The organism is Gemmatimonadota bacterium, assembly GCA_009838845.1.
Lineage (GTDB): Bacteria > Latescibacterota > UBA2968 > UBA2968 > UBA2968 > VXRD01.
Window position 1 is genome coordinate 57672 of the sequence record VXRD01000120.1, and the last position, 57474, is coordinate 115145.

At 52.1% G+C, this 57474-nt stretch carries 51 protein-coding genes and 2 tRNA genes (1 of these 53 cut by a window edge); 29 read left to right on the forward strand and 24 right to left on the reverse strand.

Translation table 11 applies throughout. The features are described 5' to 3' along the window. The 4 genes from F4Y39_16090 to F4Y39_16105 all read right to left on the reverse strand — a co-directional run. A protein-coding gene (locus tag F4Y39_16090) for a transcriptional regulator (protein ID MYC15244.1) crosses the window boundary here: on the reverse strand, positions 1-439 show its 5' portion. It extends 746 nt beyond the left edge of the window; 439 of the gene's 1185 nt are visible here — the first part of the coding sequence; the start codon lies at positions 437-439; its stop codon lies beyond the left edge, outside the window. A 132-nt stretch (positions 440-571) separates the two neighbouring features. After that, positions 572-3016, reverse strand: a complete 2445-nt coding sequence (gene topA / locus F4Y39_16095) for a type I DNA topoisomerase (protein MYC15245.1) — start codon at positions 3014-3016, stop codon at positions 572-574. A 90-nt stretch (positions 3017-3106) separates the two neighbouring features. After that, positions 3107-5167, reverse strand: coding sequence for a VWA domain-containing protein (locus F4Y39_16100; protein MYC15246.1), 2061 nt, complete (start codon positions 5165-5167; stop codon positions 3107-3109). A gap of 69 nt (positions 5168-5236) precedes the next feature. Next, entirely contained in the window at positions 5237-5698 is a 462-nt protein-coding gene (locus tag F4Y39_16105) for a PTS sugar transporter subunit IIA (GenBank protein ID MYC15247.1), read from the reverse strand. Positions 5699-5945: 247 nt separating this feature from the next. Between F4Y39_16105 and F4Y39_16110 the strand changes: the two genes are divergently transcribed. Further along, the gene (locus F4Y39_16110; protein MYC15248.1) at positions 5946-8252 is read left to right on the forward strand and encodes a GWxTD domain-containing protein; all 2307 of its coding nucleotides are present in this window, start codon (positions 5946-5948) and stop codon (positions 8250-8252) included. A gap of 3 nt (positions 8253-8255) precedes the next feature. Here the strand turns inward: F4Y39_16110 and F4Y39_16115 are convergent, their stop codons facing one another. Further along, positions 8256-8786, reverse strand: coding sequence for an RDD family protein (locus F4Y39_16115; GenBank protein MYC15249.1), 531 nt, complete (start codon positions 8784-8786; stop codon positions 8256-8258). 17 nt (positions 8787-8803) lie between these two features. Between F4Y39_16115 and hflX the strand changes: the two genes are divergently transcribed. Beyond that, entirely contained in the window at positions 8804-10126 is a 1323-nt protein-coding gene (hflX, locus tag F4Y39_16120) for a GTPase HflX (GenBank protein MYC15250.1), read from the forward strand. Here hflX and F4Y39_16125 read toward each other — a convergent pair. Then, on the reverse strand, positions 10123-10902 hold the full coding sequence (locus F4Y39_16125; GenBank protein MYC15251.1) for an SDR family oxidoreductase: 780 nt from the start codon (positions 10900-10902) through the stop codon (positions 10123-10125). The two genes, hflX and F4Y39_16125, sit on opposite strands and share 4 nt — an antisense overlap. A 125-nt stretch (positions 10903-11027) precedes the next feature. Between F4Y39_16125 and F4Y39_16130 the strand changes: the two genes are divergently transcribed. From F4Y39_16130 to lpdA, 5 genes are all read left to right on the forward strand, one after another. Further along, complete coding sequence (locus F4Y39_16130; protein ID MYC15252.1) at positions 11028-12056, forward strand: hypothetical protein; 1029 nt, start codon at positions 11028-11030, stop codon at positions 12054-12056. Between the two features lie 12 nt (positions 12057-12068). After that, positions 12069-12461, forward strand: coding sequence for a c-type cytochrome (locus F4Y39_16135; protein ID MYC15253.1), 393 nt, complete (start codon positions 12069-12071; stop codon positions 12459-12461). Positions 12462-12726: 265 nt separating this feature from the next. Beyond that, complete coding sequence (gene aceE, locus F4Y39_16140; GenBank protein ID MYC15254.1) at positions 12727-15432, forward strand: pyruvate dehydrogenase (acetyl-transferring), homodimeric type; 2706 nt, start codon at positions 12727-12729, stop codon at positions 15430-15432. A gap of 25 nt (positions 15433-15457) precedes the next feature. After that, positions 15458-16723, forward strand: coding sequence for a branched-chain alpha-keto acid dehydrogenase subunit E2 (locus F4Y39_16145; protein MYC15255.1), 1266 nt, complete (start codon positions 15458-15460; stop codon positions 16721-16723). A 14-nt stretch (positions 16724-16737) separates the two neighbouring features. Then, positions 16738-18150 (forward strand): dihydrolipoyl dehydrogenase, encoded by a 1413-nt coding sequence (gene lpdA / locus F4Y39_16150; protein ID MYC15256.1) that lies wholly within the window; start codon positions 16738-16740, stop codon positions 18148-18150. Between the two features lie 2 nt (positions 18151-18152). Here lpdA and F4Y39_16155 read toward each other — a convergent pair whose 3' ends face one another. Next, positions 18153-19562 (reverse strand): sulfatase, encoded by a 1410-nt coding sequence (locus tag F4Y39_16155; protein MYC15257.1) that lies wholly within the window; start codon positions 19560-19562, stop codon positions 18153-18155. 109 nt (positions 19563-19671) lie between these two features. Then, positions 19672-20181 carry a mismatch-specific DNA-glycosylase gene (locus F4Y39_16160; protein MYC15258.1) on the reverse strand — a complete coding sequence of 170 codons (510 nt, stop codon included), beginning with the start codon at positions 20179-20181 and terminating at the stop codon, positions 19672-19674. Between the two features lie 93 nt (positions 20182-20274). Here F4Y39_16160 and ilvD point away from each other — a divergent pair, with 93 nt between their 5' ends. Next, the gene (gene ilvD, locus F4Y39_16165; protein ID MYC15259.1) at positions 20275-21981 is read left to right on the forward strand and encodes a dihydroxy-acid dehydratase; all 1707 of its coding nucleotides are present in this window, start codon (positions 20275-20277) and stop codon (positions 21979-21981) included. Here ilvD and F4Y39_16170 read toward each other — a convergent pair whose 3' ends face one another. After that, positions 21982-22887, reverse strand: a complete 906-nt coding sequence (locus F4Y39_16170) for a phytanoyl-CoA dioxygenase family protein (GenBank protein MYC15260.1) — start codon at positions 22885-22887, stop codon at positions 21982-21984. Positions 22888-22892: 5 nt separating this feature from the next. Further along, positions 22893-23546, reverse strand: coding sequence for a uridine kinase (locus F4Y39_16175; GenBank protein ID MYC15261.1), 654 nt, complete (start codon positions 23544-23546; stop codon positions 22893-22895). 260 nt (positions 23547-23806) lie between these two features. Between F4Y39_16175 and F4Y39_16180 the strand changes: the two genes are divergently transcribed. The 3 genes from F4Y39_16180 to F4Y39_16190 all read left to right on the forward strand — a co-directional run bounded on the left by F4Y39_16180 (position 23807) and on the right by F4Y39_16190 (position 25087). Beyond that, complete coding sequence (locus tag F4Y39_16180; GenBank protein ID MYC15262.1) at positions 23807-24121, forward strand: DUF2442 domain-containing protein; 315 nt, start codon at positions 23807-23809, stop codon at positions 24119-24121. Between the two features lie 232 nt (positions 24122-24353). Then, positions 24354-24620, forward strand: coding sequence for a UPF0175 family protein (locus F4Y39_16185; GenBank protein MYC15263.1), 267 nt, complete (start codon positions 24354-24356; stop codon positions 24618-24620). Beyond that, positions 24617-25087, forward strand: coding sequence for a DUF3368 domain-containing protein (locus F4Y39_16190; GenBank protein MYC15264.1), 471 nt, complete (start codon positions 24617-24619; stop codon positions 25085-25087). The genes F4Y39_16185 and F4Y39_16190 overlap by 4 nt, the downstream gene beginning before the upstream one ends. A gap of 201 nt (positions 25088-25288) precedes the next feature. Here the strand turns inward: F4Y39_16190 and F4Y39_16195 are convergent. The 3 genes from F4Y39_16195 to F4Y39_16205 form a co-directional block, all read right to left on the reverse strand. Then, positions 25289-25364: transfer RNA gene (locus F4Y39_16195), tRNA-Glu, on the reverse strand. 55 nt (positions 25365-25419) lie between these two features. Then, entirely contained in the window at positions 25420-26670 is a 1251-nt protein-coding gene (locus F4Y39_16200; protein ID MYC15265.1) for a beta-lactamase family protein, read from the reverse strand. 68 nt (positions 26671-26738) lie between these two features. Continuing rightward, positions 26739-26815 (reverse strand) — tRNA-Arg (locus F4Y39_16205). A 201-nt stretch (positions 26816-27016) separates the two neighbouring features. On the opposite strand from F4Y39_16205, the gene F4Y39_16210 reads away from it, so the two are divergent. Genes F4Y39_16210 through F4Y39_16220 form a run of 3 tightly spaced genes read left to right on the forward strand, consistent with a single transcriptional unit; the run spans position 27017 to position 30052 of the window. Then, positions 27017-28162: an aminotransferase class I/II-fold pyridoxal phosphate-dependent enzyme gene (locus F4Y39_16210; protein MYC15266.1), complete on the forward strand. Its 1146-nt coding sequence runs from the start codon at positions 27017-27019 to the stop codon at positions 28160-28162. Positions 28163-28177: 15 nt separating this feature from the next. Beyond that, on the forward strand, positions 28178-28999 hold the full coding sequence (locus F4Y39_16215; protein MYC15267.1) for a carbon-nitrogen hydrolase family protein: 822 nt from the start codon (positions 28178-28180) through the stop codon (positions 28997-28999). 3 nt (positions 29000-29002) lie between these two features. After that, positions 29003-30052, forward strand: a complete 1050-nt coding sequence (locus tag F4Y39_16220; GenBank protein ID MYC15268.1) for a Gfo/Idh/MocA family oxidoreductase — start codon at positions 29003-29005, stop codon at positions 30050-30052. A gap of 12 nt (positions 30053-30064) precedes the next feature. On the opposite strand, the gene F4Y39_16225 is transcribed toward F4Y39_16220, so the two are convergent. Then, positions 30065-30433: a type II toxin-antitoxin system VapC family toxin gene (locus tag F4Y39_16225; GenBank protein MYC15269.1), complete on the reverse strand. Its 369-nt coding sequence runs from the start codon at positions 30431-30433 to the stop codon at positions 30065-30067. After that, the gene (locus F4Y39_16230; GenBank protein MYC15270.1) at positions 30420-30671 is read right to left on the reverse strand and encodes a type II toxin-antitoxin system Phd/YefM family antitoxin; all 252 of its coding nucleotides are present in this window, start codon (positions 30669-30671) and stop codon (positions 30420-30422) included. Before F4Y39_16230 ends, F4Y39_16225 begins: the two co-directional genes overlap by 14 nt. Before the next feature lie 75 nt (positions 30672-30746). On the opposite strand from F4Y39_16230, the gene F4Y39_16235 reads away from it, so the two are divergent. From F4Y39_16235 to F4Y39_16270, 8 genes are all read left to right on the forward strand, one after another. Further along, complete coding sequence (locus F4Y39_16235) at positions 30747-31787, forward strand: Gfo/Idh/MocA family oxidoreductase (GenBank protein ID MYC15271.1); 1041 nt, start codon at positions 30747-30749, stop codon at positions 31785-31787. A 13-nt stretch (positions 31788-31800) separates the two neighbouring features. Then, positions 31801-32862, forward strand: coding sequence for an ornithine cyclodeaminase family protein (locus F4Y39_16240; protein ID MYC15272.1), 1062 nt, complete (start codon positions 31801-31803; stop codon positions 32860-32862). Between the two features lie 33 nt (positions 32863-32895). Next, positions 32896-34443: an ATP-binding protein gene (locus F4Y39_16245; protein MYC15273.1), complete on the forward strand. Its 1548-nt coding sequence runs from the start codon at positions 32896-32898 to the stop codon at positions 34441-34443. 67 nt (positions 34444-34510) lie between these two features. Then, positions 34511-34768, forward strand: coding sequence for a hypothetical protein (locus F4Y39_16250; GenBank protein ID MYC15274.1), 258 nt, complete (start codon positions 34511-34513; stop codon positions 34766-34768). Then, positions 34756-35163: a putative toxin-antitoxin system toxin component, PIN family gene (locus F4Y39_16255; GenBank protein ID MYC15275.1), complete on the forward strand. Its 408-nt coding sequence runs from the start codon at positions 34756-34758 to the stop codon at positions 35161-35163. The genes F4Y39_16250 and F4Y39_16255 overlap by 13 nt, the downstream gene beginning before the upstream one ends. 231 nt (positions 35164-35394) lie before the next feature. Further along, on the forward strand, positions 35395-39825 hold the full coding sequence (locus F4Y39_16260) for a DUF3883 domain-containing protein (protein MYC15276.1): 4431 nt from the start codon (positions 35395-35397) through the stop codon (positions 39823-39825). A 107-nt stretch (positions 39826-39932) separates the two neighbouring features. After that, a complete protein-coding gene (locus tag F4Y39_16265; GenBank protein MYC15277.1) occupies positions 39933-40139 on the forward strand; it encodes a hypothetical protein in 207 nt (68 codons plus the stop codon). 564 nt (positions 40140-40703) lie between these two features. Then, a complete protein-coding gene (locus tag F4Y39_16270) occupies positions 40704-41630 on the forward strand; it encodes a superinfection immunity protein (GenBank protein ID MYC15278.1) in 927 nt (308 codons plus the stop codon). A gap of 130 nt (positions 41631-41760) precedes the next feature. Here F4Y39_16270 and F4Y39_16275 read toward each other — a convergent pair whose 3' ends face one another. From F4Y39_16275 to F4Y39_16285, 3 genes are read right to left on the reverse strand one after another with little or no spacing between them, the layout of a single operon-like run. Further along, the gene (locus F4Y39_16275; protein MYC15279.1) at positions 41761-42477 is read right to left on the reverse strand and encodes an SDR family NAD(P)-dependent oxidoreductase; all 717 of its coding nucleotides are present in this window, start codon (positions 42475-42477) and stop codon (positions 41761-41763) included. Positions 42478-42492: 15 nt separating this feature from the next. Continuing rightward, a complete protein-coding gene (locus tag F4Y39_16280; GenBank protein MYC15280.1) occupies positions 42493-43521 on the reverse strand; it encodes a Gfo/Idh/MocA family oxidoreductase in 1029 nt (342 codons plus the stop codon). A gap of 14 nt (positions 43522-43535) precedes the next feature. After that, positions 43536-44312 (reverse strand): phytanoyl-CoA dioxygenase family protein, encoded by a 777-nt coding sequence (locus F4Y39_16285; GenBank protein ID MYC15281.1) that lies wholly within the window; start codon positions 44310-44312, stop codon positions 43536-43538. Here F4Y39_16285 and F4Y39_16290 point away from each other — a divergent pair. Next, entirely contained in the window at positions 44293-45195 is a 903-nt protein-coding gene (locus tag F4Y39_16290) for a phytanoyl-CoA dioxygenase family protein (protein MYC15282.1), read from the forward strand. The two genes, F4Y39_16285 and F4Y39_16290, sit on opposite strands and share 20 nt — an antisense overlap. A 7-nt stretch (positions 45196-45202) precedes the next feature. Here F4Y39_16290 and F4Y39_16295 read toward each other — a convergent pair whose 3' ends face one another. Together F4Y39_16295 and F4Y39_16300 are read right to left on the reverse strand one after the other, a co-directional pair. After that, positions 45203-46285, reverse strand: a complete 1083-nt coding sequence (locus F4Y39_16295) for a hypothetical protein (GenBank protein MYC15283.1) — start codon at positions 46283-46285, stop codon at positions 45203-45205. A 21-nt stretch (positions 46286-46306) separates the two neighbouring features. Next, on the reverse strand, positions 46307-47326 hold the full coding sequence (locus F4Y39_16300; GenBank protein MYC15284.1) for a Gfo/Idh/MocA family oxidoreductase: 1020 nt from the start codon (positions 47324-47326) through the stop codon (positions 46307-46309). A 97-nt stretch (positions 47327-47423) separates the two neighbouring features. On the opposite strand from F4Y39_16300, the gene F4Y39_16305 reads away from it, so the two are divergent. Then, positions 47424-48443, forward strand: a complete 1020-nt coding sequence (locus F4Y39_16305) for a zinc-binding dehydrogenase (protein MYC15285.1) — start codon at positions 47424-47426, stop codon at positions 48441-48443. 15 nt (positions 48444-48458) lie between these two features. Then, positions 48459-49481, forward strand: a complete 1023-nt coding sequence (locus F4Y39_16310) for a Gfo/Idh/MocA family oxidoreductase (protein MYC15286.1) — start codon at positions 48459-48461, stop codon at positions 49479-49481. A 6-nt stretch (positions 49482-49487) separates the two neighbouring features. Here the strand turns inward: F4Y39_16310 and F4Y39_16315 are convergent, their stop codons facing one another. Further along, positions 49488-50495 (reverse strand): NAD(P)-dependent oxidoreductase, encoded by a 1008-nt coding sequence (locus tag F4Y39_16315; GenBank protein MYC15287.1) that lies wholly within the window; start codon positions 50493-50495, stop codon positions 49488-49490. 27 nt (positions 50496-50522) lie between these two features. Next, positions 50523-51326, reverse strand: coding sequence for a phytanoyl-CoA dioxygenase family protein (locus F4Y39_16320; GenBank protein MYC15288.1), 804 nt, complete (start codon positions 51324-51326; stop codon positions 50523-50525). 153 nt (positions 51327-51479) lie between these two features. Here F4Y39_16320 and F4Y39_16325 point away from each other — a divergent pair, with 153 nt between their 5' ends. Both F4Y39_16325 and F4Y39_16330 read left to right on the forward strand, forming a co-directional pair. Beyond that, the gene (locus F4Y39_16325) at positions 51480-52952 is read left to right on the forward strand and encodes a sulfatase-like hydrolase/transferase (protein ID MYC15289.1); all 1473 of its coding nucleotides are present in this window, start codon (positions 51480-51482) and stop codon (positions 52950-52952) included. Between the two features lie 16 nt (positions 52953-52968). Then, complete coding sequence (locus F4Y39_16330) at positions 52969-53835, forward strand: phytanoyl-CoA dioxygenase family protein (protein MYC15290.1); 867 nt, start codon at positions 52969-52971, stop codon at positions 53833-53835. 8 nt (positions 53836-53843) lie between these two features. On the opposite strand, the gene F4Y39_16335 is transcribed toward F4Y39_16330, so the two are convergent. Beyond that, a complete protein-coding gene (locus F4Y39_16335) occupies positions 53844-54164 on the reverse strand; it encodes a heavy metal-binding domain-containing protein (GenBank protein MYC15291.1) in 321 nt (106 codons plus the stop codon). A 106-nt stretch (positions 54165-54270) separates the two neighbouring features. Here F4Y39_16335 and F4Y39_16340 point away from each other — a divergent pair, with 106 nt between their 5' ends. Both F4Y39_16340 and F4Y39_16345 read left to right on the forward strand, forming a co-directional pair. After that, positions 54271-55089 (forward strand): phytanoyl-CoA dioxygenase family protein, encoded by an 819-nt coding sequence (locus F4Y39_16340; protein ID MYC15292.1) that lies wholly within the window; start codon positions 54271-54273, stop codon positions 55087-55089. A gap of 100 nt (positions 55090-55189) precedes the next feature. Beyond that, the gene (locus F4Y39_16345) at positions 55190-56575 is read left to right on the forward strand and encodes a sigma-70 family RNA polymerase sigma factor (GenBank protein MYC15293.1); all 1386 of its coding nucleotides are present in this window, start codon (positions 55190-55192) and stop codon (positions 56573-56575) included. On the opposite strand, the gene F4Y39_16350 is transcribed toward F4Y39_16345, so the two are convergent. Further along, positions 56572-57459: a dihydrodipicolinate synthase family protein gene (locus F4Y39_16350; protein ID MYC15294.1), complete on the reverse strand. Its 888-nt coding sequence runs from the start codon at positions 57457-57459 to the stop codon at positions 56572-56574. The genes F4Y39_16345 and F4Y39_16350 overlap by 4 nt on opposite strands. Positions 57460-57474: the final 15 nt, after the last annotated feature.

Sequence of the window (57474 nt, forward strand, 5' to 3'; positions counted from 1 at the left end):
CCTGTTCTTCCGTTAAAATAAAACCGAAAATATTGTACAACTCCTGGAGTTCAGTTGCCGATGGTTCCACACTGCTGCGTCCACGCCGAATCCAGACGCGTCCTCGATAGTTAAGCGGCTCAAACCCCCGCTGGCGAGGCACCTCAATCCAATGCACCCATCCGTTCGGATCATTGTAGCGCCCACAACGCGCAGAAACCGGCGCACTACATCCCGAATGTAGAAAACTCGTCAGCCGTTCCTGTACCTCATCTGGATCCTCTCTCACCCCGACAATCGTCCCCAAATCATCAACACCCAGGATAATCAACCCACCTTCCGCATTGGCAAAGGCGCAAATTGCCCGGCCGATTCCCGAGAACTCTCTCAGGTCGTGTTTAAATTCCGTCCTGCCATCCTCGCCCGCTTTGATGCGCCGCGCAATGTCATCCCATTCCATAGACCACCCCGCTTCACACAGTCTTTTAAAACCTTCTGGATTGCGGCTCAACATCATGCCGCAATGACGGGTGCTATCACTGAACTGGTCTGGACTGCGACCAGTTGTACACCGCTTCCCTCTTCACATTTCTCACTTTCTACTTCTTCTGCTCGATCTTCTCCTATTCGTCGCTGGGTTTTCAGCGATAATCTTCTCGCAAGCAGCCTTTGTCAAAGACGACGCCTCTACGCCCTTTGGAATGCGGTAATTATTTCCATTGTGTTTAATATAAGGACCATACCGCCCGGCAAGAACCTGAATCCCGTCAAAATCGTGAATCACATTCTGCGACTGCCTGCCGCCTGCTCCGCCCTCCATGAATTTTTCGAGCGTCTCGCGGTCTAATGTCGCCGCATCCATCCCTCTGGGAATCCTGTAATTCTTACCATCTTTGCGAATATAGGGACCATACCGCCCATTGAGCACCTGGAAATCGCCAAAATCCTGAATCACATTTTTGGCTTTGCGATCTTCCTCAGCAGCCGCGATCTCCAACGCGCGAGCAAGCGTCACCTCAAACAAGTCCTCTCCCTCTGGCAGGGAGAAAAAGTTGCGACCTATTCGCACATAGGGACCGTATCGACCAGTATTGACCTGCACTTCATCACCCGCATCATTTTGCCCGAGTTTGCGGGGCAATTCAAAACACTTGAGAGCATCGGCCAATTCAATATCAAAAATACTCTGATTGGGAGGCAAAGATGCAAACAAAGGCTTGTCCTCTTCACCTGCCCTACCAATCTGGACATAAGGACCAAACTTCCCAAAACTCACACTCACCTCGCGTCCCGTATTGGGGTCTTTGCCCAACTTGCGCCCAATTTTATCAACCGACTTTTTGTCCTCCACCCGCTTATTAAACGGCGGATAAAACGCCTCCAACATCGCCTTCCATGAATTTTTGCCCTGAGCAATCTCGTCAAAATCGTCTTCGAGATGCGACGTAAAACGCAAATCGACAATATCGGGAAAATGCGCCATCAAAAAATCGTTCACCACCTCGCCGATATCTGTGGGTTTGAGCTTCTTATCTCGCGTGCGTTCCACATACTCCCGGCTTTGAATCGTCGAAATCGTCGGCGAATAAGTCGAGGGACGCCCAATACCCTCGCCCTCGAGCTTCTTCACCAGCGAAGCCTCGGTATAACGCGCGGGCGGCTTGGTAAACAACTGCTCCAAATGCAACTTCTCCAAATTGAGCACCTGTCCCTTAGCAACCCTGGGCAAAATCACATCTTTATCGCTGATATTGGCCTCCGGATCATCTGATCCCTCGGCATAAACCCTCAAAAATCCAGGGAATAAAACGCGCTGCCCCTTTGCCTCAAAAATCAATTCACCAGCCTCACCTGCCCGAATGCGAATCGTCGTATATGCAATGCGCGCATCGGCCATCTGCGTCGCCAACGTGCGCTTCCAGATCAAATCGTAAAGCCGAAATTGTCGGGGATCGAGATGTGCTCTAACGCGATTGGGTTTAATCGACAAATCCGCCGGACGAATCGCCTCGTGCGCTTCTTGCGCCCCCCTGGTCCTATTGGCAAACCGCCGGGGTTTTTCCACAGTATAATCCCGACCAAATTCCCGCTCGATCACCTCCCGCGCCTGATTCACCGCCTGCTCGGCCAAACTCACCGAATCGGTACGCATATACGTAATCAAACCACCGGTATATCCGGGAATTTCAAAATTGCCCTCGTAAAGCTGTTGTGCAACCCGCATCGTCTGCGCCACGGAAAAACTTAGTTTGCGAGACGCCTCTTGTTGCAGCGTCGATGTCGTAAACGGAGGCACGGGCCGCCGCACGCCCTCGCGCTCGATCACCTCTGCCACGACAAATTGTCCCTTCAGCGCGCTCGCTTCAATAGCTCTGGCCTCGGCTTCATTTTTCACAGACGCTTTTTTGCCATTCTGCCGCGTCAATTCAGCCTGAAATTTGGGATCCTTAAAATCGGATTTAATCCTCCAATATTCCTCTGGCTTAAACGCCCGAATCTCCCGCTCCCGATCAACAATAATCCGCACCGCCACACTCTGCACGCGTCCGGCTGACAATCCGCCCTTTACCTTTCGCCACAACAAAGGCGACAACTCATATCCCACAGCGCGATCCAAAATGCGACGCGCCTGTTGTGCATCGACCAAATTTTGATCCAGTTCGCGCGGATTTTCAAGCGCGTGCAAAATCGCAGACCGGGTAATCTCGTGGAACACAATCCGCTTAATAGACTGATTCTTGAGCTTGAGCGCGGAAATCAGATGCCACGAAATAGATTCCCCTTCGCGGTCTTCATCCGTCGCCAGATATACAGTCGTATCTTTTTCAATATCCTTTTTCAGCGCCTGAATCACGCTGCGCTTGTCTTGCGACACGACGTATTTGGGATCAAAACTATCCACATCAAAGCCCAATTCACGTGCGGGAAGATCGCGCACATGCCCCATAGAAGCGGCGACTTTGTAGTCCTTGCCCACAAATCGAGAAATTGTGCGTGCCTTAGCAGGTGATTCGACAATAATCAAATTTTTTGCCATCAAAACATCCTTTATCATTCAGGGTAGGGGCGACGCTCCTGTATTCGCCCATTACAATCCAGAAAAAAATACGCGCACCAATTACAAAAGTCAAGGTCGCGTCCCGCGGCTCGTGCGCGCAGACTGTGCAATGAGCATCTCTGCACCCATCGCCATCAAAGCTGCCAACAGCACCCATCGCCAGAGTTCCTGACCGTGCCTCTGAGAAAGGACGGCCTCCTTCAAATCGGCCTTGTCATCTACAACGCGCAAGCGATCTTTACCAAAAAGTGCCTCGAGTCGCGCCATCGGAACCGGAGTCAAATCGGGTTCGCGCTCATCAACCTGAACAGCAAAGCGATCAGAAACGCGCTCGCGCGCAAAAATCTCCCACAGCCCTGGCTCATTCACCACGCCAACCGGCCACACCGATTGCAAGCCGCGTTGTTGAGGCCAAATTGTTCTGGGTTCTCCACCTGGCGCTTGCAAAACAGCTTCAGAAGCATTTTCCCGTCGGATATCTCTGTACACGACCTGACCGACGCGATAGTCAGAACGACCAAATGCCCCGGCCGCCAGATATCCGCTCAGGCGATGCACAAATGGAACAAAAAAGCCGGAAAGCGGCGCGTCATTCCATCCCAAATTCGCGCTCACCGAAGACGCAAACAGCACGACGCGCCCATTGCCCTTGCGAGACTCGAGAAGCGCGGGTGCCCCCGAGGCAAAGGACAACACAGGGCGTGCATCTTGCGCGGGCAAAACCCGATAAGAAACAAAAAAACGCGGGCTTTGAAACGCCCCCTTGAGTTCCAGGCCCGATAGCATGGGATGATCGGGCAAAACCGTCTGCAAAGCCTGATAAGCACCCGACAACGCGCCCCGCGTACCGAGTAATTTGGCCGGAAAAAGCGCGGGCAACACATGCTCATTATAATATCGGACATCTATTTGATCCCCCAAAAAAATAGCCAGACCAACCCCGCGTGATATCCGATTTTGCAAAGCGGCAATCGCACCTGTAGAAAGCCGCGCGACATTGCACAAAAAAACCACATCGACACCTTCCAGCACCTGATCTGATACGCGTTCGGGTTTAACATGCACCACTTCGCTTGAGGCAACGGACAAAGCCTCTGCGAGATAATAAGACTCGCGGGACACCTGACCCACCAGCAAAATGCGAACGCGCTCTGGAACGCGCAACACCGTCACGCGCTCGTTGTCTGCCTCGAGAGCGTCTGCCCCGATTTCCACACGCAGGGCAACATCCCCTCCTGTTTTGGGCACAAACGACGTATGCAATTTGCGACGCCCGCCCGCAGGTACATGGGCAATATCCTGACCAATGCGCCGATCAGCCAAAAATATCTGCACAGGCACATCGCCTCGATTTGCCACACCATAATTGATCAATTCGATCGCCAGCGTGGTTGAACGCCCGACCTCTGGAGAAGTGGTATTGATCTGTCCGATGCCAATATTGGCAACTTGCGAAGGCCGCTCGGAAATGATGTACACCGATACATCGTCCAAATTAGACAGTGTATCGGGCAAATTCGCCCATCCATTATATGCGCGATCCGTTACAAAATACAACTCGCGATTGGGCATCTGTGACCCGGACAAATGCGACAAAGCCAATTGCAATCCCGCCTCAAAATCTGTACTGCCAAATCCGGGTTGCAGCGTATCCATAAACAACCGCAACCGCTCTGGCGAAGTCACATCGACCTCCTCGACACCCTTATCGATCAGTGCCAGACGCACATCGTCGCGCTCATCAAACAGAGCCAACAGAGCCTGCGCCTTGCGAAGTGCGCGCTCAAACAAAGTACCTTCTGCTGTGCGGTATTGCATACTCAACGAACGATCGAGCAAAATAACCGCCGACGTACCCGCATCGCCCACCTGCCCACTGCCCCCACTCAAAGTCGGACGCGCGAAAGCCAGCACGAGCAAAACAATGAGCAGGGTTCGCAAAATGAGCAACGCGAGATGCTTGAATTTTAGCCGTCGCATGCGGTCGTGCTGGAGTTTTTGCAAAAGTGCCACATTTGAAAACGACACCGTTACTGCACGGCGCCGATTCAGTAAATGAATCACAAGCGGCAACAACGCCGCCCACAAACCGTGCAACAACATCGGATTTGTAAATGAAAGACCGAACATGAGAAAAGCTCAAACAAAAAAACCTGCTTCATAGAAAAGCAGGCATCGGGTCGATTCTTATGATATTTATTAGTTTTTCTTATCTTCCGCTTCAATAATCGCCAGAGCCTCCTCGCGATTTCTAATGCCAATCAGACGCTGTCTAAAATCCTCTCCCTTGAGCACTCTTGATATCCGCGCTAAGGCTTTAATATGCGGTCCCGAGACATTTAGGGGCGAGACCAGAAGAAAAAAAATGTAGGTCTTTTTGCCATCTAAAGCATTAAAATTGATACCATCCGACTTGATGCCCAGCACACCGCCCAGCGTCGTGGCATATTCCGATTTCCCATGGGGAATGGCAATACCGTGTCCAATACCCGTACTCATAATATCTTCGCGCTCTAAAACCGCCTGGAGCACCTTATCGCGGTCAGTAATTTTATCGCCTACTTCGAGTTCATTAACAAGCTCTTCGAGAATTTCCCGCTTGTTTTGCCCCTTAAGCCCGATAATGACCGATTTGCCCGACAGAATCTCCATCAACGTCATAAATGCCCTTTCATTCGAGTGAGAGCATAGACATCCCTGCCTGCGCGCCTATCCGCACACATCGCTTTCAGACGGAAAATAAAACGCCCCTTCAACTAAGTCAAGAAAATTAGATATATTTATACCTGTGCAGCTTCATAAGTCACAAAAGTCATTGAGAAATTCAGCAAAAGTTTTTAATGTTTAAAAGAAACCAAAAACCCAAACAAGCGTGTAAAAACTGCCTCGACACTTACAAGGATTATCCATGTTCAAAGTCCTCTACTCGACCATTTATCTACTCATCATCAGTTTTGCAAGCACGGGATTCGCGCAAAACCGCGACCTCCACGACGTCATCAACCGGTTGAAAGCAGATCTGGCTACCGCGTCTGATTCGTCGGCGAACTACGCGCGCCTGGGCCTGCTCTATTTGCGCCTTGAAGAAGCCGACAGCGCCGAAGCAGCCTTTCAAAATGCACTCGCCTTGCGCCCCAATCTCGCCATTGCCCACACGGGCCTGGGTCGCGTGTACCAAAATCTACGAAACAAACCCAACCGCGCGCTGTCGCACTATGAAAAAGCGGTCGCCATCGACACCACAGACGCCGACGCCCACGACCGCCTCATCAAAACCCTGCTCGCCCTTGAAGACATGGGAAGCCGCGCGCGAAAAGCGGCCTCCCAAACTATTGCGCGATTTCCCGACCTGCCTTCGCCCTATCTCTTGCTCGCGCGCGCACACCGCGAAGAAGGAAGCGCGCATCAAGTCGCGCTTTACTACTACAAAAAATACCTCGAACGCAACCCCGAAGACCACGAAACCGCATACCAATTTGCCTACGCGCTATACGAAGCCAAAGAATACCGCGACCTCGAAGACATCACATCGCGCATGCGAGGAGACCCCCGCGCACTGCCATTGCTCGCCCAGGCCCTCATACAAAGACGCGACCACGAAGGCGCATTGGCGGCATTTCAACGTTATATTGAGACCCTGCCGGAAGAAGAACAGCCCCTCTTTGACGACATCTCTTATATCGGCTCAAGAGCCGAAGCGCGCGCTTACCGCCTCGCGTCGGCCTCGGACGACAAAACACAACGCGAGCGTTTTCTCACACGCTTCTGGTTGCAAAAAGATCCCTTTAAAACCTCGGGAGGCGCACTGCGCCGAGCCGAACACTACCGCAGGGTATGGCATGCGCGAACCCATTTTGGCAGAAAGTGGCCGTGGGATCGCCGGGGAGAAATCTACATTCGATATGGAGAACCCGATTACATCTCCACCTCTCGCAAACTCAACGCCATCGTACCACTCGACGTACAGCGCCTTCAAGAACAAAGAGCGTATGCGATTTACGGCGATGCGGGCATTGAGGCAAACTTCGTCGGTCCCGTCTATCCGATTCGCACCATGGAAGAAGGCGGCCTGGGTCGCGTGGGCAATATGGGCTTTACCGACTACCGCCCCGTCACAACGACCAGCGGCTGGACCTCTGTACCCTGGGAAGTCTGGATATACAAAAACCTCGGACAGGGCGCAGAATTTACATTTACCGATGAATTTCTGGGCGGAAACTTCGATTTTGCCCCCGTCCCATCGCTGACCGAAGAAGACCTCGCCAATGCCGAATCCTCCGGGCGGTCGTACATGAGCGTTATTCAGCGCCTCAACGAATTTAACTCCGCCACCCTCGCCCAATCGCTCGCGGCAATAGAACCCGAATTGTACAGCATAGAAGCGCTCGACCCCCTCGACTTTTACTTCGACGCCCTCACCTTTCGGGGACCGGAAAACAAAACCGAATTGCAGGTCATATTTGGCCTGCCTTTAGACAACGTAGCCCTGCCCACAGATCCGGACACCACTGTAGTCGTCGAACGTCGCACCGCACTTATCTACCCCCGCGCCCTCGATTTTCAGAACACCAAAAGCGCATTGGCCATCGACATCACCGATGATATTCGTGACCGGGGTTTACAAGCCCTCAGCAGCGTGCGCCACATCGCCGAACCCGGCGTATATGAACTGGCCGTCGAAGCATGGCGTCAAAACACCAACCGCATTGGTGCCTATCGCCAGGGCGATCTTCGCTTGCCCGCCTATCACGACAAAAGCCATCTGATGATGAGCGACATCCAGGTCGCCTCCCGCATCATCGAAGCGGACCGCGCACCCGACACATCCTTTGTGCGCGGCGATCTCTACATTCAGCCGCAACCCTCGGCAGCCTTTGTCCCCGGCATGTCCATGTACGTTTACTTTGAAATCTACAACCTCAAACGCGACGAATTTGGACAGACGCGCTACACCATCTCCTACGAAGTACAAAAACGCCAGGAAACCGGTTTCGCACTCGTCTCCCTCCTCGCCAAATTGGGCAAAAAAAATACCGAGGCCGTTGGCCTCAGCTTTGATCAAGTCGGTACAAACCCCGACGAAAACACCTATCTCGAAATGCCCCTCACCAATCTCGCACCCGGACGCTACACCCTCAAACTCACAATTATAGACAAAAACGCCGACCAGATCACAAAAAAAGATGCTGTCTTTTTTATTCCTGGCACCCGATAATCATCACCCCGTTCTAATCACATACGTCTCTGCCACGCGGTCGTGAATCCCCTGCCCATCGGGATGGCGCCGCGCCATGTGAATCAACACCACCCAGACCACCGTACCGATCACCATTGCGGTTGAAGAAACCGCAGCCGATTGTCCATCAACTTCAACGGTATCCATCACTTCTCCATCCGTGGGACGCTGGTACAACTCCTCTGGCGTCAACAGAGCCATCACAATAAACAGCACAAAAACCGGTGCCCACTTCACCACTGCACGCTGAAACGTCTGTCCATAACTCAACCCACCACCCTGTGCATCAATCACGCGCAACCCCAACAACATCTTGCCCGGCGTCTGGCCCATAACCCCCACAAATATCGCGGAATATATCACAATAAAAACAAAATCCACCATCCACACACCCGCAGGCGACAGCAGCATATTGCGCAGAACCACCGTCAGCACCAGGTGTAAAATCAAAAAATCCAGCACCGTTGCCAACAGACGCCGTCCTATCCCGGCGATTTCGCTTTGCATCAACATATCTTCACCTTATTATTATGAATATAACTAAAAACTCAGGGGATAACATGGACCATATCTTTGACGCACAGGGCATACGACGTGCCGTTCTCGTTGGGATGGCACAACGCGGTATCTCCACGCGCAGCGCCAGAGAATCTCTCGAAGAACTCGCCCACCTGGCCACCACTGCCACCTTTGAGGTAATTGATCGCACATTGCAAAATCGCGACAAACCCGATCCAGCCACCTATATAGGTTCGGGCAAAATCGACGAACTTCGAGAAATGGCCCAAAAGAGAAATATCGACGCGATCATCTTTGACAATGACCTTTCGCCCTCGCAAATGCGCAACCTCGAAATCGATATTGGGGTACGCATCCTCGACCGCAGCCTGCTCATTCTCGATATTTTTGCTTTACACGCACGCACACGCACCGCGCAAATTCAAGTGCAAATGGCCCACCTGCGTTATTTGCGCCCCCGCATTCGCCAGTTTAATCCCCACGCAGAACGTCGCGCAGGCCTCGGATCGGGTGAAACGCACACCGAAACCACCCGCAGGTGGATCGAACAACGCGGAAAGTCCCTCTACGACAGCCTCAAACGAGTGAGACGTCAAATGGACACAAGCCGCAAAGGGCGCAGCCATAGTTTTAACGTCGTGCTCGTTGGCTATACTAACGCGGGCAAATCCACGCTTATGCGCGGGATTTCGGGTGAAAATGTTCTGGTCGAAAATCAGCTTTTTGCCACTTTGACCAACACCACGCGCAGCGTCGATGTCCAAAGCCATCGCCCCATCTTGCTCACCGACACCGTCGGCTTTATCAACCGCTTACCGCACCACCTCTTTGCCTGCTTTCGCGCCACATTACAAGAAGCCGTACAGGCAGACCTGCTCCTTCACGTTGTCGATGCCAGCCATTCGCAATACAAAATGCAAATGATCACAGTCCGCGAAGTCCTCACAAAACTCAAAATTGATGACAAACCCGTCCTGACTGTCTATAACAAAATGGACCTCGCGGATTCTGAACGACAAAAAGAAATTGACAAACGCTGCGCAAAAAATCCCAATGCGCTTGCAATTTCTGCGCTCGACGTCGCCAATCTCGACGCGGTAAAAAATCGGATATGCGATTTTCTGGCTGCCGATGCGGTCACCCTAAAACTTCATGTGCCACAAAGTGAAGGCAAACTCCTCTCACAACTTTACACCCACAGCGAAATACTGACCCTGGATTATGAGGGCAACGACGTACACCTGCGCATTCGCCTCAATTCCAACCATGCCGAGCGTCTGCAACTGGACCGCTTCCTGTCCGCGAGCCACATACAGGCAGATGCCCCAGCTTAATCACTCCTCGCAATCAACGCTCTCGTCGTCGCAACGACAAGCCGTCTGGGCAATAAGCGCACAGTAAAAGCCAGTATCTTACTCATCAACCCGTGAATAGCGACCCGCTTTCCCTTTTGCATAGCTCTATACCCGTATTTTGCCACATCGGCCCCCGTGGGCAATCCGCGCATATCGAACAAACGCGAACCCGTTGCACCTGCGGCGCGTTGAAAACCCGTCTCCGTTGCCCCTGGACACAGCGCAGTCACGCTCACACCCGTACCCTTTAACTCATTGGCAATCGCATCTGAAAGCGACAACACATACGCCTTAGTCGCAAAATACACAGCCATCCTCGGACCGGGCTGAAACGCCGCAGTCGAAGCCACATTCAAAATTCTTCCCCGACCTCTATCAATCAAATCCGGCAAAAACAACTTGGTCAAATGCGTCAAAGCGACAATATTCACCTGCAACATATCCGCTTCGGCCGTCCAATCTGTCTCCGCGTAAAAACCATAAACCCCAAATCCGGCATTATTCACCAGATAATCCACGTCCCATCCCATTTCCCTGACCCTATCATAAACCTTCTCAGCCTCGCCCGGCACGGACAAATCGGCCACAATCACCTCGGCTCTCACACCATACTTCTCCCGCACTTCTTCTGCCAGATCGTGCAACTTATCCTCGGACCGCGCCGACAAAATCACATCAATCCCATCAGCCGCAAACACCCGCGCCAATTCCAAACCAATACCACTCGACGCGCCCGTAATCAGTGCTATTGCCATAAGACCCGCCTCCTTTTACCTCAATATGCAAAAAAAATCGCGCAATTGCGAACCTAATTATCTGCTTTACAGGTGCCCCAATTATAACTATTCTTGTTTTCCATCCCACAATCATTGAGGCAACCATGAAACTATTGCAATTCGCACAACCCGAGCGAGGATCTCGCCTGGGGCTTGTCAAAGGCGACGAGATCTTTGACCTCACGGCCTGTGCCCCCTACCCGGCCTCGCTTCACGACCTCTATTATCGCCACGGGGGCAACAAAAACAGTATTGAAACCACAGTAGAGTCAATCAATATCCGCAATGCGCCGCGCCTCTCACTCCGCGACCTCCTGGACAACACGGACGACCCCGATCAACCCCACCTCATCAGCCCGGTAACCGCACCGGCAGATGCACCGCATAAATTGCGGATCTGGCTGGCGGGAGTCACCCACGAAGACAGCGCCAAATTGCGCGAAATCGAAGCCAAACAGGCCACGGGTGACGCCGTCAACGTCTATGATCAAAAATATCGGGAATGTGCACAGGGCGGCACGCCCGAACTCTTTGCCAAAAACGACACCGCTGCCCTCGTCGGACACGGCGGATGTATATCGCACCCGCACAACACCCAGCGCCTCGTACCCGAAACAGAACTCGTAACCATCTATGGCCTCAATGACACAGGCCAAATTGAGCGTTTGGGCTACACTGGCGGCAATGATTACACCGACAACGGCATCGAAGCCGAAAACCCACTCAACTTACCCCAGGCCAAAAACTGGTCCCACGGCTGCGCCAGCCTCGGTCCCCTGATGGTCACCAACTCGGCTTATGACAACAGCAGCGTAGCCGTCTCTTGTGAAGTGATACGCAACAACACGCGCATAGCCTACAAAGAAGGGCATACCGGGCAAAACCATCTCAACATGCCCGACGGACTCTTTCACCTCGAACGATCGCTCTTTTCCCGCCTACCTCTTGAACCCGACACCCTGCAAATCCTCTACTGGGGCACACCCATTGTCTTTTCCGACGACGACCTCGAAAGCGGCTTGCGCGAAGGCGACCGCGTGTGCATGACCTTTGAAGGCATTGGACCTCTCGAAAATCCCATCGTCGCTTTTCCGCAAACAAATCAACTGCAATGGCTGGATAATCACAGATGAAAAGGAGGCACCATGAACCGCTCGCTACTCATCGCACTCATTCTCACAATCAGTTCCCTCATCTCTCTGATCGTCACCGCATCTTTCGCCCAAATTCCCGACACCTACACCAACTTAAAAGTCCTGCCCAAAGACATCAAAAAAGCGCAACTCATGCAGTACATGAAAGATTTTAGCAAAGCCTTGGGCGTGCGCTGTCACGCTTGCCACAAAGGGGAAGAAGGCCAATCCCTATCCACTTACGACTTTGCCTCAGACGAAAACCCCCGCAAAGACATTGCGCGCCTCATGATCACCATGACACAAAAAATCAACGGCGAAATCCTCAAAGACTTCAAAGAAGGACAATTCACCCAGATCACCTGCCAGACCTGCCATCGGGGACAACAAGTACCGGACGCCTGACATCTCCTCTCCCCCCGGAAGATGCGAGATGCCCTGTTTTTTCGCCATAATTTACCAACCGGTCAACTAATCATATTATTTTACTAATTAACAACACCTTACATAAATACATTTCCTTAAAATTTGCCATTCTCTCGCAAAAAAATACGCTCTACATTTGACAAAATTCATTATCCCTCGTAAATTTCACACACAGAAGAGACATTTGGATAAGCGCGTATATTTCAAATACCCGTCATTGCACCACAGAACAAAGGGGTTTACCATGGCCGATTCTGTCGCACCAGGTACATTTCGCGATACCGATCCCATCGAAACCGAAGAATGGATCGAATCACTGGCTTATGTTCTGCAAAACGGAGGTCACGACCGCGTGCGCTATTTGCTCGACCGCCTCGAACAAGAAGCACAAAAAAGTCTGGGCGTTGACATTCCCTTCGCATCCCATACGCCTTATATCAACACCATCTCCCGCGACAAACAACTGCCCTATCCGGGCGACCGCGAAATCGAGCGCCGCATAAAAAGTCTCGTGCGCTGGAATGCCATGGCCATGGTCACCCGTGCCAACAAAGAAGCCGACGGCATTGGCGGTCACATCTCCACCTTTGCATCGGCTGCCACGCTATACGAAGTGGGCCAAAATCACTTCTTCAAAGCGCCCGATGGCGATTTCTCCGGAGATCAGGTCTTCTTCCAGGGCCATGCCTCGCCCGGCATGTATGCCCGCGCCTTCCTCGAAGGTCGGCTGAGCACCGAACACCTCGAAAACTTCCGCCGCGAACTCCGCAATCCCGGCGGCCTATCTTCCTATCCCCACCCCTATCTCATGCCCGACTTCTGGCAATTCCCCACGGTATCCATGGGACTTGGTCCCCTCGTGGGCATCTTCCAGGCTCGCTTCAACCGATACCTCGAAGACCGCGGCCTCAAATCGACCCGCGATTCCAAAGTCTGGGTCTTCGTCGGCGACGGCGAAACAGACGAACCCGAAACCCTCGGCGCCATCAGCCTGGCAACCCGCGAACAACTCGACAACCTCATCTTTGTGATCAATTGCAACCTGCAACGCCTCGACGGTCCCGTGCGCGGCAATAGCAAGATCATCCAGGAACTCGAACAAGTCTTTCGCGGCGCCGGCTGGAATGTCATCAAAATTATATGGGGAGACGATTGGGACGCACTACTCGAAAAAGACACCCAGGGTCTGCTTCAGGAACGCATGGAAGAAGTCGTCGATGGCCAATACCAGAAATACACCGTCGAATCCGGCGAATACATCCGCCACGACTTTTTTGGCACCCATCCCGACCTCCTCAAAATGGTCGAACACCTCTCGGACGAACAACTCCAAAAATTGCGTCGCGGGGGTCACGATCCTGAAAAAGTGTACGCCGCCTTCAAAGCCGCCGTGGAACACAAGGGCGCACCAACTGTTATCCTGGCCAAAACCATCAAAGGCTATGGCCTGGGCGAAGCTGGCGAAGGCCGCAACATGACCCACCAGCAAAAAAAGCTCGAAGAAGACGAAATGCGAGAATTTAAGCGGCGCTTTGACATACCCATCTCTGACAGCGAAGTGGGCAAAGCACCCTTTTATCGTCCCCCCGACGACAGTCCTGAAATGCAGTACTTGCAACAACGCCGAAACGAACTCGGCGGATATTTGCCCGCTCGAAGCGTTCGAGCCAAACCCATTCAGGCACCCTCGCGCGAGGTATTTGACGAAGCCTTCAAAGGTACAGGCGACCGCCAGGCCTCTACGACCATGGCTTTTGCGCGTCTGTTTGCCAAACTCGCTCGCGATAAAGACATCGGCAAACTGCTCGTTCCCATCATCCCGGACGAAGCCCGCACCTTTGGTATGGATTCCCTATTTCGGCAACTCGGCATCTACTCACACATGGGGCAGATATACGAACCCGTTGACGCGGGCAACATCAGCTACTATAGGGAAGCACAAGACGGCCAAATACTCGAAGAAGGCATCAACGAAGCCGGTGCCATGTCCTCATTCATCTGCGCTGGCACAGCTTATGCCACACACGGCGTCAACACCATCCCATTCTACATCTACTATTCCATGTTCGGATTTCAGCGCGTGGGCGACCTCATGTGGCTGGCCGGCGATATCCGCTGCAAGGGCTTTCTCTTAGGCGGAACAGCTGGACGCACCACGCTCAACGGCGAAGGTCTCCAGCACGAAGACGGGCACAGCCACATTCTCGCCTCATCTGTTCCCAACTGTATTGCCTACGACCCGGCCTATGCTTACGAGATTGCCATCATCATCCAGGACGGCATTCGACGCATGTACCAGGAACAGGAAGATGTTTATTACTACATGACCCTGGGCAATGAAAACTACGAACACCCCCCCATGCCCAAAGGCGTTGAAGAAGGCATCGTCAAAGGCATTTATCCGCTCAAGACGCACGAAACACAACAGGGCCAGCATAAAGTTCAGCTCTTTGGCAGTGCATCCATCCTTCGCGAAACCCTGCGCGCGCAAGAAATCCTCGCCGCCGAATACAATATTTCTGCCGACGTGTGGAGCGTCACCTCATACAAAGAACTGCGGCGAGACGCGCTTGAGACCGAGCGGTGGAACATGCTGCATCCAACGCGGCGAAAGAAAAAGCCGTATATCGTCAAAGTACTCGAAAAAACCGATGGCCCAATCGTCGCTGCCTCCGATTACATGAAAGCCCTACCCGAAATGATCCGCCCCTGGGTACCCGAAGACATGATGGTCCTCGGCACAGATGGATTTGGGCGCAGCGACACGCGCCAGGCTCTGCGCCGGCATTTTGAAGTTGACGCCGAGTGCATCGCTGTGGGCGCGCTTTACGCCCTGGCAAAACAGGGGAAAATCAAACGCGAACAGGTCGCTACAGCCATCGACGAACTCGGCATTGACCCCGAGAAAGTCGATCCCGTATCAGCAGGCCCCGTCACGACGTACTATTAACTCAATCCGCGATTAAGGAGGTCTCGTGGCAACCGAATTTAAACTTCCCGATCTCGGCGAAGGTGTAGAAGCCGGCGATGTAGTCAGCGTACTCGTTGCCGAAGGCGACACTATTGAAATTGATCAGAGCGTAGTCGAGCTCGAAACCGACAAAGCCCTCGTTGAAGTACCCAGCAGTGTTGCTGGCACCATCACAAAAATACACATTAGTGCCGGAGACCGCGTACCCGTGGGCAGCTTATTGATCTCCGTTGAAGAAGGCGAACAACAAGTCACAGCGGACCCTGAGCCGGAAGCCGAAGCACCAGCTCCTGCACCAGAAGAAAAGCCCGAACCCACCGCCAGAGCACCCGAACCAACACCTCCCTCACCCAGACCACCAGCACCCACATCAAACGGCGATCCCATTCCCGCAGCGCCATCCACGCGGCGGCTCGCGCGAGAACTCGGCGTAGATCTCACCCAGGTCGCTGGCTCTGGCCCCGGTGGACGCATCTCACAAGACGATGTCAAAGCCGCTGTACGCGATCAGCAAACAGGTGGTATTGCGCCAACAGCACCCGTCGAATTGCCCGACTTCTCGAGATGGGGCAACATCGAGCGCCAACCCCTCAGCAAAGTTCGGCAGATTATAGCAAAAAATATGAGCCAGGCCTGGCAACAGGTGGCTCATGTCACGCAATTTGATCGCGCAGACGTCACAGATCTCGAGGCATTTCGGCAGCGCAACAAAGAAAGAACCGAAGCACTGGGTGCCAAACTGACGCCAACGGTCCTCGCGCTAAAAGCAATCATCACCGCGCTCAAGACCTTTCCGCAATTCAACGCCAGCCTCGATGCGGGGACCAATGAGATTATTCTCAAACACTACTACAACCTCGGCATCGCAGTTGACACCGAGCGCGGCTTACTCGTTCCCGTCATCAAAGACGTCGATCGCAAAGACATCCTGGAATTGGCTCTCGAACTCGGCGACATCAGCCAGCGCGCGCGCACCAGCAAAATTGGCCTCGACGAACTACAAGGCGGCACATTCACCGTCACCAACCTGGGCAGCCTGGGCGTGGGCGAATTTACCCCCATCGTCAACCATCCCGAAGTTGCAATATTAGGACTCGGACGCGCCAGAGAAGAAGCCACCGTGCGCGAAGGGCGCATCGAACCCCGTCTCATCATGCCTTTGGCACTCTCTTATGATCACCGCGTTATTGACGGCGCCGACGGCGCGCGATTCATGCGAAAAATCGTCGATGCACTCGAAAACCCGGAACTCATGCTCATGGGCGGATAAACTGGAGAAATCACATGGCCGAAACGCACAAAACCGATCTCCTCGTAATCGGCGGCGGTCCCGGTGGATATACAGCGGCCTTTCGCGCTGCTGACCTGGGCTTGCAAGTTACCCTCGTCAATGCCGACGACAACCTCGGTGGCACCTGTTTATTACGCGGATGCATCCCATCCAAAGCCCTGCTCCACGTTGCCGAACTCATCACCGAAGCCAGTGAAGCCAGAACGTATGGCCTCACCTTTGGCGATCCCAAAATCGATCTGGACGCCCTGCGAGGCTGGAAAGACAACATCATCACCCGCCTCTCAACTGGACTGTCTGGCCTGGTGCGCCAGCGCAAAGTCACCCACCTGACGGGCTACGCGCAATTTGAGAATTCGCAAAGCGCGTCTATCGAAGGCGATGGGGATATCGACCGCGTAGAATTTGAACACGCCATCATCGCCACGGGTTCTCGCCCTGTCGCCCTTCCAATTTTTGCGCTCGACACACCGCGCATTTTGGACTCGACAACAGCGCTCGACCTCGACGAAATACCCAAAAGCCTCCTCGTCGTAGGCGGGGGCATCATCGGCCTCGAACTCGGCAGTGTTTACGCCGCATTGGGAAGCACCGTCACAGTCGTCGAAATGACCGACACTCTCTTGCCCGGCACCGACCCCGACCTGGTCAAACCCCTCGAAACCCGATTGCGTCAGGCATTCAGCGCCATACACACCAGCACGCGCGTCACGCATATCGAAGAAGTCAACACCGGTATTGAAGTACACTGGGAAGGCGAAGAATCGAAAACATCCGAAATATTCGACCGCGTCCTCCTCTGCATTGGCCGACGCCCAAATACAGATAATATCGGCCTTGAAAACACGGACATTGTACCCAACGATCAGGGATTCATCGAAGTCGATTCACAAATGCGTACAAACGACCCTCGCCTCTTTGCAATCGGCGACGCCGTCCCAGGTCCCGGCCTCGCCCATAAAGCCGCGCACGAAGGCAAAATCGCCGCCGAAATTCTCGCCGGTGAACCCGCGTCTTTTGACGCACTAATACCCTCAGTTGTGTACACCGATCCCGAAATTGCATGGGTGGGCCTGACCGAAACCGACGCTCTCAAACAAGACCGCAAAGTCGATATCGTGCGCTTCCCCTGGGCTGCCCTGGGCAAAGCGCATGCCATTGGGCGCATCGAAGGCCAGACCAAGCTCATTGTCGATCCCTATACCCAACGCGTACTCGGCATGGGCATCGTGGGACCAAACGCGGGCGACCTCATCGCCGAAGGCGTGCTCGCCATTGAAATGGCTGCCGTTGCAGAAGACATTGCCCACACCATTCACCCCCACCCCTCCCTCGCCGAATCCATCGGCATTGCCTCAGAAATCCACCTCGGCTCTGCGACCGACGTGTACATGCCCAAAAAATAGCTTCACACACTCAAATCCCCATACTGCACCTGCAACCTTCGCAACTCGGCCTTCAACTCCACCACCAGATCTGCGTACGCCTCATCTCCGTACACATTTCGCAATTCATTGGGATCCTCTTGCAAATCGAACAACTCCCAGTAATCGCCCTCGGCATAATATTCAATCAGCTTGTAGCGATCCGTACGCACGCCGCGGTGCGGGCCAATGCGGTGCGGTGTAAAATACTGGAACGACGGTTCTGACATCGCCTCTGCCCCCTTGCCGTGCAGCACCCACGAATCCTCAAAATAGGCGTAATAAACAGACGTACGCCAATCATCCGGCTCTGTCCCCTGGAGCAATGGACGCAAACTCTCGCCCTGCACACCTTCGGGAATTTCGACACCTGCAAAATCCAGAATCGTCGGCGCAAAATCCACATTCATCACCAGCGCATCAGTCACATTCCCGCTAATACCCCCATTTGGATAGCGCACCACCAGCGGAATGCGAATCGACGGCTCGTACATAAACCGCTTGTCGTACCATCCGTAATCCCCCAAAAAATACCCGTGATCCGACGTGTAAATCACCAGCGTATCGTCAGCCCAACCCGTCTCATCCAGATAATCCAGCACCCGCCCCAGGTTCTCATCCACACCGTAAATCGTGCGATACCGATCCTTCATAAAACGCTGATAAATCCAGTCCTTCTTTTCCCCTTCACTCAAACCCTCGGGTATATCGTCGTAATCGGGCGCCAGACTAATATCAAACTTCATATCTTCAGCCAGAGCCGCAATCTTCCGCGTCGCAAAATCATCGCCATACGTCTCCGGCTGGGGAATCTCGATATCCTCAAAAAGATGCGCGTGTCGGGGTGCAGGCGTAAACGGACGATGTGGTGCCTTAAACTGATACACCAGACAGAAAGGCTGTTCCCCATCCAACCCCTTCAAAAATTCAAGCGCCATATCCGTCGTTATATCCGTGGCATACCCCTCCTTTACGACCTCCTTCCCATCGTCGATATACGTCGGATCAAAATACACGCCCTGCCCGGGATGAATACACCACGTATCAAACCCACGTGGATCCTGCCGGATATGATACTTGCCAAACAACGCAGTCTTGTATCCCGCGGCGCGAAGCAACTCGGGAAACGTCGGCACATTCGGATCCAGATACTCAATCGCATCGGCTCTCTCGGAATTTCCACGAATACCGTGGACATGTGAAAAACATCCCGTCAGCACCGTACCCCGCGCAGGCGCGCACAGCGCATTGGTCGAAAAACAATTGTTAAACCGCGTACCCTCATTCCCAATGCGATCCAGATTGGGCGTATGCAAAATCGGATTGCCATAACTGCTCATCTCGCGCGGCGTGTGGTCATCGGTCATCACAAACAAAATATTCGGTCGCTTCATTTTTACTCCTTGTGCGAATCAACGAATCAACGAATCAACGAATGGAGTTCGCACCGACTTTGGGTGGTTGGGCGGGATTCGTCTATTCGTCTATTCGCGCTTTTCTCGTCTATTCGTCTATTAAAGACTTCAACGCTCGATAATACCGCAATTTCTCAACCCTCGGCATAGGCAGCGCACCGCTCGTTGACGGGGCGAGAAACAGCTTCGCGCCTTCCAACAACTCATCTTGCAAACCGTAATCTCGCTTCCCGCCCATCACTTTGGCGTATCCGCTCTTCCCATTAAAACAAATCACCGCGGGCCGATACCTCTGCATTTTTTCTCGCAACAATTCAAAACCCGACACATAATCGCCATCCGTCAGATCTCCAATCCCCCGCGTCGCTCGCCCCTTCACAATATCTGTCAGCCCGATATTATAATCCAAAATAGTCGCATCTTCCCGAGGCTCCAACAAGCGATCTGTCAGCCCGGCCTCGTACAAAAACGGCCAAAACTGATTGCCACGCCCCGCGTAATAATGACCAATTTCCGCGGACTTTAAGCTGGGATTAAACCCCACAAACACCAGATCCAGTCCCACGCGCAAATAATCCTGCAACACATAGTCAGCCATATTCCACACCCTTGTTGACACATCTCCCACAATTCGGTTAAATTACAACCTCGGAAAAATAAGACAAAGTTCATCTACGAAAGGAAATCTTCAATGGCAAAACTGAATAAGTACAGCTCACAGATCACCCAGAGAAAATCCCAGGGCGGATCTCAGGCCATGCTCTATGCCACCGGACTGACGCGCGCCGACATGGACAAAGCGCAGGTCGGCATCGCCTCGGTCTGGTACGAAGGCAACCCCTGCAACATGCACCTCAACGACCTCGCAGCCGAAACCAAAAAAGGCGTCACCGAATCCGGATGCGTTGGCATGCGCTTCAACACCATCGGCGTATCCGATGGCATATCCATGGGCACAGACGGCATGTCCTTCTCCCTTCAATCCCGCGACCTCATAGCCGACTCCATCGAAACCCTCATGGGCGCACAATGGTACGACGGCCTGATCGCATTGCCCGGCTGCGACAAAAACATGCCCGGCGTGGTCATGGCAATGGGCCGCCTCAACCGCCCTGCCCTGATGATCTACGGCGGCACAATAAAACCAGGTTGCGCCACTATTCAAGGCGAAGAACGCAAACTCGACATCGTCTCCGCCTTTCAAAGCTACGGCGAATTTCTCACAGACTCGCTCAGCGATGCCGAACGCCAGGAAATCGTCGAACACGCCTGCCCCGGTGCCGGTGCTTGTGGCGGCATGTACACCGCCAATACCATGGCCAGCGCCATCGAATGCATGGGCCTCTCCCTGCCCTATTCCTCCTGCACACCTGCCGAAGACCCCGACAAACACGCCGAATGCATTCGCGCCGGTCACGCTGTACGCGCCCTGCTCGAAGCCGACCTCAAACCGCGCGACATCATCACCAAACAATCATTCCTCAACGCCATTCGCCTCGCCGTTGTCACGGGCGGCTCCACCAATATCGTACTCCACCTGCTCGCCATTGCCAGAGCTTATGACATAGACCTCGACATCGACGAATTTCAACACATATCCAACGAAACACCCCTCCTGTGTGACCTCAAACCCTCTGGGCGTTATGTCATGGAAGAGCTTCACGACATCGGCGGGACACCCGCAATGATGAAACTCCTCCTCGACGCCAATCTCATCGACGGCGACCAGATGACAGTAACGGGCAAAACAATTGCCGAAAATCTCGCCGACATAAAAGCCCTTCCCCCTTATGGCACGGGTGAAGGACAGCAAGATATCGTAAGCCCCTTTAATGACCCCATCAAGCCAACGGGACATCTGCAAATTTTGCGTGGAAATTTGGCACCGGAAGGTTCGGTCGGAAAAATCACGGGCAAAGAAGGCGAGGTATTCAAAGGCGCGGCCAATGTATTCGACTGCGAGGAAGACATGCTCGCCGCCCTCGAACAGGGCAAAATCGAAAAAGGCAATGTCATCATCATCCGCTACGAAGGACCCAAAGGCGGGCCCGGCATGCCGGAAATGCTCACCCCCACGTCCGCATTGGCCGGTGCGGGATTGGTACAGGATGTCGCGCTCATTACCGATGGGCGTTTTTCGGGCGGATCGCACGGCTTTCTCATCGGCCACGTCGTTCCCGAAGCCATCGAAGGCGGACCCATCGCCCTCGTCCAAACCGGCGACCAGATCACCATCGACAGCCAAAAAGGCGAGATCAACATGGATGTCTCTGCCGAAGAACTCGAAAAACGCCGTGCAGCCTGGACTCAACCGCCGTACAAAGCCAACCGCGGCACACTTTACAAATACATCAAAAACGTAAAAACGGCTTCGGAGGGATGTGTTACAGACGAGTAATCAAACCCCATTTTCCACAAGCTCTTTGAGCGGCACATCTCCCGCTTGCGGAATATAAAAACTGAGCGGATCGGAGACCACACCTAAGAGTTGTTTTTGAATGGGATTTGCGCGGGCAACGAGTTCATCGGGCATATTGATATAATCCATAGGCTTGACCCAGCGATACGCATAACCCACAAAAACGGTCTTGCGCGGAAAACCCGACCAATTTCTGCCAATACCGTGATAGGTACGCTGTTCAAAAATAAATGCCGAACCCGCTTTGACATTCATATTGATCGCCCCCCTCGGATGACCCGTCGCCGGATCAATCGCCGGTCTGCCAAATAGCCGATTGCTCCCGGGCACGAGTTGCGTCGCCCCCGATGCAGGATCTGTCTGATCGCTGATGGCGTAGGCAATTTTGAGCAAAATACGCGGATGGGGTTCGGTCATCTCCCTGGAAGACGAACCGCCATCGCGGTGATACCCGCCCTTGCGCTTCACTTCTTCAGAAGGTTCTGGACCAGACGGCAAAACAATGAGGTGCGAAGTAATCATCTGGATATTCCAGTTGAGAATCTGCCATGCCAGAGGTGCCGTGGTCGGCCAGTCGAGCAACTGAAGAAAAGCATCGTGATGCACAATGCAGTTTCGCAAATTGAGCTTGCCCGTTTTCTCCAGGCCACCAGCAGCCTTTTCCCGATCGTAAATTTCATCAGTCGCCGCATTGAGTTCGGCAACCACATCGGGCGGCAGCGCGTCTTCGATCAAGAGATACCCATTATCCTCAAAAAACTGCTGCTGTTCATCTGTGAGAACAGCCCAATCGGATTGAACAGTCATAGCGATCATCTCCTTGTCATGGACTCGCAAACATATCACAAACAAATTTACGACCTGAAACCACGCGAGGCAAGCCATACTTGCTATCTATTGAAACCCTTCCCATCCACAATCATCCTGCGTATGCCATTTGCCACAACATCTATAGCTACTTGCACATCCTCTTCAAATGGCACAATCAAATCCGCGTACTCTCTCGTCGGCTCCGTATAGACGCGATAATTGGGCACAACATCCCGGCGATACCATGCCACCGCATCTTTCAGCGACATCCCACTCGACGTATTGCGCAACATGCGCCTGAGCACCCGCTCGTGTGTATCCACATCCAAAAACAGCTTGATATCCAGCAAAGCCCTCAGAGCCTCTTGCGAAAAAATCAAATGTCCCTCCACAATAACCAGCTTCTCAGGCGCAACCTTTTGGAGATCATCCCCTCGCCGGTACGCGCGCGTACCGGGCGGTGGCATTTCAATCGCCTGCCCTTCGCGCAGACATTTTACATGTGCGATCAAAGGCTCCCACAGCACAGCCCGCGGATGGTTTGCCGTTCGCTTGAGCTCACGCTCGTCTTCTGGCAGTGCTGACCAATCGCGGAAATAGCTGTCCTGATTGAGCACAACAGGTCCAAAATCAGCGAGCCTATCGGCCAGCATATCCGTAAAAGTCGTCTTGCCCGCGGCAGACCCTCCCGAAACACCGATTACGATAGGCTTGAATCCGTTTTTTTTATTCATTTTGCAATCCCATTGCACAAAACATACACATAGCGTATTTTTTTAGAATATCTTAGGTACCAATCAACGGTACAAGTTATAAATTCTTGAGCTACTCAGATAGTGTTGCTATCGTCATTGCGGCATGGTTTTGAGCCGCAATCCAGTCTAAAAAATAAAAACAACGCACTCTGATAGCTCATTGAGATGTAATTTTTGATTTCTGCACACCCGTAAAATATACACGCAATGTCTTATTTTTTGCAAAAAGAAGAAATGACATGAACACTTTGGCATCTAAATCACCGACCTCTGTTGTCAATGTTGAAACAGATGAGACGCATTTGACCGTCTTCCTAAATGACGGGCGTCGTATATCTGTTCCTCTTAAATGGTATCCCAGGCTGTATTACGGGACAGCAAGGGAAAGAAAAGATTGGCGTCCCTTTGGATTTGAAAACCGTGCAATCGCTTGGGATAGTCTCGACGAGCATATTTCTGTTGAAGGATTATTAGACGGGCGTCCAAGCAGCGAAAGTCCGCAATCAATTCAACGGTGGCTGTTGTCAAGCGGAGGCTGTAGGCTGAAATTATGAAATCATGTTTATCCGCAGAATGAAGGCGAGTAATGAACTGCTGGCGCAATTGTACACCGCTTCGAGCCTGAACGCAGAAAAAACGCGAGTGAGCGGTGTACAACTGGCCGCCTCTCAGGCCAGTTCATTTGAGCTTTTTACGCAGATAAATGCAGATGAACGTTGATTGACTTTCTGTGGTGAGTCTTTTACATTTTCTTGTTAGAAAAAGTGTAAAAACATCAAATAGGAGATTGTTGTGTCACTCGTCACAGTAACTCTTGATGCTGATCTGGCAGTTCTATTACAGGAACTTAATCAGCCTATTCAAGAAACGGCTCGTGAAATGATTGTTCTGGAGCTATATCGCCGAGGCAGCATATCCAGTGGCAAAGCAGCTCAATTATTGGACATGTCACGCTGGGAATTTATTCAGCATGCATCTCAATTGGGCATTGCTTTCTTTGATCTTAATGCGGAGGAATGGAAACGCGAACGACTTCAGGCTGATGAGCTATGAGTGATTTGCCCGTCATATCCAATGCAAGTCCATTGATTGCTTTGGCGCAAATAGATCATCTCGACCTTATGAAACAGCTTTTCCAGACAATTGTCGTTCCTCCAACTGTTGTAGAAGAAATCTCACCGACTGTAAGTATTCCCAACTGGATTGAACAACATGAGTTGTCGCAGCCTATTAGTCCATTTATCCTACGATCTTCATTGGGATCAGGAGAATGTGAAACAATTAGCCTGGCTTTAGAAATACAAGCGCGATTGGTTATCCTGGATGAACGTCCCGGACGTAGATTGGCTCACAGGTTGAGGCTGCCTGTCATTGGCACATTGGGGGTTCTGCTATCAGCGAAGCGCAAAGGTCTATTGCCAACCATTAGGCCGTTGATAGATGGATTACTGGCCTGCGACTTTCGCGTCTCTACTGATCTGTATGAACAGATACTTATTGATGCTGATGAGACTGAGTAACTAATGATTCTTCCAAATGGCATCCAGGCGACGCTTGACGCTGAACAAAATCTCTTTTCCATAGATGAAGCGGCGGTCATCTGAAGCACGTCAAACATGTTGGTCGCCAAACTTATCTTGCAAGTCCATCTCAAAAAACAAAAGGTCGTGAGGGTTTATTCCTCACGACCTTTTTCGTATCAAAAAAATACTATTATTTTTTGGTGACCCCGAGGGGAGTCGAACCCCCGTCTCCAGAGTGAGAGTCTGGTGTCCTAGGCCACTGAACGACGGGGTCACTCACAACAAGATGGCGACAACCTAATAAAGTTCGATACTTTTGTCAAGCCTCCCTACTCAACAAGCGCCTTGTAAACCAGAGGCTGAAAAGGCCGCGTAATATTGCCCGATCCGCGCAACTGGGTCCACACCATAGAAACCATCTCATTTTGCGGATCAATCCAGAAATGCGTCTTGGCAATACCCGACCAGTAATACGTCCCATTCCTGTCCTCCCACGCCGTCTCTGTCTCATCCACAATCACAGAAAAACCGTACCCAAAACCATCGCTCTTGCGCCGGCGGTGTCGGTAACGTGCCGTCTCCGGCAAATGATTAGCGGTCATAAGCTGAATCGTCTCCGGCTTCAAAATACGCGTACCGTACAACGCACCCCCATTGAGCAACATCTGGGAAAAACGGAGATAATCCCGAGCCGTACTCACCAACCCACCACCACCGGACTCCCGTGCATCGCGCCGCATATTGCTCTGACGGTTGCGCACCCTGAAATTGCCCTCATCGTCCTTTCCATACAGCGTAGCCATGCGATCGCGCTTCTCCTCTGGCACGTAAAAACCCGTATCGACCATCTCCAAAGGCACAAAAATGCGCTGCGAGAAAAACGCACCCAAAGACATACCCGAAGCAACCTCAACCACGCGACCGAGGATATCAGTCGCCACGCTGTAGAGCCATCGGGTACCGGGCTGAAAGCGCAGGGGAAGCTGAGCCACCTTTTGCGCGTATTCGACATTTGATCTAATCGAATACAAATCCGCAATCCGATAAAGCGTATCCACGGATGTCTGCCCAAAAATGCCATACGTCAAACCAGACGTATGCGTGAGCAAATTCGCAATCGTTATCTCGCGCTCGAGCGGCACCAGAACGGGATTCTCGGTCCCGCCACCCGTATAGACCTTTGTATCGGCAAACTCGGGAATAAACTTAGACACCGGATCGTCCATCTTCAGCTTGCCCTCTTCGTAGAGCATCATAATCGCAACACTGGTAACCGGTTTGGTCATAGAATAAATGCGAAAAAGCGTATCCTCAGTCATCGGCTTATTCGATTCCCTATCGCGCAAACCCGCAGTCTCGAAATGCACAATCCTGCCCTTTCGGGCGATCAGCGTCAAAACACCGGCAAACTTCCCAGAATCCACCAGTGCTTGCATTGCGGGCTGGATCTTCGCAAGACGCTCTGCAGAAAACCCCAACTCTGCGGGATCTCCCTGGGGAATTTCAGCAGCAAAAATCGGGTGTAAGAACAGAAAAACAGCCAGCAGAGCAAACAGGCTACGTTTTAGAAAGCACGTCATATAACTCCCCGCCTTTACTTTGCAAAAAAAAGGGTTACACCATTGCGATGTAACCCCTTCTCCTTATCTGGTGCGGATGCCAGGATTCGAACCCGGAACCGTCTGATCCGTAGTCAGGTGCTCTATCCAGTTGAGCTACATCCGCTAAAATCAAGAACTTAAGTATATTTGAGACAACACAATGTCATAAGACGAATAAAAGTATCAAAACTGCCAAATACTGTCAAGCGGAAACGGGCTATTATCCCCATAGCATAAGGCAATAGTGTTTTGGGTTGCCCCCAACACCGAAATGTATAATCATGGAGCAAAAGACGAATTAAAAATTAAAAATAAGGAACCACTCATGAACCTTGAAACGCAATTAATCCACGCAGGTGAAGAAGAAAAAAAATACGAAGGCGCGGTCGCGCTACCCGTATTTCAGAGCGCCACATTTTCATATAGCAGTGAAGACAGTTATCACGACATAAAATATCTTCGCCTGAACAACACCCCCAATCACACCGTAGTCCATGAAAAATTGGCGCAAATTGCAGGAGGCGAAGCCGCCGTAGTCACCGCATCGGGCATGGCAGCCATAACCACCGCCCTATTAACCGTATTAAAAAAAGGCGACCACCTCCTCGCACAAAATTGCCTCTACGGCGGAACGCGAGTCTTTTTGGCACGCGACATCGCCGACTTTGGAATCGACGTGGATTTCGTATCCGGAAACGCGCCACATGAATGGGAAAAACTCATCCGCCCCGAAACCCGCGCCATCTATGTCGAAACCATGAGCAACCCCCTCCTGGAAGTCGCCGACCTCCCATCCGTCGTCGCCTTTGCCCAAACCCACAACCTCATCTCCATGATCGACAACACCTTTGCCTCCCCGGTAAACTTCCGCCCCCTGCAAATCGGCTTTGACCTCTCCTTGCACAGCTGCACAAAATATCTGAACGGACATTCGGATATCGTCGCTGGCTGCGCAATTGGATCGCACGATCTAATCACCCGCATTGTGCATCGACTGAACATCATGGGCGGCTGCCTGGACCCACACGCCTGCTCTCTCTTATTGCGCGGCATGAAAACACTCGCCCTGCGCGTGGAAAAACAAAACGAAAACGCACACGCACTATCTTCCTTCCTGGAAAATCACCCCGCCGTAGAACGCGTAAATTACCCTGGCTCACCCAGCCACCCGCAACACAACTGTGCAAAAAAGCTATTTAACGGATGTGGCGGCGTACTGAGCTTTGAAATAGCCGGCGACAGCCGCGTAGCTGACGCAGTAATATCGAAACTACAATTGCCAATCTCCGCACCCAGCCTGGGCGGCATCGAAACACTCATCACCCGCCCTGTACAAACATCGCACTCCGGACTCACCGAAGAAGAACGCCGCGACGCGGGAATCTCCGAGCGACTGATCCGAGTAGCAGTTGGCATCGAAGCCGCAGAGGACTTATGCGCGGACTTTGAGCAGGCTCTGAGAGGCGTATAGCTAAGGAGAAACCATATGCCCGATAAAATCAAAATTGGAATGCTGAAAGCCATGCCCGAAAAATGGAATGTCGAGAACAATTGGGCGATATTTGAAAAACAATTTGAAACACAGGGAAAAGATACAGACGTATTCATAACCCCGGAATGTTTCCTGGACGGATACGCAGTCACAGAAAAAAATTGGACCGCTGAGCACTTTGCCGAAGTCGCTCAGGACATCGAGCAAAGCGCGTACATCCAACGGGTATGCGAAATGGCACACGCAGCACGCACCCACATCGTTTTTGGATACACTGAAAAACGCGCGGGATATTTTTACAATGCCGCTATATTAGTGAACCGCGCGGGAAAAATTGTCGGCACATATTACAAAACGCATCTACAATCGCACGATCACCGTTTTGTGCGCGGCGATGACCTGCCCGTATTCGACCTCGACATTGGCACCGTGGGCATAGTCATTTGTGCGGACCGCCGATGGCCCGAATCGATTCGCACATTGCGGCTCAAAGGCGCGAAAATCTGTCTCATGCCAACCTATGGCATGTGGCATGAAGAAAATGAATGGTGGATGCGCACGCGATCCTATGAAAATCAGATGTTCGTATGCTTCACACATCCCAACGTAGCCCTGATCACAGACCCACGCGGCAAAGTCGCGGCAAAATTGCAATCCAACGTACCCGACGTGTTAATCCACAAAGTCGATCTCAAAGACGCATCGGATGAAAACCATCTGAGCGACCGGCGTCCCGAACTCTACAGGGTAATGGGAAAAGTTGACCACTGGTCACAGCAGCCCGAATTTTCATCGCCCACCTACGGAGGGAAATAAACCATGTATCGCATTGGACTAATTGGCAATCGGGCGCACCAGAATAGTTACGGCCCGATCTGGTATGAACGAGAGGATTGTGAAATCGTCGCAGCGGCAGAGCACCACGAAGGCAAAGGCGAGGCCCTATCCCAACTCTACGGCCTTGAGGTCTCACAAGACTACGACGCAGTCCTGGAAGATCCGAACGTAGATATCGTCTCCATCTGCACGGACTTTTATCTCAAACGCACCCTGATCAAAAAAGCACTCGACTGTGGCAAACACGTCCTGGTCGATAAAGCCATCGCGCGAACCGTTGTCGAAGCCAGAGAATTAGTCGATACTGTCGCCGGCGCATCAAACAAAGTACTGCTAACCTATCCTTCGCGATTTTCGCCCGCGATGATAAGACTCAAAGAAGCCCTTGACCGGAGCGAATACGGACATATCTCCGCATATGCCCACAACAGCGTAAAACAATTTTTTGGCGACCTCATGGCTTATGTAAGCTATCCGACGCCAGCCGTGCAAAATGGCGGGGGTGAACTGATGAATTTGGGCAGCCATACCGTAGATGCTCTGCTCTGGTTTTTTGGCATGCCCAACAGGGTGAGTTGCCAAATGCAAAATCTCTACTTTGAGGAATACGAGCAATTTGGCACAGAAGACATCGCCACACTCTGGTGTGAATATCCCGATTTCACGGCAACACTCACCGCAGGAAGGTCAAAGGCACGAAGCGAGGATGCCACATTTGATTGCGTCAACATCACGGGCGAAGGCGCTTGGGTTCAGGTAGATCGCATGGGATATTCCGTCAACGGACAACTCGTCGATACACCACCGCCCAGAGCAGCGGGATTGGCGGCCTGTGTGTCGCATCTCATCGACTGCATCGAGCAAGACGCAAAACCCGTCACCAGTGCAGAAGACGGACTATCCGTTGCCCTGCTCACAACAGCCGCCTATCAAGCCGCACACACAGGCGAACCAGTCACCTTGCCCTTGCAAAATGAACAACATCCTCTCATCACAACAGAGGACCATGTGGTTAATCGTTTACTAGATTGAAAAGTCTGACCATTAGACCTGCAAGGCCATTGGAACAACTTTTGAACGTCGTATGGTGCGATCGCGTGTGAGCAATGGAATATCATGAACGACGCTGGTAGCGGCAATAAGTTCGTCCGCAGGGTCGCTTCGAAAGTCGAGTTGCGTTGAGGCACGCGCAACAGCAAGATCAATCGGCCACACATGCAGACGGCTCAGTGTGCGGACCACATCTCGGTCATCGAGGTCCATATCAAGACGACCGAGTTGAACGAGCTTAGCCAGTTCCCAGAACACAATGGCTGAAACAGACCACCTGTTCTGCGACAACAAGGCCTGCTCGGCTGGTCGAAGATCGCCACTGACCGCGAAGATAAGGATATGCGTATCAAGATTGAGCATCTGCTTCCCATTGGACGTCGGTCGTAAAGATGTCGCCACGGACCTTGACTTTGTGATGCAAACTGCCGATCAGATCAGCGCACAATTGGTCATAAGGTATGACGCACGCGACCGGCTTGCCGCGTTTGGTAACGACCAAACCTTCGGCATCCAATTGATCCAACAAGGCCAGACACTGCTCCTTGAACTTTGAGACTCCAATTGTTTTCATATCGTATGCTCCGTTTGAATTTAGCATAATATATAACTGGTCATTCTATTTGTCCATTTGAATGTAAACAAATCGTTTTTTATTTTCAATAGGAGGGACAAGATGAACACGTACCGCGCTGTAATCGTAGGCTTGACGGGCATTGGTGCCAGCCGCCCGCATGAAACAAGAGGACCCGTCTTTGGCGCCATGCCACCGTCGCACGCATCGGCATATCACAAACACGCACAGACAGAAGTCGTCGGCGTATGCGACCTGCGCCAGGAAGTACTGGATGACTTCTGCGAGCGATGGGGCGACATCTGGCCCGATGTGAACACATACACAGATTTCAGGGAAATGCTGGACAAAGAGCAGCCCGACCTCGTCAGTGTCGTGACATCTGATCACGCACACGCCGACATCACAGTAGCCGCCGCCGAAGGATCGGCACAGGCAATCCTGTGTGAAAAACCCATTGCCACAACCATGGAAGACGCCGACCGCATGATCGCAGCCGCCGAAGCAAATAACGTACCGCTCTCGATAGAACACACGCGCCGCTGGTATCCGAGTTATCTACAAGCACGGGAAATGATCCGATCCGGCGAAATGGGCCGTTTGCGAACCATCGTCTGCGACCAATTCGGAACGCGCGCCATGATGTTCCGCAACGGCACGCACATGATCGACATGATGTGCTTCTTTGCCGAAGCGAACCCCGAATGGCTGGTCGGCGAACTGGAACCCGGCTTCGAGCACTTCACCGAATACAAAGGCGATGGCGGACACGATCCAGCGACCGACCCTTATGCCTCTGCGTACATCCATTTTGACAATGACGTACGCGCATTTTACAACTGCCACAAAATGGCGTTTAACGGATCAAAATTTTCTCTAACCTGTGAAAATGGACGGATTGAAATCTCAGATCAAAAATTTGAGGTTATTACCCCACAAGAACCGCGCTGGTGGTCGCAGGCAGCAGTCCCCGTAGAGCCGTATATATCGATCCGACAAATTGGCGCAGTCTCGGAACTCATCCACGTCCTGGAAAACGGCGGCACACTCGTCTCGCCCGCCCGCGAAGCCAGAAAAACACTTCAAATCATGCTGGGCATATTGGACTCGCATCACGCGGGCAATCTGCGGGTCAATCTCTAAAAAAGGAGAATCCATGACGGATAAGCATCGCATCGAATGTCTCTTCCTCTCTCAAGAAGACCTTCTGCAAGCCGGATGCCTGGACATACGGTTGGCAATGAGCGCAGCGGAAAACGCCATGCTCGCCTACCAAAAAAACGACATCCTTTTTCCAGAAAAAGTAGTTCAGATTTTCAATGAGGACACCCAGGAACGCATTAACTGCCTGCCTGCGACCCTCTTGCCCGAAAAAATATGTGGGGCTAAGTGGGTATCCGTATTCCCGTTCAATCCCGAGAAATACGGCCAGCAGAATCTCTCTGCGGTCTTCATCCTATCCGAGATCGAGAAAGGCTACCCCATCGCCTTTATGGACGGCACCCTGTGCTCGAATATGCGCGTGGGTGCGATGGGTGGCATTGCCGCCAGGCATTTCGCAAGACCGGATTCCAGGAGCATTGCCTTCATTGGAGCAGGGGAGCAGGCCAAGATGCACTTGATCGCCATGAAGACGGTGTTTCCAGGCCTTGAGGAGTGCCGGGTTTCTGCCAAGCATGACCACGAAGAGCAGCAATTCATCGACGAAATGGCTGCCCTCTTTCGAGACATGCGTTTTTCCGCCGCCCATACAAATGCACAGCGGGCCATAGAGGGCGCCGACATTCTCGTCACAGCCACGAGCGCACAAGCCCCACTTCTCAAAGCGGCATGGATAAAGCCCGGCACTTTCTACAGCCATATCGGCGGCTGGGAGGACGAGTACGACGTGGCGAAACAATGCGATAAAATTGTGTGCGACGATTGGGAAACCGTGAAGCACAGAACGCAAACGCTCAGTCGCATGTATAAGGACGGACAACTCTCGGATGAGGACATTTACGCGAACCTCGTCGAAGTCGTCTCTGGTGAAAAAGGAGGAAGGGAGACCCCCGAAGAACGGGCCTACTTCAACGCAGTTGGCCTGGCCTATGTCGATGTGGCTATTGCATACGCGATGTACCAACGAGCCAGAGAAGCGGGAAAAGGACGGATGTCGAACATCCAGGAGACCATGATTTTCCAGCACGAGAACCTATCAGATTGGATCCGGCTGTAGGATCTATTTGAAGAGGGCAAACAGGAGCAAATCATGACCAGACGCAGACTACCCATCGGCATTCAGACCTTCCGTGAGATGCGAGAAGAGAACTACTACTACGTCGATAAGACACCCTATATTCGGCGGATGATAGACGAGGGCAAACACTACTTCCTGTCGCGCCCGCGTCGCTTTGGCAAGAGCCTGTTTCTGGACACGCTGAAGGAACTGTTCGAAGGCAATGAACCATTGTTCGATGGGCTTCACATCCACGACCACTGGGACTGGTCTGTTCGCCATCCGGTGATTCGTCTGAGTTTTGGTCGAGGCAACTTCAAAGAGCCGGGATATCTACAGACGAACTTGATGGCACAACTGGACGCAGTTGAACGTCGAGAGGGCATAAAGTCCGACTACACCACCGCGCCCGAGCGTTTCGCCTATCTGATAGAGGCGCTGCATGACCGTGCCGGGCAGCCAGTGGCCGTTCTGGTAGATGAATACGACAAGCCAATTCTGGACGCACTCGACGTACCAGAAGTCGCACGCGCCAACCGCGACTTCTTGCGCGGCCTGTACGCGACCATCAAGGACAGCGACGCGTATATCAAGTTCACTTTCCTCACGGGCGTCAGCAAATTCTCCAAAGTCAGCCTCTTTTCGGGCCTCAACAACCTTACTGACATCACCATCGACCCGCATTACTCCGCCTTATGCGGCTACACCGAAGAGGACCTCGACACGGTATTCGCGCCAGAACTGCCCGGCCTGGACCGAGACCAAATCCGCAAGTGGTATAACGGCTATTCCTGGCGAGGGGAGGAGAAAGTGTACAACCCCTTCGACATCCTCCTCTTGTTCCGCAACCGCGAGTTTCGCGCCTACTGGTTCGAGACCGGCACACCGACGTTTCTGGTCAACACGTTAGTAGATCGCGGAGTGAGTTCTATAGACCTGGACGATATGCTGGGCAGCGACGAATTATTATCTACATTTGACGTTGACGATATCGCCACTCAAGCACTGCTATTTCAGACTGGCTATCAGACCATACACCAGACCGAACCGCGCGGTAGCCTGACCTACTACCGTCTGGGCTATCCAAACCAGGAAGTGCGCCAGAGCTTGAACAGAAGCCTGCTGAACCACTTGACCGGGAACCCGACGCAGCAGGCAGAGCACATTGCCCGCCTATACGACCTGTTGCTGGTCAATGACTTCGCTGGCCTGGAAAATCTGTTCAAGGCATTCTTCGCCAGCATTCCCTACCAGTGGCACACAAACAACGACATAGCGAATTACGAAGGCTATTACGCCAGCGTGTTCTACTCCTACTTCGCATCGGTGGGATTGGACATCGTTGTGGAGGACAGCAGCAGCCATGGTCGTCTGGACATGGCAGTTCGCTTCAACGGCAATGTGTATCTGTTCGAGTTCAAAGTAGTCGAATTAGCATCCGAAGGCACCGCAATGGCGCAACTGAAACAGAAACGCTACGCCGACAAATACCGTGGCCGCGGTGAGCCGATACATCTCATCGCCGTAGAGTTCAGCCGGGAAACCCGCAACCTGGTGGGATTCGAGACAGCCCGCGCCTGAGACATGACCAACCTTATGACTGCCCTCGCCAACATCGAGATATATGAATTGAAAGGAAGTGATTGACATGAATTTGACTGTTGAATTAACAACCGATCAGGTCATTGATTTTGTCCAGCAGATACCGCCGGAAGAGAAGCGAGCAGTATTACTCGCGCTTGCAGAACAGGCAGAAGTCAATCGAGCGGCACGCATGGACTATGCCGAAGCGCAGCTTCGAAAGTTATGTGCGTCTCGGGGATTGGATTGGGACACGATGACCGAAGCGGAACGCGAGAATTTTGTCGATGACCTCATCCATGAGGATCGCGAATGCAACCCATAGTCGTTTATGATACAAACATTCTGTTGTCCAGTATCGGCTGGGGAGGCAACCCATATCGCTGTCTTGAACTGGCACGACAGAGCAAAATTGAAGGCTTAACCTGTCCAGAAATACTGAATGAATTGGCAGAGAAACTCACCACCAAACTCAATTTTTCGCCATCCCAAACCACAGATACAGTTGCAGATCTCCTGGGTTTTCTACGGCTGGTCAGGATTACCAACACACTCAAAGTCATTACCGCTGATTCAGACGACGACAAAGTGATCGAATGTGCCGTTGTGGGATCGGCAACCCACATCATTACCGGAGATCGCCGTCATCTTTTACCACTTGGAAGCTATAAAACTATCCATATCGTAACAGCCACAGACTTTCTCACACAGTTTCCGTAGAAATTAGCGTGGATTATGTGAATGGCGATAAAGAATGCCAACTGAACTTGTGACAATCTTGCGACATAACTTGCGACATCCACGCATTGGTCACGGCAAAAGCCAGACCCGGTATGAGATTAACCCTTAGCCTAACCCAATGTCCGGAATGCCGCCATCCGATTCTCTATCTATTGTTCGCTATGTTGTAATTATGCTCAACGTCAACCTGAAAAAATAAGCTACCATCACATGACAAAAAGAAACTTTGTTAAATCCCTAGCCGAATCGAATCGGCAGTTCTACGGCACGCCCGAAGGGAATGGAGTGCTCCGCGCACTCGACCTAACCTTCGAAAACCGCTGGATATACCTCTTTGAACTGGTCCAAAACGCGCTTGATGCCAAGGCCAACTCTATCTCACTGCGTCTTGCGAAAGATGATCAAGCCTTGATTTTCCAACACGATGGGCAGACCCCAATTAAAAAAAAGGATGTCAAGGGGCTGTCTCAGGTCTTTAGATCCACCAAAGGTGCTGCGTCCGTTGGTTTCATGGGCATCGGTTTCAAGAGCGTCTTCAAACGCTTTGGGGAAGCACGGGTATCGGGATGGGGTTGGACGTTCCGCTATGAGGTTCCCCAGAAGCAGGGCGAAGAGTACGGGGATTTGCAACGCGACATGCTCGGTGCCGTAATCCCGCAATGGGATGATACAATCGAAGCTCCCATTGATGGTTTTACCACGCGATTCGAGATGTGTCAGTGCTTGGACTCTAAGATGGATCTTCGATCAGATCTGGCTCGATTTCTTCCCGGCGAAGACCGCACGCTACTCGCAATCCTGGCTTCATGCGGACTGACTCGTCTAGAGGTGGATAAACAAGTATGGGAACTTGGGGTTACGGGAGATTCTGATGAATGTAGAGAAGCTGTCGCACTCTCAGAAAAGGAAAATCTGCTTTGGCAGATATTCTTCGTGAAATACGAGCCATCTCGAGATGCTATTGCTCGTCTGCTGGAACACCGAAAAATCCAGCCCAAACCAGAAGAACGCGAGCAGGTATATAGCGCGGCGGCTCGATCTCGCCGCGTGTTGGGCGTATTGCCGTTAGACGACAATGGTGTTCCCGCACCTCCGTCCAGAGGCCGAGTTTACGCCACTCTACCAACTGATGTTAAACTCCCGTTCGGTCTCCACATCCATGCGGACTGGCTGCTAACCATCTCGCGCACCGGGCTTCTGGAAATTGAGGAAAACGCTTGGCAAAGCGACATCGTGGACCAGATCGCGGACGTATTGGCGAACTTCCTCAAGTGGGTGCCAACGTTGCCGACACCAAAAAAAATTAAGGCGGCATTCTCCGCGCTCAAACCATCTTCTCCCGATGCAAACGGTCTCGAAGCATTGCTGACCAAAGATCGGTGGTTGCGCCGGTTGCAAGGACTGATTGAGGACTCTGCGGTGTTGCCTGTGTGGACAGAGGCTTCGGGCGTTTTGACTTTTTCAAAGCCGGGTAAGACTATCATTCCCCCCACAGCCTTAGCTGATGCGTTTACAAAGAAACCAGACTTGCGACCAGCAGTTCTCCTCAAAGGGCCAGTGCTCGCAGGTGAAATACTTGGCTCTGATACACGAAAATTGCTCAGCTATAATGAATTTTTGAGCGAAATGTCACCGCAAGAACTTGAACGGGTATGGGCGGACGGCCTGGAGGACTGGTGGAATGCACTTGGTGTCAATGAATCGGAACGTCAAGATTTGCTTTTTCATTTATGGGCGGCTATTTACGATTTAACAGTTGCTAATGAAGACTGGATAACGACAGACTTACGCTGTGTGAGAACAGATAGCGGTGCTTGGGTCTCCGTCAATGAGGTAAGGTTCTTCAACGAAGCCCTACCTACAGAGAAGGAACCCGGCGGCAAGGATGTGCGTAAGTTTATACGCTCAAGCCTTCCAGACGCAGACCACTGTTTACCATCTGCTTGGATCCGTGCGTTGCGACAGGGAACTGGCGAGGATACAAAATTGCATTTGTCAAAGGCTTGGACATGGCTTAATGAATACGCACGCCTCGTAAGTCTTCAAGAGATCGTTGAGATAGCCGTGAATGCCCTGGCGACAGCATCGGCACCAGACTGGTCGATACTCGTTCCACTCGGTCATTGGGCCAGGCACCGCAACCGTCCTGATCTGATCACCCATGTTCTGGTAGAATCGGATGGCATCAAAAAAGGCGTCCCCGTTGATGAGGCACTCTTAGCCGATCCTTATGTTGAGCACGGCCAAAGTCGCCGACTGTTGTTTCCAGCATTATGGTCTATTTCTGCTGACTATATAGACAAGGATCCTGATTCTGCAAGATCATACCAGTGGCGGGCTTTTTTTGAAGATGCCGGTGCCAAGGGTGCCCTTGAAGTGCGGTCAATTCAATCGCATCGATCCCGAAGGGAGTGGCGACAAGTGGAAGAATTTCTTGGGTGCAGTGTGTACAAGTCGAATAGGTCCGGTTACAAACTCTTCGATTTCGACATTGAGCCAACTCTTCCGGATCCGAGCGCACCTAATGGAGTAAGGAGAGCAATCTATACTTGGATTGAGGATGGCTTCCGTAACCTGCACAACACGGGCTTCAGAAATGTCTCCTACTTTTACTATTCCTCTTACAACCCAAAGGGAACACATAGCTCCCGCTGGGTACGTAAACTCTCCCAACTCGCATGGGTGCCCTGTACCGACAGTCAACTCAGACGCTCGGAGGATGTTCTCCCAACTCACGATCCAGCGCGAGAGAATGCACCAGTTGCAGTTCTATCTGCCGACCTTATTGATGTACTAAACGATGAAGGGGTGAAGTTCGGTACTGCCATTCCCGAAGCACGATCACTCCAAAAACTTTTGACACTAGGGAGCCAACTGGATTCTACTGAACTCGGTTCGCTTATCCGCGAGATCCGCGAAGAGATTGAAACAGATGAGGATAGGGAGTATTTCAAAAGGGCTTTGGTAAATTTGACGTTACCCTCCAGTGAGGGCAAACGAGTGCCACTTCTGCGAATCGTTCAGCAAACCGGGGGGCAACTGCGAGGCACACTCGGTGGCTGGATCTTTCCGTTGACGCGCATCGACGAAGCGTTACAAATAGAACTATCACACCCCGACTTCCCATACAAGTTCCCGGAGACGACGACAGGTAAACAGGCACTGGAATACATTCAAGAGGTCTGGCAGCGTGCCCAATCTTCGCCGGAAGGCTTGGCGAACGAAGTGCGCGATGTGCTACCAACGGCGTATGCGCATTGTCTCGCTGACTGCGATGAAGACATCCCGCTTTCCGAGCAGTGGAATGTTGTCCTATCCGAAGCAATGGTCTTCGCCGACCGGGAATGGATCGCATTGAACGGCACTGACGACATCTACTTCGACGACCTTGAAGACCGACGATTTCTTCCCAGTGGAGTTGAATTGCGAACTGTCACTGGCGGACATCTGGGCAATTCTCAAAGCGAGCAACTTCGTACCTCAACAGCCTTGGGACTGCAAACTCTGTCGTCGTGCATCGAGATGGATTGGCAAAAAGGGGCATCCATTGCAACTAATTGGTCTCGCAAGTTTCGTCTCATTTGCAACCTTCTTCGGCATGTGCGGGGAAGTGAGCAAATGAGACGCGCAAATGAGCACCAATTGGATCTACACATTGATTGCGTCGAGACGCTTAGCCTCTCGGTTCGTGTCGGTGATACTGACGAAGAAAACGTGCCCGTGAATGCGCGCTTGCACGACGGTTGTTTGACGGTCACAGGTAGGCCCGTTCAGTTTGGGGCGGATGCAGCCAAAGAACTGCTGCGCCACTTTTCCTTCGGTCAGCGCGGAGATCTCTCTGCAGACCTCACCGGCATGTTGGGAGCGATTGACCTTGAAGCGGATTTTCAGCTTGCAGTGCAGAAGTTTATGCGCTCCTTCGCCCAAGACTTTGAATTACCTTCTGAATTCTCAAGTCAGCCATCGGGTGAGGAAACCCAAACACAGGAGAGGGTGAGCGGTCAGGGCAATGGAGCCGATGATGACCGGAAAAATCAGACAGATCCCAACTACGAACATACTACAGGAAATGGCGGGTCCTTTACTCGAAAACGTGCTCTGGCACGACAACGAGCTTTGGCGGAGGAACTTAAAAATAGCCTAAAAGGCGAGGTCGCTCCAGACGACGAAAATTACGATGCAAACGGGTCAGAGGATCCTACGAGAAGTGAAAATGAATTACTTGGCGACGAGATATATCGCGAAGTTGCCGCTCAGTACGAGCGTGAGTCTGGTCGTATTCCAGAGTTGGGTGATCCACATCAAGAAGGCTGGGACCTACGTAGCGTTGATCCTGATACGGGATTGGAACGCCTGATCGAAGTCAAAGGCAAAGGCTGTAAGTGGATCGATGATGAAGTTGTCGAACTGAGCCGGGCACAGATACGCAAGGCTTTTGAAACATCGAACGGGGTCGCTTGGTACCTCTACGTCGTCGAACGTCTGGATAATGAAAACTACCGAGTGCTACCGATTCCAAACCCGATTACCACTGCGAACAAATGGATGCTCAGCGGTCAATCCTGGAGGATGATTGCCAAGGAACCACGCTGCATCACTGTGGCAAACATAAGTAAAAACAGCTCCCAGCCTTCTGAGTGATCAAAACACATTTTTAGGTATTATGGGAGTAACATCAAATCTCTTTTTCCACCAGGCCGCTACGTACAGCACCATGTAGTAATGGTTATCTTAATGGAGAAACCAATATGGCACTGACCGCACAAGAAATCTTTGCCGAAACCGTTCAAACCCTACCACCTGACGAACAGTTTCGTCTCGCAGTGCTGATTTTACAAGAGCTATCTGTTGAGAACCAGAGTGACACCTGGAACGAACAAGATAAAAAAGATTTAACCACGGTCTCCTTACAGTACGCGGCGACACTTTATCCAGAGGAGGAGGACCTTGTTTAATCCGGGCGATGTGATAGTGCTTGACCGCCTGAAACCTTGAAGGAGAAAAACCCTGCCCTATACTAATTATACGTCTCAGGAAATCGAATCACGCAGTGAAGCAATATATGTACAACAGATCCGTGACAAAGTGAATCCTCAGCACAAAGGCAAGTTCTTGGTCATAGACATTGAAACAGGGGAATACGAAATCAACGCTGACGATTTGGTCGCTACAAAACAGCTACTTGCCAAATATCCCAATGCAGTCATTTACGGTTTGCGAATCGGGTACCCAACCGCCTATCGCATTAGTTTGTAGTCGCCTATATGTTTTCTCAAAAAAACGAACTGGATTACTGACATTGTGCTTGCTCGTAGCGGCTTAAAACCATATCGCTACGCCGTAGGCACGACGACAGTAATGACAACCAAAACCACTGGATTGCGGCTAAAACCATGCCGCAATGACAGGTGATGTGGTGGTGCTTGACTTCTCTGGAGTAATGGGCATTCAAATGTAGAGAAATGCCCACTGAACTTGCGACATAACTTGCGACATTCACACAATTGAGGAGTTTTTACATGGAAATTCTACTTTTGCTGGCATTCTATGCTATTCCGACCATTTTAGCGTATGTGTCCCGTCATAATAATAGGGCTTCCATTTTAGTGATCAATCTATTTCTTGGATGGACAGTAATTGGGTGGATTATCTCTTTAGCTATGGCCCTTACAAATAATGTAGAAAAACGATCTACTTCTAATAAGTTGAATAAACCAAAAATTGCAATAAACCCAAAACCGCTATACTCAGCCTACACAGAGAGCCAAAATGATACCCGCGAGTCACCTCACGATTTAGATCGTAGTATATTCCCTAAACACCCACTTTTTAAGGCCAGTGCTTTTTTTGTTGTAATCGTTGTAGGACTTATAGCTATCGCCGCTCTTGTTGAAACTATTTCCGAAAGACGCGAAGGACCTGACTACTCCAAAATTGACTATTCTGAAACTGATAAACTAATAGCGCAGCGTCGGGCGCGGACGGATAGCATAGATCGTGAGTTACGTAAAACCGACGGTAGTCGTAGCGCGGCTGCCTACGTAGCTGCGGGTAACAATCTTAATTACGACGATCTTATGACGGACGCCCGGATTAAAGCCAAGAAAATAGATCAAATTTTACACAGCGATATTTATCCGCCGGAGAGTAAGCGTATCACGGTAACAGGACATATTGTGAATACGGGGCAAAATAAGGATCAATACGGTAGTGATACTGTATCGATGAGCATTCTTGTTGGTTCAAAGGGGTACATGGGATCTTTTAATCATAGAGAATCTCAAAAGTTGTTCGGTCAAATGGCAGCATTGGTTCATAGTAAAGCTAAAGGTGGGCAATACAAGGATATACAAATCACAATAAGCGGCATTCCCGCATTGGAACAAGTGTCAAGTAATTACACGCTACTTCAAAATTGTCGGTTTATCGCATGGCATCTCAAATAGGAAAAGGTACATCTATAACCCCACAACAAAACCTCGACTAATTATGGTCGAGGTTTTGTTATTTGTCCTGAAATGTTTTGTTGGCGTATAATAGTATGGGCACTTTGGTATGTAATTCCCACAATTGACTTCACTCAAAGAACCCCTCATCGTGGGGCCGCAAATCGATCTCGAAACCCCAGGCACCTTTGTCCTGTTGCACCAGACGCCAATAGGCATCGGCCACGGCGTCAATATTCATGAGAGGTTCACTCTCCTCGACATCCCCTCTCTCGTGCAATAGAGGGGTATCCAGCACCCCGTCTATGATAACGTGAGCCACATGAATACCCTCGGGCCACAGCTCGCGGGCCAATGCCCAGGCCAAACCGCGCACCGCAAACTTGGCACTGCTAAAGGCAATGGCACCTCCCCGGCCCCGAATGGACGAAGTAGCGCCAGTGAAAAGGATAGCACCGCCACCCGCAGACAGCATATCGCCGACCACTTCCTTTGCACACAGAAAGGAGCCGTAGGCACACACGCGCCAGGACAGTTCAAACTCATCCAGGGTCAGTTCGTGAAAATCTTTCCAGGAGGCATTGCCAGCGTGGTTAATCAGGACATCAACCGGGCCCAATTCCTCGCGCACCCGGGCAAAACTCTGGATCACCTGCTGGGGATCGGTGATATCCGTGGGTACAGCCAGAGCCTTCACACCCTCTTGCAGCAGTTCTTCAGCCAGTTCCTGGATATAATCAGGGGACCGGGCCAGCAACCCCACCTGATAGCCTTCGCCTGCAAACTTCCTCACCAGCGCGGCACCTAAACCAGAGCCGACCCCTGAAATAACAGCCGTTTTGGACATAGTACTCTCCTTTTTTTACAGACCTTGCGCCCCCATCGGATGCGGACCGTGAGTCATCACACCCTGTCGCGCACGGGCATAAACCGCATCCTGAATCTCGAGAATACGCACCGCATCAACAATCGTCGGCTCAAACGCATTGCCCTCGCGGCTCGCGTCTAACGCTTTACCCATCACGCGCTGCATGCGCTCGCCATGCGAAATATCCTCGCTAAACTGGACGCCCTCAGTCGTATGAACCTCAATCAAAGGCTCGCCATTGCGACCGTACTGCTCAAAAACCGAAGCCTTTGTACCGATAAACCGAAAAAAATGATCCCCACTGCGCGTACCCGCCGGATAAGTATAACCGGACTCAACGATCCCGGTAATCCCGTCATCCGTCCGCAACACGCCGACACCGCTATCCTCCACCCCCCGGCTGTACATCGCATTGGACATCACCGCACCAACAACGGAAACACGCCGATCGCCAACAAACTGCAAAAACGTATCAATCCCATGCGCCGCCTCAACTGCCCAGCAACCGCCACCGGAAATACCCGGATCATTGTGCCACGCTGACGGCGTCGGATCATAGCGGGACGGAGGCCCATTATTCAACCTGCTATTGTACAGCACCAGATCGCCCAAACTGCCATCTGCCACCATATCTTTTACCACACGGACAATTCGGCTCGCGCGATTGGGCAGCACCAGCGCACTGAACACACCATACTTCTCCGAAGCCTCCGCAGCGGGACGCAAGCGATCGGCACAATCGGCAAACGGCTTATCCAGAAGATAGGGAACGCGGCGATCCACACATGCTTGCACATGAGACGGCATCTCGACGTGCTTCCCTGCAACAAGTGCCGCATCTGGCTGACACGCATCGAGACACGCACCCGCCGACTCGAACCCACGGCACTGAAACTCCTCCGCCAACTGTTGTCGGGGACCTGCATCGCCATCCATAACACCGACAATATCGTGACCGAGACCGTGCGCCGTACGCGCCATACCCCGTCCGTGGTGACTATAGGAAAGAACAACCAATTTCATGCATTTTCTCCTTCTTAATCCAACGCCACAATAGATCGGCACAAAACTTTACCGCGCTCTGACAGAGAATCGTAAATCGCGCGGGGCATCTCGCCATCTCGGCCGGGTCGGCGAAACCAGGGCGCGTAATAGCCCACACTCGTCATAATACGCACATCCCGAGACATATTGGGCGTCCCCCCGTGCCAGCAGCGCACATCTCGAAAAATCGCCGACTTGCTCGGCGCGCAAGCCACGGAATGCTTCATCCAATCGGGTTCATCCTCCAGACTGGGAATCGGCTGGCGCGAGCGATGGGTGCCGCGGATAAATCGCGTAGCCCCATTCTCCACACTAAAATCAATCATCGGAAAATTGACCACAATAAACGGCACCGGAACATCCATAATCGTCACCCGCTGCTCGGGATCATTGATCAAATCGGGCATATCGCGGTGGAGATGCTGGATTTTTGCACCCGGCAGCGAATAATCGCCGCCAGCACCACTGCACACAAACTGATTACTATTGAAAATAACTTCAATAATAGGTAGAATAGTAGGCAGATCAACCAGCATCGCCCATTCGGGGTGATGGATCTGCGAACCAAACGAATAACGCGCAAACCCCCTATTCGCCTTCTCCAGCGGAACCGCGCTCGTCTGTTCTGCAACAACGCGATGCGCGCCCTCCATAAGAAAAGCGAACTGATCATCGGTCAGCGCATCCGTCACAACCGCAAGCCCATCGCGATGAAAAACAGCGGCAGCGCGGTCAACTTCTGACGGTTCAATAAGTTCGAGGTCGAGCATAAGATCTCCAAAGGAGGTTGTTGTGGTTGAAAAAAAAGAAAACCTGCAAGATACGTACACGCCTGGTGAATACGACCCCGCGCTCTACAAATACGCCCACATCGCCGAATCTGTTGACGGCTTTGAAAACGTGAGCGACGAACACATCGCGCAATTTCACGCACAGGGCTTTTTGCCAATACAGAGCGCGTATTCCAGCGCACAGGTCAACGACGGCATGGCCGCAGTAAAAGAATTAATCGCGGGACAAAACCGCGAGTTCCGGGGTGTACAATTCGAGCGCGGACGCGACAAACAGGTCAAACGATCAGAGGGTCACGCGCGCGAACTACTCGTGCGAAAACTCACCCGATTTGTCGGATTCGACCCGCGACTGAACGCATTTGGCGAAGACCCCCAACTGATAGATATCTTAACCCGCATCATGGGGGAACCGCCCAAATTATTTGCCAACCAGGCCATGTTAAAACCGCCCGGCATTGGACGCGAAAAACCCTGGCACCAGGACCACGCCTACTTTAACGTGCCCATGCACACCTGCATCGTCAGCGCGTGGGTTGCCCTCGATCCCGCGGATCCCGAAAATGGATGCATGCACGTCATCCCCCAAAGCCATCGAGCAGGTCCCGTCATACATTTCAAAAGACGCGACTGGCAAATCTGCGACACCGATGTTGTCCGCAACCACATCACCGCCGTCGCCCTGCAACCCGGTGGCGTACTACTCTGGCACGGGCGATTGCACCACGGCTCCCCGGAGAATCGATCAAACCGCCGTCGCCGCGCCCTGCAACTGCATTACATCCCCGGATCCATAGAGGAAATTTCTTCAGAAGAACGCCTCGCCATCTATGGCAACGAAGGCAAGGACGTGACGTGTTAGACCTGTGTCATCGAATCCTCGTCGCATCTTCCCTGGGACATATCGCCTCGCCTCCGGCAATGGCGACGCGCATCGCATCGAGACCATCTTCGTGCGTAACGCTAAATGGCGCATCGTCGATACACTGCGTAATAAAATAATCGAGCTCATTCTTATACGACTCGCCAAAACGGGTGATAAACACGGGCACATCGGAGCCATAATCCCGCAAAGGGAGGGATTCTTTGTAAATCACACCATCAGGACCATACGCCTCCACCTCAACCCTGTGCGGATCCTCCTGAAAATGCCCCACGTGAATCACCCCGCCATCGCCATAAATCCAGGTCGCATTGCGATATCCCGCAACGTGATTGCGACTGACCATAACCTGACCAATTAAGCGACCGGGAAACCACATCTGTAAAAAAGCATCGTCGTAATCCTCTTCAACAGTACTGATAGTACAATTGTAAAGATTGGACCCAAACGCGGCCACATATTCGGGCATGGAACCGCCGAGCAACCAGAGAATCTCATCGCAATTGTGAACAGCCATATCGGTAAGCAAGCCCGCGCTATTATAACCATCTGGCGGTGGAATAGGGTCCTCCAGAACCGAAACAATCTTGAAAACATTGCCGATGGCGTTTTGTTCCAACAACGCTTTTGCCCTCAACAACGGCGCGTCAAACCGGCGCATAAAAGCCAGCATCAGCGCGTTTTTCCGCCTAGGATCCCGATTCAAATCGGCAACAAAAGCCTCGGCGGACGCGAGCGAATGGGTCAGCGGCTTCTCCAAAAGCACGCGACAACCCGCATCAACAAGTACTCGCGCATCGCGTTCGTGATCTTCTGTGCGTGACGCAACAAGCGCGGCATCGATCAAATCCGACGCTACAAGATCAGACACATCGTTAAACGCGTGAATCTCCGTCGCCTGATCTGCCTGAAGCTCTGCAGCCACGCGACTGGCCGTATCGCCATAAGTATCGGACACAGCGACGAGTTCGCACACACCCGTTTCCCGGGCGAGTTCTTGAACATGCCGGGCGTGAAAGACGCCAATGCGCCCAACACCGACCACGGCCATGCGGATGGGTTTATTCATAGAAAATTCCTCTATTACAAATTATGCGGAAATTTGAACGACCTCTCCCGTCTCAACACTATGGCTAATCGCCTCTAAAACGCGCATATTCTCATAGGCATCCTCAAGACTCGAGTGAGGCTGTATATCGGCTTGCAGCGACTGTGCCCAATGCTGCATCTCTTCGAGATAGCCGGGACGCCCGACGCTGTGAAATGCGGTATTGAGATCCCATTCTTCGGTAGGCGTATCGGCGTACCCACCGCCAGAATCGAGCCATGTCGGAACGCGGTAACGGCGCAACTTGCGCGTCTCAAACACCTGAATTGCCTGACTATTCGTACCCTTGACAAAAATCATCGCCTCCAAAACCGGACCCGTGCCGAGTGTCATCGTACCGATGCCACCATTCTCATAACGCAAATTAACGGATATTGACACCGTACCAGACGCACCATCAACAGAACCCAGCGCAAAAACCTCGCTGACCTGCCCCATAAAAAAACGCATGCAATCGGTAGGATGGATAACCTGATCAATCATAAAGGGCCACGCAAAAGGCGATCCCATCTCCTGTAACCGAGGACCAGGCGCCATGTAGCGGGTATGGTATTGACAAGCATTGCCGAACGCCTCATCGTCCATCAACTCCCTGGCAATCTGATGTGCGGGGGCATGCCGCCACATTGTGCCCACCATCCCTGTTTTACCGGTAGCAACTGAGGCATCGACCAGCATCTTCGCACCCTCAGAGGTAGTCGCGGGCGGCTTCTCGGTATAGATATGATAACCTCGCTGAAGACACGCAATGCCGATATCCCGATGTAATTTGTCCTCTGGCCTGCCCACAACGGCAACAGCGTGGAGATCTTCATGCTTGAACATCTCGTCGTAATCGGTATAATAGCGGAGTGCGCCGAACCTGCGCGCATTTGATCTCGCCTTCTCCTCGACGAGATCGCAAGTAGCGACAAATTCAAACTCCGGCACCAGCGGTATGCACCGTTGCAATTGCGACGACATATTACCACAGCCAATAAATGCCACTCGGATTTTGTCCATGATATATTCTCCGTGAAATCTATCGTTCAAAATATTCTATTGAATGTGAATGAATAGCCATCCATGACCTCTGTCAACCTCATTCTGGAGGTAAAAAATGAAAGTAGCAGCAATATTTGGTGAACGCAAAGGCGGCGTAATAGACGTACCAGATCCAAAGCCAAAAGACAACTGGGTACTGGTAAAAATTCACGCCGCGCCGATGTGTACAGAATACAAGGGATTTACAGGCGGCAGAAAAACCACCTCTCTGGGACACGAAGCAGCCGGCGAAGTCGTTGAAATCGCCCAACCCGGGCGCGTATCAGTCGGCGACCGCGTAGCCGTCATGCCCCAATATCCGTGTGGTACATGCCCATTGTGTGTCAGCGGCGATTACATCCACTGTCAACAAAGCGCCAACTTCGCCGAATTCACGGGCGGAGAAGAAGGCCGAGCCACCATGGCACAATACCTCTTAAAACCCGACTGGCTACTCCCAAAAATTCCCGACGACGTCTCTTATGAACACGGCGGAATGGCCTGCTGCGGTCTGGGACCCACATTCGGCGCAATACAGCGCATGCAAGTAAATGCCTATGACACCTTCATGGTCACCGGCCTTGGTCCCGTGGGACTTGGAGGCGTCATCAACGGCAAACACCTGGGCGCGCGCGTAATAGCCGTAGATATCAACCCCTATCGGCGCGAAAAAGCACTCGAACTGGGCGCAGACGAAGCAATCGATCCCCTCGAAGAAAACGCCCTGCAACAAATAATAGACCTCACCAACGGCATTGGTGTAGATGCCGCCGTAGATTGCTCGGGCGCCGTATCTGCACACCGGTTGTGCATCGACGCGGCGAGACGGCGTGGGCAGGTGGCATTCGTGGGCGAATGCGGAGAAGAAACCCCCTTGCGAATCAGCCAGGACATGATCCGAAAAGGCATCACACTCGTCGGCTCATGGCATTACAACTTAAAAGACGTACCAAAACTCATGCAAGTCGTCCGCGCAAACACAGACAAATTGGATCGGATGATCTCACACACATTCTCACTCGAAGACATACAAAAAGCCTGGGAATTGCAAACCACAGGCGCGTGTGCAAAAGTCGTATTGAAACCGTGGGCGTGAAGGAGGAAGAACTCAATGCTTAAATGTGCAATAATCGGCGTAAGCGGCGGACGCGCGCGGGGATTGGCAGAAGCGTATCAACACATAACGCACGGCAAACTCGCTGCAATCTCCACCCGAACAGAAGAAAACCTGCACGCATTTGGCGATACGTTTGACGTCGATACGCGATATTTAGACTATCGGGAAATGTTTGAAAAAGAACAACCGGACCTGGTACACGTAAATACCCCGCCCAGTGTGCGACTGGAAGTATTCGAAGCCGCGGAAAACGCCGGAGTACCCGCTGTCCTCGTGGAAAAACCCATAGCAATTCAAGGAGAAGACTGGCGCGCAATCAAAAACTTTACAACAACCGCAAAAACCAAAATCGCGGTAAATCACCAGCTACACTTTCACCCGCGCAGACAGCATTTGCAAAATATCGTACAGGAAGGAAAAATCGGCGACATCCGATTTATCGAAGCGAGCTGCGGCATGAACCTGGCGTATCAGGGCACCCATGCACTGCAAGCCATCGCCGCCTTTCATCCAGACGGCATCCCCACAAAAGTAATGGGACAAACCTCTGGCACAGACGGCCTGGAAGACACGCCCAAAAAACATTTCGCGCCCGACCAGTGCATCGGAGCAATAGAATACGCCGATGGCCTACGCGCCCAACTCATCTCGGGACCATTTGCCCCCCGCGTAACAAATGAAGACCGCACCAATGTCCACAAGCGCATCGCCGCCTATGGCACGCGGGGATATGTACACTGGACCATGTGGTCGTGGGAAACAGGTATCGATGGCCACATTGAGCGGGGCACGCACGAATACCCGGACGAAGACATACTCGGACAAGCCGCCATGACAGACGCCATGCTACAATGGATAGAAAACGACACAAAGATCCATCCCCTGAACCTGGACCTCGCCTTGCGCGACTTCAATATCATCCTGGGAATCTACACAAGCGCACTGGAACATCGGCCCGTAGAACTGCCCTTCAACCCAGCGGATAATCTGATAGATGCCTTGAGAACACGCCTTTAGAACTTCTCAATCCCAGATATAGTCCGTCGCGCCTTCTTCACACGCAAAAGCCGACCCGATCATCGTATTCAAATCGCCTTGCGGACGATAATCAATCAAACTCTTGGCCTTGCCAATGGCATGGTCATACATGTACTGGAGGGGAACTCTGACCTCAAGCGGCTCAACCCCTCTTCTTTCTCCAATCAACCGCGCCCCTTCGGTAAAAGGAAATGGCTCTGGCGCGCCGGCATTGAACGACTCGCCCAGCGCCGCGCCGGAGTTCAGCGCACAAACCAGACAATGGGCAATATCGCGGGCATCCTGCGGTTGATAAAGCCAGGGGCGTCCATCCTCATCCGTAATACTACACGGTTGCTGCGGAGACGCCGCCTTCGCTTCAATATCGTGCCACAGTTCCGTCCCATCGGCCATATAGAGTTCCGTACCGGGTCTTTCCTGGCTTTTCTTCAACAAATTGACCACGCGCGCAACGCTAAACTGATTCAAAATCTTGGTCCCGGACAAAACGTGACTCGGACGCACAATAGAATAGCGTAAACCCGTCTCTCGATTCGCGCGTTCTGCCATCACCTCGCCAAAATACTTGGACATAGAATACTCGCCATCCGGCCGTTTGGGATGCAATTCATCCACCGGATGATAAGCACACGGAACATTTTCGCCATTATTGGGAAACACACCCGAAGAACTGGTATAAACATAGCGTTCGAGACGATCGGCAACGCCCTCACACGCGCGTGTAACCTGGATATTGATCTGATTATTGAGCTCAAAATGCGGACCGACGAGATTGGCGGTATGAATAACCGCATCCACGCCCTCGACGGCATCTTTAACATAAGATAAATCCGTCAAATCCCCCTCGCGCAACTCAATATCGACACCATCGAGACGGCTGCGCGCGGGATCGTCGGAAAGAATGGTCCCACGAACTTCACAATTCTGGTCGAGCAACTGGCGCACCAGCCGGCAACCGACCTGTCCGGCGGCACCTGTAACGAGAACCTTCATAAAATCTCCTTTTGATTTTTTGATCTACTACATAGAACCCCTTGTTTGATACGCATCTGCCCTTGCTTGCCGCGCCGTCTGTTTGTTCTTTTGCCAATATGCATCAACGGGCTTATCGCGCGTCTGGGGTGGCGTCCTGAACGTAAGCGTATAAGCCCTCCGCGGAACATCTGTGCGATTTGGCTCTGCGTAGTGAAGCATATAACACGCGTGAAGCGAAGCCCCACCAGCCGCAACAGGGCAAGGAACCGCCCGCGCGGCATACTGTTCGGGATCATCGACCTCAAGACCGTGAATGCGCGGATCCCGGTTAATACTGTGATGCGGCAAAACATCGAGCTTGTGGCTACCCGGAATAAACTGCAAACAGCCGGATTCCACCGTCGCATCGTCCAGCGGCATCCAAAAATTTACACCTTTGTACGCCATAGTAGGATCGTGATACGCCTGATCCTGATGCCATGGCGTTGGCGCACCAATACGCGGCGGCTTGTAAATCATGTGTTCGCCATTCCTATCGAGCATATCAGAACCCAGCAACTGCCGCGCAATCGCCCGCGCATTAGCCAGATAGAGCGTATCCTTCAACTCGGGCGCAAAACGGCTGGGACCGAGCATTTGCGGAAGGCGTGGTTGATCATCCTCATCTGTACCCGCCAGATCAAACTGACTCCCCTGATCCCAACCCGTGCGATCCGAAAAAAGCCGATCGTAAATTTTCCGAAGCTGTTCCACCTCCTCCTCCGTCGTAATCGCATTGAGAACGAGGAACCCATCCTCGTGAAATGAATGGACTTGTTCCTGTGAAAGAGAAATTGTTGGCTCTATCATCTACGGCCTCCTCGCTATTGTTTGTGCGATGCAGAATAATGTCAACAGGCCAATCCGTCAAGAGGTTCTGATTATCAGCGCGGAACACTTGCTAAGAAACAATTTTAAAGGTAAATTATCCCCTGAACGAACCAAAACAGAAAAGGAACATATATGCGCATCCTGTACCTCGATCTCGACGCCTTAAATCCCACACACCTGGGCTGTTACGGATATCACCGCAACACATCGCCAACAATTGACAAAATAGCAGCCGAAGGCATTCGATTTAATCAAGTTTACACAACAGACGCACCCTGCTTGCCGTCGCGCACCGCATTTTACTCCGGGCAATTCGGCATTCATTCGGGCGTCGTAGGACACGGCGGCACCGCATCAGAGCGGCGAATAAATGGACCAAACCGCGGATTTCGAGATCGACTGGCAAACGAGGGACTGGCCGGATTCCTGCAGCGTCGAGGCTTAAAAACATCCATGATTAGCCCCTTTGGACAGCGGCATGCCGCGTGGCATTTTTACGCGGGCTTCAACGAAATACACAACACCGGCAAAGGCGGCATGGAATCAGCCGAAGAAGTAACACCCGTAGTCGAAAAATGGCTGAATGACAATGCCGCGGACGACAACTGGTTTTTGCACATCAACTACTGGGATGTACACACCCCCTATCGCGCGCCAGCAGAATACGGCGAACCCTTTGCCGATGATCCTCTCCCAGCCTGGCTAACACCCGAATTGCTGGAAGAACACAAAAAACTCGTCGGCCCCCACACCGCGCAGGACATCATGATGTGGAACGACCGTCCCGATCCCCGCTTTCCCCGGCACCCCGGGCGCCTGGACAACATGGACGACCTGCGGCGAATGATCGACGGATACGACACCGCAATCCGGTACGTAGATGATCAAATTGCCATCATTGTGGGCATATTGGAAGACAAAGGCGTACTGGACGACACCGCGATCATCATCAGCGCGGATCACGGCGAAAACATGGGCGAACTGGGCATATACGGCGAACACGGAACAGCCGATCAGGCGACCTGCCATATACCGATGATCGTAAAATGGCCCGGCGGGCAGTCTGGAATCACAGACGAGGGCCTGCATTACAATATTGATTTAGCGCCCACATTAGCCGATCTTTTAGGCGGGCAAAAACAGGCGTTGTGGGATGGCGAAAGTTACGCCCCTGTCATCACCGAAGGTACAGATGCCGGGCGCAGCGAATTGATCCTGAGCCAGTGCGCGCACGTATGCCAGCGGGCTGTCCGCTTTGACGACTGGATTTACATCCGCACCTATCACGATGGATATCGGCTCTACCCACGCGAACTGCTATTTAACCTATCAGACGACCCCTGGGAAATGCGCGACGTAGCGGCTGAAAATCCCGATATATGCCGAGAAGCTGCGTATCGCCTCATGAACTGGCACGACCACATGATGGAAACCATGCCGCGACCCTACGACAACGATCCCCTCTGGACAGTCATGCAAGAAGGTGGACCAATGCACACCTGGGGAGCTTTCGAAGACTATTGCGATCGCCTTGCAGAAACCGACCGTGCAGAAGGCGCGGTTTTACTGCGCAAAAAATTTGGAAACAAATACCGCCATCCATAAAAGTAAGGAGTAAACCATGCTCACCCAGAAACAAATTGCGTTTTATCACGAACACGGATATCTCGGTGTGGAGAACGTGCTCAGTGAAGACGAGGTCAATAACCTGCGTCGGATAACCGATGAATATGTGGAAAAATCGCGGGAGGTCACCGAACACACCGAAGTATTCGACCTCGAACCCGGACACACGCCCGAAAACCCAAAACTGAGACGCCTGAAAAGTCCGATCCTGCTCCATGAAGTATATCGCAAGACCCTGCATCACGAGAAAATTTTAGGCATCGTATCGCAATTGATCGGATATGGCCTGCGGTGCAATGGCAACAAGCTCAACATGAAACAACCCGGCTACGGCAGCCCGGTTGAGTGGCATCAGGACTGGGCATTTTATCCGCATAGCAACGACGATTTGCTCGCCGTGGGCATAGTGCTCGACGACATGACAGAAGAAAATGGCCCCTTGCTCGTCATTCCCGGCTCGCACAAAGGGCCAGTGTACGACCATCACCTCGACGGCCATTTCTGCGGCGCCGTAACCGACTCCACCTTTAGCGACAAAGGTGCCGTACCCGTAATGGTCAAAGCAGGCGGCATCACAATCCATCACGTACGCATGCTGCACGGATCAGTATCCAATACATCTGACAAACCCCGCCGACTGCTCCTATTTCAATACTGTGCGATCGACGCATATCCCCTATCGGGCCTGAACAACTGGGATTTGTTCAATGAAACAATCGTGCGCGGTGAACCGACCAACATCCCGCGCGTGGAAGCCGTACCCGTGCGGATGCCCTGGCCAGGCGCACTCCGAAGCGGATCCATTTACGAATCGCAAACCATAATAAAAGAATCGAAATTTACCCAAACACAATACAAATAACGAACGTCTCAATCCCGATAAGTAACAGCCGTGCCACTGGCACTGACCATAAGCATACTGCCCTCGCCAACCGTATCGTAGTCGAGATCCACGCCAATGACGGCATTGGCACCCATACCGCGTGCCTGTTCGACCATTTCCTCGATGGCGAGATCTTTGGCTCTGCGGAGTTCTGACTCATACGCGGCTGAACGCCCGCCGACAATATCGCGGAGACTCGCAAAAATATCTTTGAAAAAATTGGCACCCAAAATAGCTTCACCCGTCACAATGCCCTGATAGCTATCAATGGTTTTCCCTTCAATATTGGGGGTTGTCAACACGAGCATAAAAGCCTCCTTTTATATTGTTTTCTGATAATTTCATCGAAAAAATATCTCATTGTACACAATCAGGCAAGGTCTAAAACAACATTCAAAAAACAGGAGCTTTGACATGAACCACGTGAGTAAATCCATGCGGCAACAGTGGCAGGAGCAGGGATATTTACATCTCAAAAATGTAATCCCCAAAGACGAAGCAGCGGGTTATCTCGACGCGGCCAACGAAGTGATCGCGAAGTACGAAGCCAAATATCCCGAGGTTCTCGAAAAAGGCGTCTATACCATCATCCAAACGCTCTTCCGAACGAGTCGAATCGACGGATTAATGGACCACCCCAACTTATTTGGCACCATCCTCGACCTGATGGGACCTTATATCCAGATCATGGGATCGCAAATTTACGTACGCTATCCAAATGACAAAACCGATAACTTGATCGGCTGGCACACCGATGCTGGACGCTCACTGGCACAAATTAGGGTCACGCCAGACAGTCTGCCATTAAACTTCAAAATACAGTTCTTCCTCACCGATATACCACACGAAAATTGTGCGAACTTCTGTGTGGTACCCGGCAGCCATCGCCGCCCAATGCCCAAAGGGTCGCGCAATGAAACACCGCCCGGTGCAATACAACTCATTGCCGAAGCGGGAGATTGCGCGATCTTTCCAAATACCATGTGGCACGCGGTCGCACCAAATCACACAGACGTCGTGCGGCGCAGCATCACCTTCCGATATGGACAAATGTGGTGCAGACCTTACGATTACGAAAAATGTCCCGAAGAAGTACTATCCCGCATGACACCTCGCCGCCGTCGGTTAATGGGTGACCTGGGCGAAAACTATACAGCGACAGATTATTTCAAACCATCCGACCAGATAAAAGTCATCATGGATGGCCTGGACTTTAAGTGTCCCAATGCTTAACAGCCCATAAAACCAAAAGCCCCGGACAATCCGGGGTTTTTTTTATGTCCATACGACACTTTCGGGATACAAACTCGTCTTTTATTAAAACACGCGTGTATTGATTTCTCATGGAGCATTCGTGGAACAGATTGAAGACAGCGCGCTCATCGCTCAAATTCTGGACGGCGACCGCAAAGCATTCGCAATTCTGGTGCAACGCTATTCGCGATATGTGTATGCCCAAATTGCCCGATCCATACGATTGGTTGACGACGTAGAAGATCTGGTCCAAATCGTATTTATCAAAGCGTACGAAAATCTGCATCAACTTCGCAAACCCGACCGATTTAGACCCTGGTTACACAGCATCGTACGCAATGCGGTCAACTCCCATCATCGCCGTCGAGCCGTGCAATTGCGACTGGAAGAAACATTTTATCCAGAACCTGCAACGCACGCTGAAGAAGAAATCAAACATGTTGTGCGCGCCGCGCTTCACGTCCTATCGGCTGAACATCGCCAAGTAATCGCCCATCACTATTTCAAAGGGTATTCTTACGCGGAAACAGCCGACCTCCTGAACCTCACGGTAGAAACCGTGCGCGGGCGTCTGAGGCGTGCGCGTCTCAAATTGAAAGGAGAGCTACACAAAATGTCGGATATTCAAATGCAAACAACTGAACTGGACCGCGCGGACATGGACGCGCTCAAAAAAGTAATCGGTTTTGTAAGCGACGATGAAAAACGCCCGATCTTGCAGGGCGTATGTCTCGACACAGGCGGTCGCGCGACTGCAACCAATGGGCATATCATGATCATTCGCACCTTAAAAAGCCTCTCGGAATTGGCCGCCCCCATTGTCATCGGACCCTGGTCAGACATCCAACTCCCCGAACATGCCACATTGAAAATTGCGGAAACAACCGCAGAAATCCAGAGCAACGGCACAACCCTTCAAGTACCCCTGATCGAAGGTCCTTATGTCAAATACGAACAGGTCATCCCGCAAGAAACTCCCACAATGCGCGTTTTCCTCTCGTCAACTCTTCTATCACACGCCCTGAACTTACTACAAGATTTCATGGAAGCGCGGCACCCAGAGTCGGACATGTGGCAATATCGCCCCCGGGTGGATCTACATCTCTCGCCACTGACCCAAACCATAACCTTTCTCACCTCACGGGACACGGGATATACCCGCGAGGACAATGGCAAATTCCAATACCTCCACGACGCGAAAGATGACGACTCACCGGGAGGCGTAGCAAATTGGATATTTCAGGTCCCCCTCAATGCCAAATTTGAAACACCATCAGAAGACACACTCAGATTCGCCGTGAACTTCGCATATCTAAAACAGATCCTGCATGCGCTGGACTTTGAAGACAGCGATGAAATCACAATGGAATTTAGAGAACAGGGAAAAGCGATCATCTTACGCACGCCCCTGAATTCGGAATGGCTGGCATTGCTAATGCCATTGAGACTGAAGTCAAAGGATTAAATCACACCTGCATTCTCCAGTGCCGCCTGAACCTGCCCCTCCTGCTCGACAGACGACGGTGGCATTGGCGGGCGCGGCACACCCCCATCGCGTCCCTGTAGCTTCATCGCATACTTGGTATTCGCAGGCAAATTATCATCAAAAATTGCATTCCAAATCGGCAGCAACTTTTCGTGTAAATCCAACGCCTTTTTATGCTCTCCCGCCTGACACGCATCCCATACTGCCACACACAACTCAGGCACCACCGTCAAAATCGCCGCAATCGCACCGTGCGCACCCAAAACAAATGACGGATACAACAACGCATCTACCGCAGTCATAATCCGCGCTCGATCTCCTGCCATCAACAACAAATCAGCCAGCAACTTCATATCTCCCGCACTCTGCTTCACCCCCACCACACCTTCCACCGCGTCAATAATCCGCGTCAACAACTCCGGCGACAAATACGTCCACGGCACCACATTGTAAATCATCACCGGCAACCCCGTCCCCTCACACAACGCCTCAAAATGCCTGACCATCGCATCATCATCTGGCCGAAACAAATAATGCACCGGCGTCACCTGCAACGCCACCGGACCCAAATCGGCCACAGCCTTCCCCCGCTCAATTGCCGACTTCGTACTGTCCGTAATAACCCCCGTAATCACTGGCACTCGCCCATCGGCTTCCTCCACCGCCCATTGCGTCAACTGCCTCACCTCATCATCTCCGAGCGTATGCCCCTCGCCCGTACTCCCCGTCACCGCCAACCCATGCACCTTCGCCGTCTCAATCATATACTGAATTTCCGCTCGAAACGCCCCCTCATCAAGTGCGTCATCCTCTCGAAACGGCGTCACCACTGGCGGCACAATCCCATAAATAGAATCCATCATCTCCTCCTAATACCT

Excerpts from the sequence above, each read along its gene's own strand:
- topA (MYC15245.1), bottom strand. The coding sequence starts at position 3,016 with ATGGCAAAAAATTTGATTATTGTCGAATCACCTGCTAAGGCACGCACA.
- F4Y39_16100 (MYC15246.1), bottom strand. The coding sequence starts at position 5,167 with ATGTTCGGTCTTTCATTTACAAATCCGATGTTGTTGCACGGTTTGTGG.
- F4Y39_16105 (MYC15247.1), bottom strand. The coding sequence starts at position 5,698 with ATGACGTTGATGGAGATTCTGTCGGGCAAATCGGTCATTATCGGGCTT.
- F4Y39_16110 (MYC15248.1), top strand. The coding sequence starts at position 5,946 with ATGTTCAAAGTCCTCTACTCGACCATTTATCTACTCATCATCAGTTTT.
- F4Y39_16115 (MYC15249.1), bottom strand. The coding sequence starts at position 8,786 with ATGTTGATGCAAAGCGAAATCGCCGGGATAGGACGGCGTCTGTTGGCA.
- hflX (MYC15250.1), top strand. The coding sequence starts at position 8,804 with ATGAATATAACTAAAAACTCAGGGGATAACATGGACCATATCTTTGAC.
- F4Y39_16125 (MYC15251.1), bottom strand. The coding sequence starts at position 10,902 with ATGGCAATAGCACTGATTACGGGCGCGTCGAGTGGTATTGGTTTGGAA.
- F4Y39_16130 (MYC15252.1), top strand. The coding sequence starts at position 11,028 with ATGAAACTATTGCAATTCGCACAACCCGAGCGAGGATCTCGCCTGGGG.
- F4Y39_16135 (MYC15253.1), top strand. The coding sequence starts at position 12,069 with ATGAACCGCTCGCTACTCATCGCACTCATTCTCACAATCAGTTCCCTC.
- aceE (MYC15254.1), top strand. The coding sequence starts at position 12,727 with ATGGCCGATTCTGTCGCACCAGGTACATTTCGCGATACCGATCCCATC.
- lpdA (MYC15256.1), top strand. The coding sequence starts at position 16,738 with ATGGCCGAAACGCACAAAACCGATCTCCTCGTAATCGGCGGCGGTCCC.
- F4Y39_16155 (MYC15257.1), bottom strand. The coding sequence starts at position 19,562 with ATGAAGCGACCGAATATTTTGTTTGTGATGACCGATGACCACACGCCG.
- F4Y39_16160 (MYC15258.1), bottom strand. The coding sequence starts at position 20,181 with ATGGCTGACTATGTGTTGCAGGATTATTTGCGCGTGGGACTGGATCTG.
- ilvD (MYC15259.1), top strand. The coding sequence starts at position 20,275 with ATGGCAAAACTGAATAAGTACAGCTCACAGATCACCCAGAGAAAATCC.
- F4Y39_16170 (MYC15260.1), bottom strand. The coding sequence starts at position 22,887 with ATGGCTTGCCTCGCGTGGTTTCAGGTCGTAAATTTGTTTGTGATATGT.
- F4Y39_16175 (MYC15261.1), bottom strand. The coding sequence starts at position 23,546 with ATGAATAAAAAAAACGGATTCAAGCCTATCGTAATCGGTGTTTCGGGA.
- F4Y39_16180 (MYC15262.1), top strand. The coding sequence starts at position 23,807 with ATGAACACTTTGGCATCTAAATCACCGACCTCTGTTGTCAATGTTGAA.
- F4Y39_16190 (MYC15264.1), top strand. The coding sequence starts at position 24,617 with ATGAGTGATTTGCCCGTCATATCCAATGCAAGTCCATTGATTGCTTTG.
- F4Y39_16200 (MYC15265.1), bottom strand. The coding sequence starts at position 26,670 with ATGACGTGCTTTCTAAAACGTAGCCTGTTTGCTCTGCTGGCTGTTTTT.
- F4Y39_16210 (MYC15266.1), top strand. The coding sequence starts at position 27,017 with ATGAACCTTGAAACGCAATTAATCCACGCAGGTGAAGAAGAAAAAAAA.
- F4Y39_16215 (MYC15267.1), top strand. The coding sequence starts at position 28,178 with ATGCCCGATAAAATCAAAATTGGAATGCTGAAAGCCATGCCCGAAAAA.
- F4Y39_16220 (MYC15268.1), top strand. The coding sequence starts at position 29,003 with ATGTATCGCATTGGACTAATTGGCAATCGGGCGCACCAGAATAGTTAC.
- F4Y39_16225 (MYC15269.1), bottom strand. The coding sequence starts at position 30,433 with ATGCTCAATCTTGATACGCATATCCTTATCTTCGCGGTCAGTGGCGAT.
- F4Y39_16230 (MYC15270.1), bottom strand. The coding sequence starts at position 30,671 with ATGCTAAATTCAAACGGAGCATACGATATGAAAACAATTGGAGTCTCA.
- F4Y39_16235 (MYC15271.1), top strand. The coding sequence starts at position 30,747 with ATGAACACGTACCGCGCTGTAATCGTAGGCTTGACGGGCATTGGTGCC.
- F4Y39_16240 (MYC15272.1), top strand. The coding sequence starts at position 31,801 with ATGACGGATAAGCATCGCATCGAATGTCTCTTCCTCTCTCAAGAAGAC.
- F4Y39_16245 (MYC15273.1), top strand. The coding sequence starts at position 32,896 with ATGACCAGACGCAGACTACCCATCGGCATTCAGACCTTCCGTGAGATG.
- F4Y39_16250 (MYC15274.1), top strand. The coding sequence starts at position 34,511 with ATGAATTTGACTGTTGAATTAACAACCGATCAGGTCATTGATTTTGTC.
- F4Y39_16255 (MYC15275.1), top strand. The coding sequence starts at position 34,756 with ATGCAACCCATAGTCGTTTATGATACAAACATTCTGTTGTCCAGTATC.
- F4Y39_16260 (MYC15276.1), top strand. The coding sequence starts at position 35,395 with ATGACAAAAAGAAACTTTGTTAAATCCCTAGCCGAATCGAATCGGCAG.
- F4Y39_16265 (MYC15277.1), top strand. The coding sequence starts at position 39,933 with ATGGCACTGACCGCACAAGAAATCTTTGCCGAAACCGTTCAAACCCTA.
- F4Y39_16270 (MYC15278.1), top strand. The coding sequence starts at position 40,704 with ATGGAAATTCTACTTTTGCTGGCATTCTATGCTATTCCGACCATTTTA.
- F4Y39_16275 (MYC15279.1), bottom strand. The coding sequence starts at position 42,477 with ATGTCCAAAACGGCTGTTATTTCAGGGGTCGGCTCTGGTTTAGGTGCC.
- F4Y39_16280 (MYC15280.1), bottom strand. The coding sequence starts at position 43,521 with ATGAAATTGGTTGTTCTTTCCTATAGTCACCACGGACGGGGTATGGCG.
- F4Y39_16285 (MYC15281.1), bottom strand. The coding sequence starts at position 44,312 with ATGCTCGACCTCGAACTTATTGAACCGTCAGAAGTTGACCGCGCTGCC.
- F4Y39_16295 (MYC15283.1), bottom strand. The coding sequence starts at position 46,285 with ATGAATAAACCCATCCGCATGGCCGTGGTCGGTGTTGGGCGCATTGGC.
- F4Y39_16300 (MYC15284.1), bottom strand. The coding sequence starts at position 47,326 with ATGGACAAAATCCGAGTGGCATTTATTGGCTGTGGTAATATGTCGTCG.
- F4Y39_16305 (MYC15285.1), top strand. The coding sequence starts at position 47,424 with ATGAAAGTAGCAGCAATATTTGGTGAACGCAAAGGCGGCGTAATAGAC.
- F4Y39_16310 (MYC15286.1), top strand. The coding sequence starts at position 48,459 with ATGCTTAAATGTGCAATAATCGGCGTAAGCGGCGGACGCGCGCGGGGA.
- F4Y39_16315 (MYC15287.1), bottom strand. The coding sequence starts at position 50,495 with ATGAAGGTTCTCGTTACAGGTGCCGCCGGACAGGTCGGTTGCCGGCTG.
- F4Y39_16320 (MYC15288.1), bottom strand. The coding sequence starts at position 51,326 with ATGATAGAGCCAACAATTTCTCTTTCACAGGAACAAGTCCATTCATTT.
- F4Y39_16325 (MYC15289.1), top strand. The coding sequence starts at position 51,480 with ATGCGCATCCTGTACCTCGATCTCGACGCCTTAAATCCCACACACCTG.
- F4Y39_16330 (MYC15290.1), top strand. The coding sequence starts at position 52,969 with ATGCTCACCCAGAAACAAATTGCGTTTTATCACGAACACGGATATCTC.
- F4Y39_16335 (MYC15291.1), bottom strand. The coding sequence starts at position 54,164 with ATGCTCGTGTTGACAACCCCCAATATTGAAGGGAAAACCATTGATAGC.
- F4Y39_16340 (MYC15292.1), top strand. The coding sequence starts at position 54,271 with ATGAACCACGTGAGTAAATCCATGCGGCAACAGTGGCAGGAGCAGGGA.
- F4Y39_16350 (MYC15294.1), bottom strand. The coding sequence starts at position 57,459 with ATGATGGATTCTATTTATGGGATTGTGCCGCCAGTGGTGACGCCGTTT.